The sequence below is a fragment of the Allobosea sp. 2RAB26 genome, assembly GCF_052115465.1.
In the GTDB taxonomy this organism is placed as follows: domain Bacteria; phylum Pseudomonadota; class Alphaproteobacteria; order Rhizobiales; family Beijerinckiaceae; genus Allobosea.
Genome location: NZ_JBFRGS010000012.1, coordinates 57672 through 114234, shown reverse-complemented (window position 1 = coordinate 114234; position 56563 = coordinate 57672). Strand labels below are relative to the sequence as shown.

General features: G+C 64.4%; 54 protein-coding genes and 1 pseudogene (2 of these 55 only partly in view). 38 read left to right on the top strand and 17 right to left on the bottom strand.

Annotated features, from left to right (window positions below; genetic code table 11):
* Together AB4118_RS22485 and AB4118_RS22480 are read left to right on the top strand one after the other, a co-directional pair.
* Positions 1-105: the 3' end of a DNA polymerase III subunit chi gene (locus tag AB4118_RS22485; protein ID WP_441491840.1), read on the top strand. Its footprint begins 348 nt before the window's first position; 105 of the gene's 453 nt are visible here — the last part of the coding sequence; the start codon falls outside the window, past its left edge; it ends in the stop codon at positions 103-105.
* 2 nt (positions 106-107) lie between these two features.
* Positions 108-506, top strand: coding sequence for a hypothetical protein (locus tag AB4118_RS22480; RefSeq protein WP_441491839.1), 399 nt, complete (start codon positions 108-110; stop codon positions 504-506).
* 150 nt (positions 507-656) lie between these two features.
* Here AB4118_RS22480 and AB4118_RS22475 read toward each other — a convergent pair whose 3' ends face one another.
* Positions 657-2531 (bottom strand): ABC-F family ATP-binding cassette domain-containing protein, encoded by a 1875-nt coding sequence (locus AB4118_RS22475; RefSeq protein WP_441491838.1) that lies wholly within the window; start codon positions 2529-2531, stop codon positions 657-659.
* A 165-nt stretch (positions 2532-2696) separates the two neighbouring features.
* On the opposite strand from AB4118_RS22475, the gene AB4118_RS22470 reads away from it, so the two are divergent.
* The 5 genes from AB4118_RS22470 (at position 2697) to AB4118_RS22450 (ending at position 6972) form a co-directional block, all read left to right on the top strand.
* Entirely contained in the window at positions 2697-2885 is a 189-nt protein-coding gene (locus AB4118_RS22470; protein ID WP_441491837.1) for a hypothetical protein, read from the top strand.
* Between the two features lie 54 nt (positions 2886-2939).
* Positions 2940-3440, top strand: coding sequence for a pantetheine-phosphate adenylyltransferase (coaD, locus tag AB4118_RS22465; protein ID WP_441491836.1), 501 nt, complete (start codon positions 2940-2942; stop codon positions 3438-3440).
* Between the two features lie 152 nt (positions 3441-3592).
* Positions 3593-4924, top strand: coding sequence for a proline--tRNA ligase (gene proS / locus AB4118_RS22460; protein WP_441491835.1), 1332 nt, complete (start codon positions 3593-3595; stop codon positions 4922-4924).
* 37 nt (positions 4925-4961) lie between these two features.
* A complete protein-coding gene (locus AB4118_RS22455) occupies positions 4962-6263 on the top strand; it encodes a lipoprotein-releasing ABC transporter permease subunit (protein ID WP_441491834.1) in 1302 nt (433 codons plus the stop codon).
* A 19-nt stretch (positions 6264-6282) separates the two neighbouring features.
* The gene (locus AB4118_RS22450; RefSeq protein ID WP_069880703.1) at positions 6283-6972 is read left to right on the top strand and encodes an ABC transporter ATP-binding protein; all 690 of its coding nucleotides are present in this window, start codon (positions 6283-6285) and stop codon (positions 6970-6972) included.
* Between the two features lie 27 nt (positions 6973-6999).
* Here the strand turns inward: AB4118_RS22450 and AB4118_RS22445 are convergent, their stop codons facing one another.
* Positions 7000-7974 carry a DMT family transporter gene (locus tag AB4118_RS22445; protein WP_441491833.1) on the bottom strand — a complete coding sequence of 325 codons (975 nt, stop codon included), beginning with the start codon at positions 7972-7974 and terminating at the stop codon, positions 7000-7002.
* A gap of 406 nt (positions 7975-8380) precedes the next feature.
* On the opposite strand from AB4118_RS22445, the gene dnaE reads away from it, so the two are divergent.
* The 10 genes and pseudogenes from dnaE (at position 8381) to pyrH (ending at position 18232) form a co-directional block, all read left to right on the top strand.
* Positions 8381-11854 (top strand): DNA polymerase III subunit alpha, encoded by a 3474-nt coding sequence (dnaE, locus tag AB4118_RS22440; protein ID WP_441491832.1) that lies wholly within the window; start codon positions 8381-8383, stop codon positions 11852-11854.
* A 17-nt stretch (positions 11855-11871) separates the two neighbouring features.
* Complete coding sequence (gene pncA / locus AB4118_RS22435) at positions 11872-12486, top strand: bifunctional nicotinamidase/pyrazinamidase (protein ID WP_441491831.1); 615 nt, start codon at positions 11872-11874, stop codon at positions 12484-12486.
* 9 nt (positions 12487-12495) lie between these two features.
* A pseudogene (locus tag AB4118_RS22430) lies at positions 12496-13189 on the top strand (helix-turn-helix transcriptional regulator).
* 69 nt (positions 13190-13258) lie between these two features.
* A complete protein-coding gene (locus AB4118_RS22425; protein ID WP_441491830.1) occupies positions 13259-13630 on the top strand; it encodes a VOC family protein in 372 nt (123 codons plus the stop codon).
* A gap of 10 nt (positions 13631-13640) precedes the next feature.
* A complete protein-coding gene (locus AB4118_RS22420) occupies positions 13641-14084 on the top strand; it encodes an EVE domain-containing protein (RefSeq protein WP_441491829.1) in 444 nt (147 codons plus the stop codon).
* A gap of 219 nt (positions 14085-14303) precedes the next feature.
* Entirely contained in the window at positions 14304-14699 is a 396-nt protein-coding gene (locus tag AB4118_RS22415; protein ID WP_441491828.1) for a pore-forming ESAT-6 family protein, read from the top strand.
* A 99-nt stretch (positions 14700-14798) separates the two neighbouring features.
* On the top strand, positions 14799-15125 hold the full coding sequence (locus tag AB4118_RS22410; protein ID WP_441491827.1) for an MmcQ/YjbR family DNA-binding protein: 327 nt from the start codon (positions 14799-14801) through the stop codon (positions 15123-15125).
* A 161-nt stretch (positions 15126-15286) separates the two neighbouring features.
* On the top strand, positions 15287-16291 hold the full coding sequence (locus tag AB4118_RS22405; RefSeq protein ID WP_069880713.1) for a 30S ribosomal protein S2: 1005 nt from the start codon (positions 15287-15289) through the stop codon (positions 16289-16291).
* Between the two features lie 203 nt (positions 16292-16494).
* Positions 16495-17418, top strand: a complete 924-nt coding sequence (tsf, locus tag AB4118_RS22400) for a translation elongation factor Ts (RefSeq protein WP_441491826.1) — start codon at positions 16495-16497, stop codon at positions 17416-17418.
* Positions 17419-17524: 106 nt separating this feature from the next.
* Positions 17525-18232: a UMP kinase gene (pyrH, locus tag AB4118_RS22395; protein ID WP_069880715.1), complete on the top strand. Its 708-nt coding sequence runs from the start codon at positions 17525-17527 to the stop codon at positions 18230-18232.
* A 28-nt stretch (positions 18233-18260) separates the two neighbouring features.
* On the opposite strand, the gene AB4118_RS22390 is transcribed toward pyrH, so the two are convergent.
* The gene (locus tag AB4118_RS22390; protein ID WP_441491825.1) at positions 18261-18674 is read right to left on the bottom strand and encodes a VOC family protein; all 414 of its coding nucleotides are present in this window, start codon (positions 18672-18674) and stop codon (positions 18261-18263) included.
* A 250-nt stretch (positions 18675-18924) separates the two neighbouring features.
* On the opposite strand from AB4118_RS22390, the gene frr reads away from it, so the two are divergent.
* The 11 genes from frr (at position 18925) to lpxB (ending at position 30926) form a co-directional block, all read left to right on the top strand.
* On the top strand, positions 18925-19488 hold the full coding sequence (frr, locus tag AB4118_RS22385) for a ribosome recycling factor (protein ID WP_069880717.1): 564 nt from the start codon (positions 18925-18927) through the stop codon (positions 19486-19488).
* Positions 19489-19555: 67 nt separating this feature from the next.
* Complete coding sequence (locus AB4118_RS22380) at positions 19556-20317, top strand: isoprenyl transferase (RefSeq protein WP_441491824.1); 762 nt, start codon at positions 19556-19558, stop codon at positions 20315-20317.
* On the top strand, positions 20314-21144 hold the full coding sequence (locus tag AB4118_RS22375; protein WP_441491823.1) for a phosphatidate cytidylyltransferase: 831 nt from the start codon (positions 20314-20316) through the stop codon (positions 21142-21144). The genes AB4118_RS22380 and AB4118_RS22375 overlap by 4 nt, the downstream gene beginning before the upstream one ends.
* 7 nt (positions 21145-21151) lie before the next feature.
* Positions 21152-22330 (top strand): 1-deoxy-D-xylulose-5-phosphate reductoisomerase, encoded by a 1179-nt coding sequence (gene dxr, locus AB4118_RS22370; protein WP_441491822.1) that lies wholly within the window; start codon positions 21152-21154, stop codon positions 22328-22330.
* A gap of 23 nt (positions 22331-22353) precedes the next feature.
* The gene (gene rseP, locus AB4118_RS22365; protein WP_441491821.1) at positions 22354-23505 is read left to right on the top strand and encodes an RIP metalloprotease RseP; all 1152 of its coding nucleotides are present in this window, start codon (positions 22354-22356) and stop codon (positions 23503-23505) included.
* A gap of 268 nt (positions 23506-23773) precedes the next feature.
* Positions 23774-26293, top strand: a complete 2520-nt coding sequence (bamA, locus tag AB4118_RS22360; protein ID WP_441491820.1) for an outer membrane protein assembly factor BamA — start codon at positions 23774-23776, stop codon at positions 26291-26293.
* A gap of 37 nt (positions 26294-26330) precedes the next feature.
* Positions 26331-27392 carry a UDP-3-O-(3-hydroxymyristoyl)glucosamine N-acyltransferase gene (gene lpxD / locus AB4118_RS22355; protein ID WP_441491819.1) on the top strand — a complete coding sequence of 354 codons (1062 nt, stop codon included), beginning with the start codon at positions 26331-26333 and terminating at the stop codon, positions 27390-27392.
* 210 nt (positions 27393-27602) lie between these two features.
* Positions 27603-28061 carry a 3-hydroxyacyl-ACP dehydratase FabZ gene (fabZ, locus tag AB4118_RS22350; protein ID WP_043236894.1) on the top strand — a complete coding sequence of 153 codons (459 nt, stop codon included), beginning with the start codon at positions 27603-27605 and terminating at the stop codon, positions 28059-28061.
* Between the two features lie 38 nt (positions 28062-28099).
* Complete coding sequence (gene lpxA / locus AB4118_RS22345) at positions 28100-28909, top strand: acyl-ACP--UDP-N-acetylglucosamine O-acyltransferase (RefSeq protein WP_113518509.1); 810 nt, start codon at positions 28100-28102, stop codon at positions 28907-28909.
* Positions 28906-29766, top strand: coding sequence for an LpxI family protein (locus tag AB4118_RS22340; RefSeq protein WP_162768454.1), 861 nt, complete (start codon positions 28906-28908; stop codon positions 29764-29766). The genes lpxA and AB4118_RS22340 overlap by 4 nt, the downstream gene beginning before the upstream one ends.
* Complete coding sequence (lpxB, locus tag AB4118_RS22335) at positions 29763-30926, top strand: lipid-A-disaccharide synthase (protein WP_441491818.1); 1164 nt, start codon at positions 29763-29765, stop codon at positions 30924-30926. Before AB4118_RS22340 ends, lpxB begins: the two co-directional genes overlap by 4 nt.
* Before the next feature lie 17 nt (positions 30927-30943).
* On the opposite strand, the gene AB4118_RS22330 is transcribed toward lpxB, so the two are convergent.
* The 3 genes from AB4118_RS22330 to gltX form a co-directional block, all read right to left on the bottom strand.
* Positions 30944-31936 (bottom strand): Bug family tripartite tricarboxylate transporter substrate binding protein, encoded by a 993-nt coding sequence (locus AB4118_RS22330; RefSeq protein ID WP_441491817.1) that lies wholly within the window; start codon positions 31934-31936, stop codon positions 30944-30946.
* A 125-nt stretch (positions 31937-32061) separates the two neighbouring features.
* On the bottom strand, positions 32062-33351 hold the full coding sequence (gltA, locus tag AB4118_RS22325) for a citrate synthase (RefSeq protein ID WP_441491816.1): 1290 nt from the start codon (positions 33349-33351) through the stop codon (positions 32062-32064).
* 269 nt (positions 33352-33620) lie between these two features.
* Positions 33621-35039 (bottom strand): glutamate--tRNA ligase, encoded by a 1419-nt coding sequence (gene gltX, locus AB4118_RS22320; protein WP_069880729.1) that lies wholly within the window; start codon positions 35037-35039, stop codon positions 33621-33623.
* Positions 35040-35197: 158 nt separating this feature from the next.
* Between gltX and AB4118_RS22315 the strand changes: the two genes are divergently transcribed.
* The gene (locus tag AB4118_RS22315) at positions 35198-37435 is read left to right on the top strand and encodes a ComEC/Rec2 family competence protein (protein WP_441491815.1); all 2238 of its coding nucleotides are present in this window, start codon (positions 35198-35200) and stop codon (positions 37433-37435) included.
* Here the strand turns inward: AB4118_RS22315 and lexA are convergent.
* The 6 genes from lexA to AB4118_RS22285 form a co-directional block, all read right to left on the bottom strand.
* Positions 37429-38133, bottom strand: coding sequence for a transcriptional repressor LexA (gene lexA, locus AB4118_RS22310; RefSeq protein WP_441491814.1), 705 nt, complete (start codon positions 38131-38133; stop codon positions 37429-37431). The two genes, AB4118_RS22315 and lexA, sit on opposite strands and share 7 nt — an antisense overlap.
* Positions 38134-38214: 81 nt before the next feature.
* Positions 38215-39426 carry a molybdopterin molybdotransferase MoeA gene (locus AB4118_RS22305; RefSeq protein WP_441491813.1) on the bottom strand — a complete coding sequence of 404 codons (1212 nt, stop codon included), beginning with the start codon at positions 39424-39426 and terminating at the stop codon, positions 38215-38217.
* A complete protein-coding gene (moaC, locus tag AB4118_RS22300) occupies positions 39423-39911 on the bottom strand; it encodes a cyclic pyranopterin monophosphate synthase MoaC (protein ID WP_441491812.1) in 489 nt (162 codons plus the stop codon). The genes AB4118_RS22305 and moaC overlap by 4 nt, the downstream gene beginning before the upstream one ends.
* A complete protein-coding gene (trpC, locus tag AB4118_RS22295; protein WP_441491811.1) occupies positions 39908-40717 on the bottom strand; it encodes an indole-3-glycerol phosphate synthase TrpC in 810 nt (269 codons plus the stop codon). Before trpC ends, moaC begins: the two co-directional genes overlap by 4 nt.
* Before the next feature lie 7 nt (positions 40718-40724).
* Positions 40725-41738, bottom strand: a complete 1014-nt coding sequence (gene trpD / locus AB4118_RS22290) for an anthranilate phosphoribosyltransferase (protein WP_441491810.1) — start codon at positions 41736-41738, stop codon at positions 40725-40727.
* Positions 41739-41751: 13 nt separating this feature from the next.
* On the bottom strand, positions 41752-42414 hold the full coding sequence (locus AB4118_RS22285) for an anthranilate synthase component II (RefSeq protein ID WP_441491809.1): 663 nt from the start codon (positions 42412-42414) through the stop codon (positions 41752-41754).
* Between the two features lie 132 nt (positions 42415-42546).
* Here AB4118_RS22285 and AB4118_RS22280 point away from each other — a divergent pair, with 132 nt between their 5' ends.
* Positions 42547-43755, top strand: coding sequence for a patatin-like phospholipase family protein (locus tag AB4118_RS22280; protein ID WP_441491808.1), 1209 nt, complete (start codon positions 42547-42549; stop codon positions 43753-43755).
* Here the strand turns inward: AB4118_RS22280 and AB4118_RS22275 are convergent.
* Genes AB4118_RS22275 through AB4118_RS22265 form a run of 3 tightly spaced genes read right to left on the bottom strand, consistent with a single transcriptional unit; the run spans position 43719 to position 47937 of the window.
* Entirely contained in the window at positions 43719-44507 is a 789-nt protein-coding gene (locus tag AB4118_RS22275) for a hypothetical protein (protein WP_441491807.1), read from the bottom strand. The genes AB4118_RS22280 and AB4118_RS22275 overlap by 37 nt on opposite strands.
* Positions 44507-46021, bottom strand: a complete 1515-nt coding sequence (trpE, locus tag AB4118_RS22270) for an anthranilate synthase component I (RefSeq protein ID WP_441491806.1) — start codon at positions 46019-46021, stop codon at positions 44507-44509. Before trpE ends, AB4118_RS22275 begins: the two co-directional genes overlap by 1 nt.
* Positions 46021-47937: a peptidylprolyl isomerase gene (locus AB4118_RS22265; protein ID WP_441491805.1), complete on the bottom strand. Its 1917-nt coding sequence runs from the start codon at positions 47935-47937 to the stop codon at positions 46021-46023. The genes trpE and AB4118_RS22265 overlap by 1 nt, the downstream gene beginning before the upstream one ends.
* 171 nt (positions 47938-48108) lie before the next feature.
* On the opposite strand from AB4118_RS22265, the gene tpiA reads away from it, so the two are divergent.
* From tpiA to AB4118_RS22225, 8 genes are all read left to right on the top strand, one after another.
* Positions 48109-48873, top strand: coding sequence for a triose-phosphate isomerase (tpiA, locus tag AB4118_RS22260; RefSeq protein ID WP_441491804.1), 765 nt, complete (start codon positions 48109-48111; stop codon positions 48871-48873).
* Between the two features lie 159 nt (positions 48874-49032).
* A complete protein-coding gene (gene secG / locus AB4118_RS22255) occupies positions 49033-49434 on the top strand; it encodes a preprotein translocase subunit SecG (RefSeq protein WP_441491803.1) in 402 nt (133 codons plus the stop codon).
* 157 nt (positions 49435-49591) lie between these two features.
* Positions 49592-51220 (top strand): CTP synthase, encoded by a 1629-nt coding sequence (locus tag AB4118_RS22250; RefSeq protein ID WP_441491802.1) that lies wholly within the window; start codon positions 49592-49594, stop codon positions 51218-51220.
* Positions 51221-51347: 127 nt separating this feature from the next.
* Positions 51348-51737 carry a DUF350 domain-containing protein gene (locus AB4118_RS22245; RefSeq protein WP_441491801.1) on the top strand — a complete coding sequence of 130 codons (390 nt, stop codon included), beginning with the start codon at positions 51348-51350 and terminating at the stop codon, positions 51735-51737.
* A 12-nt stretch (positions 51738-51749) separates the two neighbouring features.
* A complete protein-coding gene (locus AB4118_RS22240) occupies positions 51750-52361 on the top strand; it encodes a DUF1190 domain-containing protein (RefSeq protein ID WP_441491800.1) in 612 nt (203 codons plus the stop codon).
* A 1-nt stretch (position 52362) separates the two neighbouring features.
* Positions 52363-53529 carry a glutathionylspermidine synthase family protein gene (locus AB4118_RS22235; RefSeq protein ID WP_441491799.1) on the top strand — a complete coding sequence of 389 codons (1167 nt, stop codon included), beginning with the start codon at positions 52363-52365 and terminating at the stop codon, positions 53527-53529.
* A gap of 73 nt (positions 53530-53602) precedes the next feature.
* Entirely contained in the window at positions 53603-54478 is an 876-nt protein-coding gene (locus AB4118_RS22230; RefSeq protein WP_441491798.1) for a VOC family protein, read from the top strand.
* A 38-nt stretch (positions 54479-54516) separates the two neighbouring features.
* Positions 54517-54921 (top strand): DUF350 domain-containing protein, encoded by a 405-nt coding sequence (locus tag AB4118_RS22225; RefSeq protein ID WP_441491797.1) that lies wholly within the window; start codon positions 54517-54519, stop codon positions 54919-54921.
* Positions 54922-55018: 97 nt separating this feature from the next.
* Here the strand turns inward: AB4118_RS22225 and AB4118_RS22220 are convergent, their stop codons facing one another.
* Positions 55019-56332 (bottom strand): M23 family metallopeptidase, encoded by a 1314-nt coding sequence (locus AB4118_RS22220; RefSeq protein ID WP_441491796.1) that lies wholly within the window; start codon positions 56330-56332, stop codon positions 55019-55021.
* Positions 56333-56432: 100 nt separating this feature from the next.
* Positions 56433-56563, bottom strand: the 3' portion of a protein-coding gene (locus tag AB4118_RS22215; protein ID WP_441491795.1) for a peroxiredoxin. Its footprint extends 334 nt past the window's final position; the window shows 131 of its 465 coding nt (coding positions 335-465); the start codon falls outside the window, past its right edge; the stop codon is at positions 56433-56435.

The window sequence follows — 56563 nt, the reverse complement described above, 5'->3', positions numbered from 1 at the left end:
GCGCTTGCGGCTGCGCGCGAGGATTGGAAGGCAGTTCGCGCCACAGGCGCGACGGCCAGCTACTGGCAGCAGGACGAAACCGGTCGCTGGGAGAAAAAAGCGTGAGAGTGCCTGTTCTGTTCGTGTGCGCTGTGGCTCTGGGCGGATGTTCCGTCGATATTGGCGGTTTCTCCTTCACTCAGGATTCCAGCGGTACGCGAACCAGCAGCGCTTCAGCCCGCGCATCCACTCAGGAAGCCATGCTGACCGCCGATGGCGGTTGCGAGGCGGAGGTTTCGCTGGATCCGTCGACGCGTCCGCTGCCAAAAGAGATCGCGCTGGGCGTGACCGAATGCGAACTCGTGAAGTTGAAGGGGGGCCGGCCGACCGATGTCCTCATCGGTGAGAGCGGTAAGGGCCAGCGCGAGGTGCAGGTGCTCTATTCCGAGCCCGGCGGCCGCGAGATCTATATGTTCACCGACAACCGCCTCAGCCGGATCGTCAAGCCGGGACAAGGGGAGGGCTGAAGCATCGGCCCGAACAGTGGATTGCGGTTTTCGAGCAAGCCGATTCCACCACAGGAGCTTAGATCATCGGACCGGATACGCGATCCGATCGGATGATCTACGCATCGGACGATAGTTCGGATTTCGCCCGAGCCTATCGTCTGGGCCGCTTCAGGCGTTCTCGAGTTCCTCGCTCAGTCCGAGCCATTCTTCCTCCGCGGCCGTCAGTGCCTCCGACAATTCCGCACGCTGGCGCGAGAGCTGCAGGGCTTTTTCCGGATCGCGGGCGAATGCTGCACCGTTGCCGAGCACGCCATCGACCTTCTCGATCAATCCGGTCAGCTTGGCGATCCGTGCCTCGGCCAGGTTGAGCTTCTGACGCAGCGGCCCTTGGGCCACACGCTTGACGGCTGCGCCCTTGCGTTCTTCGGCCTTGCTGTTGGTATTCGCAGTCTCTGCGGGCTTCTCGCGACGGGCTGCCTTGGCGCCTCCGAGGACGAAGGCGCGATAATCCTCCATGTCGCCGTCAAAATTCTTCACCGTGCCGTCGCCGACGAGCCAGAGCCGGTCAGCGCAGGCTTCGATCAGGAAGCGGTCGTGGCTGACCAGGATGACAGCGCCGGGATAGTCGTTGATAGCCTTGACCAAGGCGGTGCGACTGTCGATGTCGAGATGGTTCGTCGGTTCGTCCAGGATGAGCAGATGCGGGCCACCGAAGGCCGCGATTCCGAGCATCAGCCGCGCCTTTTCGCCGCCGGACAGGTTCTTGACCGGTGTATCCGCCTTGCTGGCGGGAAAGCCGATCTGAGCCGCTTTCGAGCGCACCTTGGCTTCCGGCGCATCAGGCATCAGGTCGCGCAGATGCGCGACCGGCGTTTCCTCCATCCGCAGCTCGTCGAGCTGATGCTGGGCGAAATAGGCGGTCTGAAGCTTCGACGAACGTCGCAGATCGCCTGACAGGGGTGGGAGCCGCCCGCCGATCAGCTTGCAGAAGGTCGATTTGCCGTTGCCGTTCGAGCCAAGCAGCGCAATCCGATCGTCCGGCAGCAAAGTGAGGTCGAGCCGCGACAGCACCTTGCGCTCGCCATAGCCGGCGCTGACATCATCCAGCACCACCATGGGTGGCGAGAGCGGCCGCTCCGGCCCCGGAAGGCTGAATGGCTGCACGTCACGGTCGACGATGGTCGCGATCGATTCCATCTTCTCCAGCCGTTTGACGCGCGATTGCGCCTGGCGCGCCTTCGAGGCCTTGGCCTTGAAGCGATCGACGAAGGCCTGGAGATGCTTACGCTCGGCGTCCTGCTTCTCGCGCTGCTTCGCGAGCAGCATCTGCTTCTCGGCCCGCTGGCGTTCGAACGAGGAATAGCCGCCGCGATAGATGGTGAGTTTGCCCTGATCGAGATGCAGGATGTGATCGACACAGGTGTCGAGGAGTTCGCGGTCGTGGCTCACCACCAGGACGGTGTGCGGATAGCGCTCCAGATAGTCGTAGAGCCAGAGCGTGCCTTCAAGATCGAGATAATTGGTCGGCTCGTCGAGCAGCAGCAGATCCGGTTCGGCGAAGAGCACGGCAGCGAGAGCAACGCGCATGCGCCAGCCGCCCGAATAATCGGAGCAGGGGCGTTGCTGCGCGGCCTCATCGAAGCCGAGCCCGTGCAGGACGGTCGCCGCCCGGGCCGGGGCGGCATGCGCGCCGATATCGGCGAGCCGGGTCTCGATTTCGGCGATGCGCAGCGGGTCGGTCGCGGTTTCGGCTTCCTTCATCAGGGCCGCGCGCTCGGTGTCGGCTGCGAGCACGACCTCGATCAACGATTCCGGGCCACCGGGGGCTTCCTGGGCGACGCCACCGATCCGCATGCCCCTCGGCACGCTGACCGAACCGCCCTCAGGCGAGAGATCGCCGGTAATGATCCGGAAGAGCGTGGTCTTGCCGGTGCCGTTGCGGCCGACGAGTCCGACGCGTGATCCGTCCGGCAGGGCCGCACTGGCCCGGTCCAGGAGCAGCCGTTCGCCGAGCCTGTAGGTGATATCGTTGAGCGTGAGCATGGCGCGGATTTAGGGCCTGGAGCCATGGCAAGCAATGGTTAACGCTGCGGGCTAACGCGATCGAAAGACCAATCATGCTTTTGACATGAAGCAGCCACGGCTCCGCCCGAGCTGCCCTTCAGCCATGGGATTGCGTCTATATCCATGATTCGCAAAGAGAAACCGATGCATCTCAGCCCCCGGCATATGGTTCAGCGGCGCTTCTCCACGACCGCTGCTGCCCTGGCGATCGTCTCTCTGATCCTGGGCAGCGCCGGTGCGCTGAGCGCGCTTCTGGTCGATCGTCGCGCCGAGCCGTCCGTGACCTGGCAGTCCCTGCCGCAGCCGGATGCCGGGACGACGTCGTTCAGATAGAGCCGGTTCGCTGCCGCGCTTGCCGCAAGGATGCCCCGAGGGTAACGCTGTCCCATGAGCAGAACCGCTTTCTATCCTGGATCCTTCGACCCGATCACCAATGGCCATGCCGATGTGATCGCTGGTGCTTGCCGGCTATGCGACAGGCTGGTGCTCGCTATTGGGGTCCACCCGGGCAAGGCCCCGATCTTCTCGGCAGACGAGCGCGCTCATCTGCTGCGGGAGGTTGCAAGCCCGATTGCCGCTGCTGCCAAAGTCGCGATCGAAGTCGTGACCTTCGACTATCTCGCCGTTCAGGCGGCCAGGGAGGCAGGTGCGACGATCATGATTCGCGGCCTGCGTGACGCCACCGATTTCGATTACGAAATGCAGCTTTCCGGCATGAACCAGGCCATGGTGCCCGAGTTGCAGACCGTGTTTCTGCCGGCTTCCGCGAGGACGCGCCACATCACTTCGACGCTTGTGCGGCAGATCGCCTCCATGGGGGGCGATGTCTCGGCTTTCGTGCCATCCGCGGTCAGCGGCCAACTCAAGGCGAAGTTCCCGACGCGCTGACCTCGCGATAGTCGAGAGCCGAGCCGATCGTTTGGCATCTTCCTCCGTATTCTGCGGATTTGCGTTTGCATTTTGCCGGCGGCGATGGTGTCTCTGGGACAACATGACTCGCTGCGCGCTGAGCCGCGTACTGCCCTCGAACGAGTTTTCCGATGCGCCTTTCCCGCTATTTCCTGCCGATCCTGCGTGACACGCCCAAGGAAGCCGAGATCGTCTCGCATCGCTTGATGCTGCGCGCCGGTATGATCCGCCAGCAATCGGCAGGAATCTACTCGTGGCTGCCACTCGGCCTGCGGGTGCTCAACAAGATCAACGCGGTGGTGCGCGAGGAGCAGAATCGTTCGGGCGCTATCGAGGTTCTGATGCCGACCATTCAGTCGGCCGATCTCTGGCGCGAGAGCGGGCGGTATGACGCCTATGGCAAGGAGATGCTGCGCATCAAGGACCGGCACGACCGCGACATGCTGTACGGGCCGACCAACGAGGAGATGATCACCGACATCTTCCGGTCCTATGTGAAGTCCTACAAGGACCTGCCGCTCAATCTCTACCATATCCAGTGGAAGTTCCGGGATGAGGTCAGGCCGCGCTTTGGCGTGATGCGTGGGCGCGAATTCCTGATGAAGGACGCCTATTCCTTCGATCTCGACCAGGCCGGCGCGCGGCACGCCTATAACCGCATGTTCACCGCCTATCTCAGGACCTTCGCCCGGCTCGGCCTGAAGGCAATCCCGATGCGTGCCGATACGGGCCCGATCGGTGGCGACCTCAGCCACGAGTTCATCGTCCTCGCTTCCACCGGCGAGAGCGAGGTATTCTGCCACAAGGACTATCTCAGCTTCGAGACTCCGAAGGTCGAGACCGACTTCGATAGCGTCGACGGATTGCAGGCCATCGTCGACAAATGGACGAGCCTCTACGCTGCGACCGAGGAGATGCACGACAAGGCGGCATTCGACGCGGTTCCCGCCGGCCAGCAACTGTCGGCGCGCGGTATCGAGGTCGGGCATATCTTCTATTTCGGCACGAAGTATTCCGAGCCGATGGGCGCGACGGTGACCGGGCCGGACGGGCAGCAGGTGCCGGTGCATATGGGCTCTTATGGCATCGGCCCGAGCCGTCTCGTCGCAGCGTTGATCGAGGCCGGTCACGACGATGCCGGCATCGTCTGGCCGGACGAGATCGCACCGTTCGACATCGCGGTGCTGAACCTGAAGATCGGTGACGCAGCGACCGACGGCGCCTGCGAGCAACTCTACAGAGCGCTCTCCGCCAAGGGCTATGACACGCTCTATGATGATACAGACGGTCGGCCAGGCGCCAAGTTCGCGACGGCAGACCTGATCGGCGTACCGTGGCAGGTCATCGTCGGGCCTAAGGGCCTGGCTGAGGGCAAGGTGGAAATCAAACGCCGCGCCGGCGGAGAGCGCGAACTCGTCTCGCTCGCGGCTGCGCTGGAACGCTTCCCGGGCCGCTCGGCTTGAGTGGGAGCGGCATGATCGCGGAGCGGAGCAGGCGCCGATGAACGTGGCGGTGGAGTCGATGTCGACCGAAGCAGAGCAGCCCACCGGCACACGCCCCTTTGCGGGTTTCGAATGGCTGCTGGCCGGGCGCTACCTGCGCACGCGTCGGCGCGAGGGCTTTGTTTCGGTCATCGCGGGCTTCTCGTTCCTCGGCATTTTGCTCGGGGTCGCCACGCTGATCATCGTGATGTCGGTGATGAACGGCTTCCGGAAGGAACTCCTGGAGAAGATCGTCGGCGTCAACGGCCACATCTTTGCGACGCCGATCGATCGCCCGCTCGATGACTACGAAGCGGTCGCGGCACGGCTGCGGCAGGTTCCCGGCATCAAGCTCGCAATCCCCCTGGTGGAAGGCCAGGCGCTTGCTTCGTCGCAATACGCCAATGGCGGCGTGCTGGTGCGCGGCATTTCCGAGGCGGATCTGAAGTCGATCCCCTTCATCGGCAACAATATCAAGCGCGGTACGCTCGATGGTTTCGATGCCGCCGCCGGTGTCGCCATTGGCAGTCGGCTTGCCGCGGCGCTCTCGCTGACCGCTGGCGACACGATCACGCTCGTTTCTCCGAAGGGAGCCTCGACCCCGTTCGGGACCGCTCCGCGCATCAAGGCCTATCCGATCCAGGCTGTGTTCGAGATAGGCATGACCGAGTTCGATTCCTCGTTTGTCTTCATGCCGCTGGCAGAAGCGCAGGCCTATTTCAACCGCGATGGCGATGTGAACGTCATCGAGGTCTTCATCGACAATCCGGATCGGACCCAGGTCGTGCGCGATGCGATCGAGGCCGACGCGCCACGGCCGCTTGTGCTGTCCGATTGGCGGCAGCGCAACCGTACCTTCTTCAACGCGCTCGAGGTCGAGCGGAACGTCATGTTCATCATTCTCACCCTGATCGTGCTGGTGGCGGCGCTGAACATCGTCTCGGGCCTGATCATGCTGGTGAAGGACAAGACCGAGGACATCGCGATCATGCGCACCATGGGCGCGTCTCGCGGCACTGTGCTGCGCGTCTTCCTGATCACGGGGGCGGCCATCGGCGTGTTCGGTACATTGGCAGGGCTAGGCCTCGGCGTTCTCTTCGCCAACAACATCAAGTCGATCATGGCCACCCTGAATTGGATCACCGGGGCCAATCTCTGGGATCCGACAGTACGCTTCCTGAGCGACATTCCCTCCGTGATCGACTGGCGGGAAGTGGCGAGTGTCGTCGGGATGGCGTTGGTCCTATCGCTGCTGGCGACGCTGTATCCGGCCTGGAAGGCCGCGCGGCTGGACCCGGTCCAAGCCCTGCGGATGGGTTGAGGCAGAAGAACCCGTGGCCATGCAACGCGAAACACCGGCGCTCTTCCTCTCCCAGATCGAGCGCTATTACCCACAGACCGATGCTCCGCTCGAGATCCTGCGCAAGGCGGATTTCGCACTGTGGCCGGGCGAGCTTGTCGCGCTTGTTGCACCGAGCGGTACCGGCAAATCGACGCTCCTCCATGTCGCCGGCCTGCTCGAGAAACCCGATAGCGGCGAGGTCTTCGTCGGCGGAATCGCGACCAGCAAGCTGGACGACAAGGGCCGCACCCGGCTGCGCCGCACCGAGATCGGTTTCGTCTACCAGTTCCACCATCTGCTGCCTGAATTCACGGCGCTCGAGAACGTCATGCTGCCGCAGCGCATTCGCGGCCTGCGGAAGCGGGAAGCCGAGGAGCGGGCGACTGAACTGCTCGCCTTTCTCGGGCTCGGCGAGCGGCTCGACCATCTTCCGGGCGAGCTTTCCGGTGGCGAGCAGCAGCGCGTCGCGATTGGGCGTGCGGTCGCCAATGCGCCCCGTCTGCTCCTCGCGGACGAGCCGACCGGCAATCTCGACCCTCACACCTCGCTGCATGTCTTCAACACGCTGGTCGCCTTGGCCCGGGCTTCGGGTCTCGCGGCCCTGATCGCGACCCATAATCTCGACCTCGCCCGGCGGATGGACCGGCAGGTGACGATTCGGGACGGGCTGGTCGTTCCGCTGCGTTAGCGCGGGCACGGCTTCTCCCGTTGCGCACTACCGGGCGCGCCCGCGCTTTCCGCGAGCTGGCGCCACGACGGCAAGGCCGGCAATCACGATCACGAGAATGCCGATCCAGGTCGCGGTCGATGGCAGATCGTCGAACATCGCGTAACCCAGCGCGGTCGCGCCAAGCAGTTCGAGATAGACGAGCGGCGACAGCGTCGAGACCGGCGCCATTCTGAAGGCGCTGATCGTGAGCAGGTTGCTGACGGCCGAAAGCAGTCCCATCAGGAGGATCAGCAGAATCTCCTCGCGATTGGGCACCGTCCACTGGAACAGGACGATAGGCGTCAGCAACAGGATGCCGAAGACGAGCTGGATGGTCAGTGCCGACAGCGGTGTGCTGCCCTGGGCGGTCGCTCGGGTCATCACAAGGTAGCACGCCATCAGTCCGCCCGACGCCAGCGCGATCAGCGTGCCGGAACTGCCGTCAGCGCCCGGTCTCACGATCAGCATGGCTCCGATGAAGCCTAGAATGACGGCCGCCAGCTTTCGGCGATCAAGCCGCTCGCGCAGGACAATCATGGCCAGCAGGGTCGCGATGATCGGCGCGATGAAGTAGGCACCCAGAGCGTCGGCAAGCGGAATGCGCGCGATTGCGGTGAAATAGAGCGTCATCGCGCCAACCAGGAAGGCGGTGCGCAGAAGCTGCGGCAGGATCTGGTTGCGGCCAATCAGCGGCGCCGGCGCGCGCGCCTGCACATACAGCACGACAGGCAGTACGAAGCCGAGCGCCGCGACATAACGAGCCCAGCTTAGAAAGGCCGGGGAATGCGCTCCGCTGAGATACTTGCCGATCGCATCCGCGCCCGGGATGAACAGCATCGATATGGCCATCAGGACGATGCCCAGCGCGGGGCTACGCGTGCTGCCGGAGGCTGACGCGCGCTCGTCCTGCTGGTTCGCCTCGGCGGGTTCTGAGCGGAGATTGGCGACGGAAGCGCCGGAGGCATCTGAACTTTGGTCCATGCGGCTCTCTAGCAGATTCCGCGGCGCCGACAGCCGTGGACGAGCCTGAATGCGCCGACGGGAAAGCGTACGCGACCTACGCCGAAGGGTTAATCGCCTTCCACCACCATCAAGGGGATATTAACCTCCATCCAGACGTCCAGAATGGAACTAACGCTGCGCGATTGACGAGAACAAAACAGGAATTATGATGGACATATAGCGAACATCTGGAGGTCAAGATGGTTTTAGCACGTAAGCTGGTCGTCGGAATGGTGGAGCTTGCCTCGCTCGGCCTCTTCCTTGGGATGATCTGGCTCTGGGCGGCGCTGCTCGCCGCTCCTAGCGTCTGAGCCATCCACAGCCGGCGGAAATCCTCTCGACTGGACCGGTCGGCCCGCTCCATAAGGGCGGACGAGGTGACCCGATGAGTCGAGAGCAGGGCCGGTCCCGCATTCTGTCCGAGGTGGGTTTCGTCCATCTCCACGTTCATTCGAGCTATTCCCTGCTCGAAGGGGCCATGACGGTCAGCACGCTGGCCAAGCTCGCCACTGCGGACGGCCAGCCCGCTTTGGCCCTGACCGACAGCAACAATCTCTTCGGCGCACTCGAATTCTCCGAGAAGCTCGCTGGTGGCGGCATCCAGCCCATCGTGGGCGTCCAGCTCTCGGTCGATTTCGCCGACGAGGTGGATAGCGGCCGCCGGCCCGTTCAGGCGCAGGCCGTGCCGCACATCGTCCTGCTTGCCATGTCCGAGGCGGGCTACGGCAATCTGATGAAACTCGTCACCGAAGCGTGTCTCGCAAGCGGTGGCGCCGGGCAGCCGATTTCGTCGCTCGAGAAACTGACGGCACATCATGACGGCGTGATCGCGTTGACCGGCGGGCCGGGCGGCCCGATCGACAGTGCGCTGCGTGCCGGGCAGGTAGCCCAGGCCGGCGCTCGCCTGGCAAAGCTCGCCGAGATCTTCGGCGACAGGCTCTATGTCGAGATCCAGCGCCATGGCCGTGATGGCGAGGCTGCCGTCGAGGCGCATCTGCTCAGGCTCGCCTATGATTCCGATCTCGCCATCGTCGCGACCAACGAGCCCTTCTTTGCCAAGGCCGGGGATTTCGAGGCGCATGATGCGCTGCTTGCGGTAGCCGAAGGGCGGCTGGTCTCAGACGGCGAGCGTCGGCGGGTGACGCCAGGGCATTTCTTCGTCACCCGGTCCGAGATGAAGCGCCGCTTCGCCGATCTGCCGGAGGCGCTGGCCGCGACCGTCGAGATCGCGATGCGCTGCACCTGGCGCGTCACGACACGCAAGCCGATCCTGCCGCGTTTCGGCGAGGAGGGGCGCGACGAGGCAGAGGAACTCGAGGTTCAGGCGCGCGCCGGTCTGGCGGCTCGGCTTTCCAAGCACGGCCCGGCTTCGGGCTATACGGTCGGTGAATACGAGTCGCGGCTTGATTTCGAGCTTTCGATCATCAACCGCATGAAGTTTCCGGGGTACTTTCTCATCGTCTCGGACTTCATCAAATGGGCGAAGGACCAGGGCATCCCGGTCGGGCCGGGACGCGGCTCCGGCGCGGGTTCGCTCGTTGCCTATGCGCTGACCATCACGGACGTCGATCCGCTCCGCTTCGGCCTGCTTTTCGAGCGCTTCCTCAATCCCGACCGCGTCTCGATGCCGGACTTCGACATCGACTTCTGCCAGAACCGACGCGAAGAGGTGATCGACTACGTCAAGCGGCGCTATGGTGAGGAGCGCGTTGCGCAGATCATCACCTTCGGCACGCTGCTGGCGCGCGGTGTGTTGCGCGACGTCGGCCGCGTGCTGGAAATGCCCTATGGCCAGGTCGATAAGCTGACCAAGCTGGTGCCGCAGAACCCGGCGAAGCCGATCTCGCTGCCGGAGGCGATCGCTGGCGAGCCGAAGCTGCAGGCGGCTGCGGACGAAGAGCCGGTTGTGGCCCGCCTGCTCGAAATTGCCCAGAAACTGGAAGGGCTTCACCGCCACGCTTCGACCCACGCCGCAGGCGTGGTGATCGGCGATCGACCGCTCGAGCAACTCGTCGCGCTCTCGGTCGATCCGCGCACCGGTATGCGCGTGACCCAGTTCAACATGAAATGGGTCGAGCAGGCCGGCCTGGTGAAGTTCGACTTCCTCGGCCTCAAGACGCTGACGACGCTGACGACCGCCGTCACGCTGATTGCCCAGCGCGACATCCAGATCGACCTCGCCAAGCTGCCTTTCGACGATCCGAAGAGTTACGAGATGCTGGCGCGCGGCGAGACGGTCGGCGTGTTCCAGGTTGAATCGGCGGGCATGCGCAAGGCCCTGGTCGAGATGAAGGCCGACCGGATCGAGGACCTGATCGCGCTCGTCGCCCTCTACCGGCCGGGTCCGATGGACAACATCCCGACCTATTGCCGCCGCAAGCTCGGCTTGGAGGATCCCACCTATCTCCATCCGAAGCTGGAACCGATCCTGGCCGAAACGCATGGCATCATCGTCTACCAGGAACAGGTGATGCAGGTGGCGCAGGCGCTCTCGGGCTATTCGCTCGGTGAGGCCGATCTGCTGCGTCGCGCCATGGGTAAGAAGATCAAGGCGGAGATGGACGCTCAGCGCGACCGCTTCGTGAAGGGCGCCGTCGAAGGCGGCATGACGAAGAGCATCGCCTCCGAGATCTTCGACCTGCTCGCGAAATTCGCCGACTACGGCTTCAATAAGAGCCATGCCGCCGCCTATGCCGTCGTCGCGTTCCAGACCGCCTATCTCAAGGCGAACTTCCCAGTCGAGTTCCTCGCCGCGTCGATGACGCTCGACATGGGCAACACCGACAAGCTCTCGGAATTCCGGCGCGATGCCGAGCGCCTCGGCATCACGGTCGAGCCGCCGTCGATCAACCGCTCGGGCGTCGAGTTCGACGTGGCCGATGGCGCGATCCGCTACGCGCTCGGCGCGATCAAGGGGGTGGGGCGCACGGCGGTCGAATCCGTCGTCGTGGCGCGTAATTCGGACGGGCCGTTCCGCGATCTCGCCGATTTGGCGCGCCGCATCGACACCAAGCTCGTCAATCGCCGCACGATCGAGGCCCTGATCGCCGCTGGTGCGCTCGATCCGCTGGAGAAGGACCGTGCACGTGCCATGGCGGCGATCGACGGCATGCTGGCGCTCTCCAACCGCACGCGCGAGGCGGCTGCCGGTGGCCAGTCCGAGCTCTTTGGTGGGGGCTCCGTCGCGGAAGCCTTTCGCATCCCGCCGACCGAGCCGTGGGCGCCGGCAGAGCGGCTGCGGCGCGAACATGACGCCGTCGGCTTCTTCCTGTCGGGGCATCCGCTCGACGATTACGAACATGTGTTGAAGCGGCTGCGCGTTCAGCGCTTTGCCGATTTTGCCAAGACGGTCAGGGCAAACGGAACCTCCGTCGCCAAAGTTGCGGTCTCGGTCATCGACAAGTCGGAGCGGCGCACCAAGTCCGGCAACAAGATGGGCATCGTCAACCTGTCAGACCCCAGCGGGCAGTTCGAGGCGATCCTGTTCTCGGAAGGACTGCAGCGTTACCGCGATTTGCTGGAGCCGGGCCGGGCGCTGGTGTTGCGCCTCAGCGCGGTACTCGATGGCGAGGATGTTCGACCACGCATCGAGGATGTCGAGGTGCTCGATGATCTGGCCGCTCGCCAGAAACAGGATCTGCTGGTCTACTTGCGCGACGACAGGGCACTGGGCAGCATTGCGGAGCGCATTCGCCCGCGCGAAGGCGCCCGCGCCGAGGGCAAGGTTGCGGTGATCATGATCCTCGACAACGGCGCGCAGGAAGTCGAGATCGAGTTGCCGGGCCGCTACCCGGTCAACCAGCAGATTGCCAACGCGGTACGGGCGGCGCCGGGCGTGGTCAGCGTCGAGTTGCGCTGAGAGGCGGAGAGGGCAGCATGACAGCGCTGATTGTCGTCGATGTGCAGAACGATTTCTGCCCGGGCGGCCGTCTCGCCGTTACTGGCGGAGACGAGATCATCCCTCTGGTCAACGCGCTCGGTCGCCGCTTTCAAACGGTGGTCCTGACCCAGGACTGGCATCCGGAAGGGCACTCCTCCTTTGCCTCGCACCATTCTGGCAGGAAGCATTTTGAGAGTGTGGCGATGGCCTATGGCGAGCAGGTGCTTTGGCCTGATCACTGTGTCCAGGGCACGCGAGGCGCGGAGTTTCATCCAGGCCTCGACCTGCCGCATGCCCAGGCCATCATCCGCAAGGGCTATCGATCCGGGATCGACAGCTACTCCGGCTTCTTCGAGGCCGACCGTGTGACACCCACAGGATTGGGGGGCTATCTCAAGGAGCGCGGCATCTCGCGAGTGGCCATTGTCGGGCTCGCGACGGATTTCTGCGTCAACTGGACAGCGCAGGATGCTGCCCGGAGCGGGCTGGAGACCTTTGTTGTCGAGGAGGCCTGCCGCGCCATTGATCTCAATGGCTCGCTGGCCAAGGCCTGGTCCGACATGTCGGCGCTGGGGGTGAGGCGCTTCGCCCCGCAGGAGTTACCAATGTGACGCAGGCAGATGTCGCGCTCGCAACGCCTGCTTGATCTGATCCAGCTGCTGCGGCGCCATCGTCGCCCGGTCTCCGGCCGGCGGCTCGCCGACGTGCTCCGTGTCAGCATACGCACCCTCTACCGCGACATCGTCACCTTGCAGGCGCAAGGCGCGCCGATCGAGGGGGAGCCGGGACTGGGCTATGTTCTCAAGCCGGGTTTCATGCTGCCGCCGCTGATGTTCTCCGAGGACGAGATCGAAGCACTGGTGCTCGGCTCGCGCTGGGTTTCCGACCGGGCTGATGGCCGCCTTGCCCTGGCTGCGCGCGATGCGCTGGCCAAGATCCTCGCCGTCCTGCCGGGGGATCTGCGCGATGATGCCGAGGCGTCCGCCCTGTTGGTCGGCCCCGGTGCCGCGATCATGGCGGAGAGCTTCGATCTCTCGGCCATCCGCAAGGCGATCCGTTCAGAGCGCAAGCTCTCGATCCTCTACCGTGATGGTGCCGGGCAGGGCGAGCGAGAGGGTCGTCTGGCCGTTCGCCTTGAGCTTTTTCGACCATGTCCGCGTCGTCGTCGCCTGGTGCGAACTGCGGCAGGATTTCCGGCATTTCCGCACCGACCGCATCTCGCAGGTTCAGCCGCTCGATATCCGCTATCCGCGCCGGCGCCAGGGCTTGCTGAAGGAGTGGCGCGAGCGGGAGGGAGTTCCGCCGCCATCGTGAGCGACACTGCCGGAAATTGGCAGCATCTGCATCTAGGATCTCCTCATCGCCCAACCGGAGACACGACCGATGCAGAACGCCAGTTTCGTCATCCTTTACGTCGACAGCCCGACTGCTAGCTGCCGGTTCTATCGTGCGCTGCTCGGAGCCGAACCGGTTGAAGCCTCTCCGACCTTTGCATTGTTTGCGCTGAAGTCGGGCATCATGCTCGGGCTCTGGTCGCGCCATACGGTCGAGCCGGGAGCGGAAGCGGCCGGTGGCGGCGGAGAACTGGGCATGCCTGTCGGTCACGCCGATCAGGTCGATGCGATCCATAAGGAGTGGAAGGAACGCGGCATCACCATCCTTCAGGAGCCGGTCGATCTCGATTTCGGCCGCACCTTTGTCGCGACCGACCCGGATGGCCATCGCCTGCGTGTTTTCTCTCCGACCGAAGCCTGAGGAGGCGAGCATGACCGGCTATTGGATCGCCGTCGCTTCAGCCGAGCATGTCCGGCTAGGGGTGGCCGGAGGCTTCATGCAGGTTTGCCATGGCAAGACCGGGCCCTTGCGTCGGATTCGAGCCGGTGATGGCGTCGCCTGCTACTCGCCGACTGAAACCTTCGGTGGCGGGGAGAGGCTGCAGGCCTTCACCGCGATCGGCCGAGTCTGCGGCGATGAGCCCTATCCCGCCGATATGGGGGGCGGCTTTCGACCGTCCCGGCGCGATGTCGCCTGGCTTGCCGCATCCGAGGCATCGATCAAGCCACTGCTCGACAGGCTGGAATTGACATCCGGGCGGCTGAACTGGGGCTATCTGTTTCGCTTCGGGCTGGTCGCCGTCAGCGCTCATGACTTCACTCTGATCGCTCAGGCTATGTCTGCTCGCGAGTCGGAAACCCTGACAGCTGCGTGACGCCTGGCGCCCGAGCGGCGCCGTCGCAAGGCGGGCGGCTGTCCGGATCCTTGCCAAAAGGGGACGATCGGGAATGCTGCGCTGCGGGGCGACCTCCGGTTGAGTGTACCCTGCCATGACAGTCGCGCGATTGTCTTGACCTGCCCGCAAGGTTAGTCACGACCCTGGGGAAGCGGGGTACGCGTCGATCCGATCTTCATTGCTTGAGGGAAAGCCGTTATGTCGTTTCTTTTGAAGCCCTTTTGCGCAGTTGGCGCACTGGTTTCCGTTCTCTCTGCCGGTCCGGCCTTGGCGCAGAGCCAGGCCGACCAGCTCGCTGTCGTCTATCAATCGGGCCGCAATCAGCTTGGGATCCTGACCTACTGCAACGAGAAGGGTCACATCGGAGCTGATGTGGTCGAGATCCAGAAGAAGATGCTCGGCCTGATCCCGGCTCCTGCCGACAAGAGCGGCGGGGATGCCGCCGAAGCGCAGGGCAAGAAGGGGACGATCGCCATGATGGGCGTCACTCAGGACATCGAGGCCATAGCCAAGGCCCAGAATGCATCGGCCGCGACCTACTGCAAGCAGATTGGCGATGTGGTGAAGCAAGCGGGCGCAGCCCTGCCCAAATAGCCATCCGGGGTCGCGCTCTCGGGTTATGGTCGCCGGCCATGATGAGGCCGGCGAATCCGGCTTCCGGCTGAATTCGTTCTGGCTTGGGAGGTGAGGACGATGCCGACGGGAGATGATCTGCGCCGTCTGGCGCTGGCTCTGGACGGCACGGTCGAGGCTCCGCACTTCGACCGGGTCGCCTTCAAGGTCTCGCGAATCTACGTCACTCTCGCTCCTGACGGTTGCAGCGCGAATTTCGGCTTCTCGCCCGAGGAGCAGGAATTCAGGTGCATGATGGCGCCGGATGCCTTCAGCCCGGTGCCAAATGCCTGGGGCAAGCGGGGTTGGACGACAGCCGATCTCTCCAGGCTGGGCCTGGCTGAACTTGCCGGAGCGCTCGAGGCGGCATGGGCGCATGGCGCGCAAAAGAAGCCACGGCGCCGATGACCTGGTGAGGTGCGAGCCTTGCGTTGCCACGCTTTCCCGTGTAAGGCGCAGGCCATCCCACATGGGGAGCATCGCCTCACTTCCGAGGCGTTCCGGTGACGTGGCAGTCCATGCCTTGTTCATTCGCACCCCAGAGGCTCAACCGGAAGGACGATCGAATCATGGCTCTGCCAGACTTTTCCATGCGCCAGCTGCTCGAAGCCGGCGCGCATTTCGGCCACCAGGCTCACCGCTGGAACCCGAAGATGTCGCCGTATATCTACGGCACCCGCAACAACATCCACATTCTCGACCTGTCGCAGTCGGTGCCGATGCTCTCGCGCGCCCTGCAGGCTGTCAGCGACACCGTGGCCCGTGGCGGCCGCGTCCTGTTCGTCGGCACCAAGCGCCAGGCGCAGGACTCGATCGCCGACGCTGCCAAGAGGTCGGCTCAGTACTACGTGAACTCCCGTTGGCTCGGCGGCATGCTGACCAACTGGAAGACCATCTCGGCCTCGATCCAGCGCCTGCGCAAGGTCGACGAGCTCCTGAATGGCGGCAGCACCGGCCTGACCAAGAAGGAACGCCTGATGCTGGCGCGTGAGCGCGACAAGCTCGAGAAGGCGCTCGGCGGCATCAAGGACATGGGCGGCACGCCCGACATGATCTTCGTGATCGACACCAACAAGGAAGCGCTCGCGATCAAGGAGGCCCAGCGCCTCGGCATCCCGGTCGCCGCCATTGTCGACTCGAACTCGGATCCGGATGGCATCACCTACCCGGTGCCTGCCAATGACGACGCCGGCCGCGCCATCCAGCTCTATTGCGACCTGATCGCCCGTTCGGCCATCGACGGCATCTCGCGCGCCTCGGGCGACCATGGCATCGATCTCGGTGCTGCCGAGGCCCCGATCGTTGAGACGGCGATCATCGAGCCGGCCGCAGACGCTGCCCCGGTGTTCGAGCTGCTTACTGCGCCGCGCGGCGCGCCGGACGACTTCATGAAGCTCTCCGGCATGGGTCCGGAGCTGGTTCAGAAGCTCAATGACGGTGGCCTGTTCCACTTCTGGCAGATCGCTGCGATGTCACCGGCCGATGTCGTCAAGGTTGATGCCGATCTGAAGCTCGGTGGTCGCATCGAGCGCGACGGCTGGGTTGCCCAGGCGCGCGATCTCGCCGAGGCCTGAGAGCAAACTCAGGGCGGCGCGTCATCGGCGCGTCGCCTCGGCAGCGCAGCAATGCGCGGCAGATGAATGAAGTCACGCCGACGGCCGGTCACGGAGCGTCGGCGTTTTCCCTTCGCGCTATGGCGCGCTCTGAAATCGAAGACCGTGCCGTTGGCCGCCAGCGTCGTTGCGCAGGCCCGGCACATGACAGCAAGGAACGACAGATGGCTGCGATCACCGCCGGCATGGTGAAGGAACTCCGCGACAAGACTGGCGCGGGCATGATGGATTGCAAGACCGCGCTGGCCGCGACCGACGGCAACATCGAGGCCGCCATCGACTGGTTGCGCACCAAGGGCCTTGCCAAGGCCGCGAAGAAGGCCGGCCGCGTTGCCGCCGAGGGCCTGGTCGCCGTGGCCGTGTCCGAGAACCGCGGTGTCGTTGCCGAGGTCAATTCCGAGACCGACTTCGTTGCGCGCAACCTCGAGTTCCAGGCGCTCGCCCGCACGATCGCCGACGTCTCGCTGGAGCGCGGCGGCGACGTCGAGGCACTGCTCGCCCATCACTATCCGGGCGGCGGCACCGTCGCTGACGCCATCGCCAATGCCATCGCCACGATTGGCGAGAACATGACCCTGCGCCGCGTCGCCGAGGTCAAGGTCAGCGCCGGCGTCATTGGCCATTACGTCCATGGCTCGGTCGCCGATGGTCTCGGCAAGATCGGCGTGATCGTCGGTCTCGAGACGACCGGCAAGGGCGAGGAGCTCGCAGCCCTCAGTCGTCAGCTTGCCATGCACGTCGCCGCTACCAATCCGGTCGCGCTCGATCTCGCTTCGGTCGATCCGGCGATCCTGGAGCGCGAGAAGGCGATCCTGGCCGAGAAGAATGCCGGCAAGCCCGCCAACGTGCTCGAGAAGATCACCGAGAGCGGCTTGAAGAGCTACGCCAAGGAATACTGCCTGCTCGAGCAGGCCTATATCCATGACGGCTCGAAGTCGGTCGCCCAGGTGCTGAAGGAAGCCGAGGGCAAGGTCGGTGCTCCGGTCAAGCTGACGGGCTTTGCTCGCTTCGCGCTCGGCGAGGGCATCGAGAAGGAAGAGACCGATTTCGCTGCCGAAGTCGCTGCGGCCGGTGGCACGACGGGCTGAGAAGCCGGTTGATAGGATCTGAAAAAGGCCGCGCTCTGCGCGGCCTTTTTTGTAAGAAGACGATGTTGGTGCCGAATCGCGCCGTCCCAGTCCATGGAGAAAGCCGGTGAGACCCAAACGCGTTCTTGTGAAGCTCTCCGGCGAAGCCCTTGCGGGGAAAGCCGGATCCGGCCTCGACGGTACGACGCTGACTGCGCTCGCCGCCGATATCGCAAAGGCCGCGCACGAAGGCGTCGAGATTGCGATCGTCGTCGGCGGCGGCAATTTCTTTCGCGGCGTCCAGGGCTTGAACAAGGGCCTCGACCGACCAAGCGCCGATTCGATCGGCATGCTCGGCACGGTGATGAACGCTCTTGCGCTAGAGCATGCCATCGAGATCGCCGGCGCCCCGGCCCGCGCCATGTCGGCTGTGCCCATGCCCTCGCTCTGCGAGAGCTACGCTCGCCGGCGCGCGCTCGACCATCTCAGCCACGGCAAGGTCGTCATTCTCGGGGGCGGCACGGGCAATCCCTATTTCACCACCGATACCGGAGCTGCCCTTCGGGCGGCCGAGCTCGACTGTCAGCAATTGCTGAAGGCGACGCAGGTCGATGGCGTCTACACCGCCGATCCGAAGAAGGATCCGAACGCCAAGCGCTATGAGAGCCTGACCCATGCCGAGGCGATCAGGCATGATCTCAAGGTGATGGATACGGCTGCTTTTGCGCTGGCGCGCGACGCCGGGCTGACGATCGTCGTCTTCTCGATCGCCGAAACTGGCGCGCTTGCGGCCGTTCTGCGCGGCGAGGGCAGGGCAACCTACGTGACGCCCTGACCGCCGGATTCCCTCGCGGTTGCAAGGCTCAGTAGTTCGGCCAGATCCCCGGCGTCATCAACTCAAGCAGATGGCCGTCGGGGTCACGGAAATAGAGGCTGTTTCCGCCGCGATCCCAGCTCATCCGGCCCTCGATATCGATTCCATGCTGCTGCAACCGCTCTTCCCAGGCTGTGAGTTCGCTGGTGTCGATCGCGAAGCAGATATGGAGGGGGCCGCTGCCGTCATGCGGTGGAATATTGCCCTTGGCAGATGATTGGGTGAGGAGAGATTGCCCCCGAAGGAAGAGCAGAAGGACACTCTCTCCGCCAACATCATAGGCGAACAGCGTCCTCGTCTTCAGCATCGGCTTCAATCCGAGCTTCGTCTCATAGAACTCCTGCGCGCGATCGAGATCGTCGACATAGAGCGCAGTTTCAATGATGCGGTTCAGACGGGGCAAGGGGCCTCCTCGTGGTTCGGTTGTGCTCGGCCGTGACGTCTCGACCGAGGCCCGACCTTAAAGCTAGGAAGCGGCGCCCGGTCTTGCCACCGTTCCGGATCACCCGTCCGCCATGCCCGGCCTGCCTCAGGCGTTTTTCCCTTGCAGATTGTCCCGGGAAGGTGCTGTTGGAACATGAAATCCTTGACCCTGAGCGGGGCCGCGGCCATGGTCGCGCCGGTTTTCGATTATCTGCAAGGTCTTGACTAAAATGGCCCAGACGACATTCGACCTCGCCGACGTGAAGCGTCGGATGCAAGGCGCGGTGCAATCCTTCAAGGGCGATCTCGCCTCCCTGCGCACCGGCCGCGCCTCCGCCAACGTTCTCGATCCGATCCAGGTCGAGGCTTATGGTGCGCGTACACCCTTGACTCAGCTTGCCACCGTCAGCGTGCCTGAAGCACGCCTGCTCAGTGTCCAGGTCTGGGACCGCAGCATGGTCCAGGCGGTGGAGAAGGCGATCCGCGAATCCGATCTGGGCCTCAACCCCCAGACGGAAGGGCAGGTGCTGCGCATCCGAATTCCGGAGCTGAACGAGCAGCGCCGCAAGGAGATGGTCAAGGTCGCGCATAAATATGCCGAAGAATCCAAGATCGCTGTGCGCCATGTCCGCCGCGACGGGATCGACGTGATTAAGAAGCTCGAGAAGGACGGTCACCTGACCAAGGATGACGTGACGCGCGAGTCGGATCAGGTCCAGAAGGTCACAGACCAGCATATCGCCGAGATCGATCAGGCGCTGGCGACGAAGGAAAAGGAAATCCTGCACGTCTGATCCTGTCGCCCGGCGGGTTTGAGCCGCTGGCTATGATCCGGGACGCAACGCCGAAAGAGGCACGAGAATGTCAGCAGGCCAGCGTCCGGAGGTCCAGGCTGCAGGGCCCTCCCATGTCGCAGTGATCATGGACGGCAACGGGCGCTGGGCTCAGTTGCGCGGCCTGCCGCGACATGAAGGGCATCGGCGCGGGCTGGAGGCCTTGCGCCGGACCGTCCGCAACGCCAGCGATCTCGGCATCGAGATTCTGACGGTCTACAGTTTCTCGACAGAGAACTGGCGCCGGCCTGCTGCCGAAGTTTCGTTTCTGATGACGCTGCTCAAGCATTTCATCGAGAAGGATCTGACCGAACTCGGAGCGGCTGGGGTCCGGGTCCGGGTCATTGGCGGCAGGAGCGATCTGGCGCCCGATCTGCGCCGTCTGGTCGAGCATGCCGAGGCGACCACGCGCAACAACACGGGAATGACGCTCGTCGTCGCCTTCAACTATGGCTCGCGCGACGAGATCGTCCGAGCGGCGCGCCAACTGGCCTCGGATGTCGCGGCAGGCCTTGTCGACGCAACCACCATTGACGAGAGCAGCATCTCTGCGCGGCTCGATACCGCAGATCTGCCCGACCCCGAGCTCGTCATCCGCACATCGGGCGAGACACGGATCTCGAATTTTCTGCTTTGGCAGGCCGCCTATGCGGAGTTCGTCTTCACCCCGGTACTCTGGCCCGATTTCGATCGCGCGGCGTTGGAAGAAGCGCTGGCCGAGTATCGCCGCCGCGAACGCCGCTTCGGCGGCGTGTCGGAGCCATCCGGCCGCAATGTGGGCGTAGCGTGAGTGACCAACCTTCCGGCGGTCCGGCCGCCGGCCCGAGCGAACTGAAGCTGCGTATCGCATCCGCGCTGGTGCTGGCCGCGGGCATTGTGGCTGCGACATTTGTCGGGGGCTGGCCGTTCAGGCTCATCTGGGCGCTGGCTGCCGGATTGGTCGCCTATGAATGGCTCGCGATCGTGAGCCGCCGGAATGCGGTACCCGCAGGCATCGGCGTTACGATTGCCGGTCTGGCGCTTGGCTTCGCCCCGATCAGTCCAGTGGCGCTCGCCGGTGTTTCCGCCTTCGCTGCGTTCTTCGGGGCGCTCCTGACCCCGGTTCTCGAAAAGCGGAACTGGCTGGAGGCCTGCGGTGTTGCCTATGCGCTCGCCTTTGCCCTGATCACGCCGGCGCTGCGTGCACTCCCGGATTTCGGGTTTGCTGTGATCATCTGGACCTTCGCGGTCTGTTGGCTGACCGATATTGCCGCCTATTTTACGGGGCGGGCTCTTGGTGGGCCGAAGCTGATGCCTGCGATCAGTCCGAAGAAGACCTGGTCCGGCGCACTCGGCGGAACCGCTGCCGGTACGCTTGGCGGTTATGCCGTCTGGGTGTTGACCCCAGGGGCGGCCGCAGTCGTCGGTCCGGCCTTTGTGATCGCCGCCTCGCTTTCGGCCTCGATCGTGAGCCAGGCTGGCGATCTCTTTGAATCGGCCGTCAAGCGTCGCTTTGGCACCAAGGACTCAAGCAAGTTGATCCCGGGCCATGGTGGCTTTTTCGATCGGCTTGACGGCTACTGGGCCGTCCTGGTCCTCGCTGGTGCTGCACTGTTCCTGGCGCATCTGGAGTTCTGAAGACGTCATGCGCCGTCTCGTCACTCTTCTTGGAGCCACAGGCTCCATCGGCCGGTCGACGCGCGACGTCGTGTCGGAGAATCCTGAACGCCTGAAGATCGATGTCGTGGTTGGCGGGCGGGACGCTGCGAGCCTCGCCCGGGTGGCGGTCGAAACAGGTGCCCGCTTTGCCGCCTTGGCGGACGAGGCGGGAGGCGAAGCTCTGGCGCAGACCCTGGCCGGTAGCGGTATCGACAGCGGGGCGGGGCGGCAGGCCGTTCTCGATGCCGTCGCGATGCCAAGCGACATTGTCGTCAGTGCCATAGCAGGAGCTGCAGGTCTGGAAGCGACTTTTGCCGCGCTGACACCTGGCCGCGTGATTGCCCTCGCCAACAAGGAGAGCCTGGTTTGCGCCGGTGCCGCCGTGATGGCGCAGGCCACGGCCGTGGGCGCGCGCATCCTGCCGCTGGATTCGGAGCATAATGCTCTCTTCCAGGCTCTTGGAGCCGAGCCGATCTCGGCGATCCGATCCATGACGCTGACGGCATCGGGGGGGCCCTTCCGCACCTGGTCGGCAGAACGAATTGCGGCGGCCAAGCCGGAGCAGGCTCTGGCCCACCCGAATTACGCAATGGGCGCCAAGATCACGGTCGACTCCGCCAGCATGATGAACAAGGGCCTTGAGCTGATCGAGGCCTGTTTCCTGTTCGGGCTGAAACATGATCAGCTCGATGTTCTGGTACACCCCCAGCAGATCGTGCATGGCCTCGTCACCTTCCGCGATGGCTCGGTCACTGCAGGCATGGCAATTCCGGATATGCGGGTTGCGGCCGCGCATTGCCTCGGCGTCGACGGCCGGCTCGATGCGCCGGCGACGCGCTTCGTCGATCTCGTCACGACCGCGCCGCTGGCCTTCGAACGCCCTGATCTTGCCCGCTTTCCGGCGCTTGCTCTGGCGATGGCAGCGTTGGAGACCGGAGGAGCGGTGCCGGCGATCCTCAATGCCGCCAATGAAGTCGCGGTCGAGGCCTTTCTTGCCGGACGGATCGGCTTTCTCGGCATCCCGGCTCTCGTCGATGCCGTCTGCAGCGGGCTCGGTGCTGACATCGCGGCACCGGTCGATATTGAAGCGGCCCTTGCCATTGACCATGAGGCGAGAAACCGCGCTCGCCTGCTCTTGTCGAAGGGCACCTTCACTGTCACGTAAGGGGCAGGAATCGGGAGAATTTTATGGATATTGCAGCGACCGTCTGGAACTCGGGCAGCTTCCTGCTCAGTTACCTGGTGCCGTTCCTGTTTGTCCTGACCATCGTTGTTTTCGTGCACGAGCTCGGGCACTTCCTCGTCGGTCGTTGGTGCGGCGTCGACGTGAAAGTGTTCTCGATCGGCTTCGGCCGCGAGATTTTCGGATTCGTTGACAAGCACGGCACGCGCTGGCGCTTCGCGCTGATCCCACTCGGCGGCTATGTGAAGTTCTCCGGTGACGCGGATCCCTCGAGCTCCGCAGCCGATAGCGCTGAAGTCGAGCGCATGACGGAGGAACAGCGAGCGCGTTCCTTCCCGGCTCAATCGATCGCTGAACGGGTGGCGATCGTCGCGGCCGGCCCGATTGCCAATTTCGTACTGGCCATCCTCATCTTTGCCGGGACCGTCTACGCCTTCGGTCGCCCGGTCCTGGCGCCCCGGGTCGAGCAGGTGATTGCCGGGAAGGCCGCTGAGCGCGCAGGTCTGCTCGCGGGGGACGTTGTCCTGACGATCGACGGCAAGCAGATCCGCAGCTTCAGCGACATGCAAAGACTGGTCTCTACACACCCGAACGAGACCCTTTCGGTGACGGTCGATCGCGCGGGCACCATGGTGACCCTGCCTGTTACGCCTGATCTGAACGAGACATCGACCGCTCTCGGCAAACAGCGCATTGGCGTTATCGGGGTCCAGGCTTCCCGCCGGACCGAGGACTGGACGACCCAGCATTACAGCCTCGGTGAAGCCGTGAAGGTTGGATTCTCCGAGACCTGGTTCGTGGTCGACCGGACCTATGACTATCTGTCCAAATTGATCAGCGGGCGTGAATCGACGGATCAGCTTTCGGGGCCGATCCGCATCGCCCAGGTTTCCGGGATGGTTGCTTCCAATGGAGGCCTGCTCGCGCTGATCAATCTTGCGGCGATTCTCTCGGTCTCGATCGGCCTGATGAACCTGTTGCCGGTTCCTATGCTCGATGGCGGACATCTGATGTTCTATGCGATCGAGGCTCTCCGCGGCCGCCCTTTAAGCGAGCGCGCCCAGGAAATCGGCTTTCGGGTCGGTTTTGGGCTGGTCCTGATGCTGATGCTCTTCGTGACCTGGAATGACATCGTCCACGTCCACTCGCGTCTGTAGACTCCGGCTGGCAAGCCCACGAATGCTGTGACCTGCGGCAAGGTTCGTTGCCGATAGGCCCAAAAGCTGCGTCGAATCGGGCGCTTTTCTCAGGGCGCGTGGCCTCCTGGCAACGACGAGGTTAAAAATAATTTGTTAACGACAATGTTCGTTTGCACCTCGTCGGAAACTTTGTAGAAGCGATTGGTCTGCAATGTCGCCATGCACCTGCCCAAAGGCAGGTGTCCCCGGTTGGGGTGGTGACCTACTAAATGGAATAGGCGACCCGATGACGTCGACCCCAAAGAGCCGGTCTTTCAAAATGCGGCTCTCTCGATCAGTCGGACTTTCGGCCTTTATGTTGGCCGTTAGCGGTGGCGTTGTTTTTGCGCAGGCCGTGATTGTCCAAGGCAACCGCCGCGTCGACGCGGAGACCATTCGGTCCTATGCAGGGCAGGGTGGTCCGCAGGAGGTTCGGCAGAGCCTGATGGCGACCGGACTGTTCTCGAACGTCCAGGTCAGCCGCCGCGGCAACCAGACTGTGATCTCGGTTCACGAGAACGACACGATCAATCGCGTCGCCTTCGAGGGCAACAAGCGCCTCAAGAGCGAGATCCTGCTGCAACAGGTCGAATCGAAGGCGCGTGGCCCTCTGAGTCAGGCGCTGATCGACTCCGATGTGCAACGCCTGAAGGAGGTCTATCGCCGGGCCGGTTACGGCACTGCGACGATCTCCGGGCGTATCGCGCCATTGCCCAATGGTCGTTCGGACGTGGTCTTCACCATTGTCGAGAGCGGCAAGACCGGCATCAAGGAAATCAATTTCGCGGGTAACGGCGCCTATTCGGCATCGCGTCTGCGCGGGTTGATGAGCTCGACGGAATCGAATTTCCTCAGCTTCATCAAGACCTCCGACGTCTATGATCCCGACCGTATCGCGTCCGATCTCGATCTGGTTCGCCGCTTCTACCTGAAGAACGGCTATGCCGACTTCCGGGTCGTTGCGAGCGACGCGCGCTTCGATGACGCCAAGGGTGGCTGGGTCATCGACGTCACGGTCGATGAAGGGCCGCAGTACAAGGTCGGCAACGTCGCGGTGGATTCGCAGCTCAGCGATATCGACTCGGCGACGATGCAAAGGCTCCTCGCGACCTCGGCTGGCGATACGTACAATGCCGAGGCGGTCGAAAAGTCGCTCGTCAACCTCACGACCGAGGTGTCCCGCCGTGGTCATCCCTTTGCGCAGGTTCGCCCCCGCGGTGAGCGTGACGCCGCTGGCCGCCTGATCGGCATCACCTATGTCGTCGAAGACGGTCCGCGGGTCTATGTCGAGCGCATCAATGTGCGCGGCAATACGCGGACCCGCGACTATGTGGTTCGCCGGGAGCTCGATCTGGGTGAGGGCGATGCCTACAACAAGGTGATGGTTGATCGCGCCGAGCGGCGCCTGAACAATCTCGGCTTCTTCAACAAGGTTCGCATCACCAATGAGCCGGGCAGCGCGCCTGACCGGGTGATCATGAACATCGACGTCGAGGACAAGGCCACCGGCTCCTTCTCGATCGCGGGCGGTTATTCGACGTCTGACGGTGTCATCGGCGAAGTCTCGCTGTCGGAATCCAATTTCCTTGGCCGCGGCCAGTTCGTGAAGATTGCCGGCACGCTGGGGCAGCGGACCCAGGGCATCGATTTCTCCTTCACCGAGCCCTATTTCCTCGGTCGCCGTATCGCTGCCGGTATCGATCTGTTCTCGAAGTACAACGACAACTACAATATCGGCCGCTACGAAAGCCGTGTGACCGGCGGTCAGCTGCGGTTCACCTTCCCGATCACGGAAGAGTTCTCGATCACGCCGCGCTACTCGCTCTACACGACCGAGATCAAGATCCCGAACACGTCGAGCCGTCCGTATAATGACTGCTCGTTCCCGATCCCCGGGATTACGCCTGGAGCGCCCGGCTCTGGATTTGCAGCAACGCAGAACTTCAACTGCGTGACGAATGGCGAAGCGACGCTCGCGGTCAAGGAAGCCCGCGGCGAAACGCTGACCTCCCTTGCGGGCGTGACGCTGAACTACAACTCGCTTGATAATTACCAGACACCGCGCAACGGCTTCATTGCGGAGTTGAAGCCGGAATTCGCGGGCCTTGGCGGCGACTCGAAGTTCCTTCGTGTCGCGGCGGATGCGCGCTACTACCGCGAGATCTTCGACGATGTCGTCGGCTTCCTCCGGGTCCAGGGCGGTCACGTCCAGGCGACGGAAGGTACCCTGCGCATGGTCGATCACTACTTCCTCGGCCCGAGCCTGGTGCGTGGCTTCGCTCCGTCGGGCATCGGTCCGCGCGACGTGCTGAACGACCCGACGGCCAACGCTCTCGGCGGCCAGTCGTATTTCGGTGGCTCGGTCGAAGTGCAGTTCCCGATCTGGGGCCTGCCGCGTGACCTTGGCCTGCGCGGCGCGATCTTCGCCGATGCCGGTACGCTATTCGACTATGATGGCGGCTCGAAGGTGATCACCAGCCCGATCCCGACGACGAACGGGCTTTGCCCGGGCGGGTCGGAGCCCCGGCAGTTCAATGTCCCGAGCACGTCCCAGTTCCAGAGCAACGTGGCCTGCGTTCGCGACAAGAACGTCATCCGCTCCTCGATCGGCGCGAGCCTGCTCTGGCAGTCGCCGCTCGGGCCGATCCGGTTTGACTATGCCTATGCCCTTAGCAAGGATGAGGGCACGCGCGATCCGATCACCGGCGTCCGTTACGGCGGCGACCGTCTGCAGGCCTTCCGCTTCTCCGGCGGCACCCGCTTCTGACGCGGCGGGGCGGCAACGCCCCGCACGGATCCATTGCATGTCAGAACCTCAATTCTTCCCGATCGCGACCTCGCTGAGCTACGGCGAGGTCGCTGCCATTTCAGGGGCTGCTCTGCCTGAGGGCGTGGAGCCCACGCGGCTCGTTACCGGCGCGGCCGCACTCGAGGCCGCCGGGCCCGATGACATCGCCTATATGGACAACCCCAAATATACGGATGCGCTGGCGGGGACTTCGGCCGGGCTGTGCCTGGTTTCTTCCCGGTTCGCTGCCCGTGTTCCCGCGGGCACAGTCGCGCTCGTATCGCCCGCGCCCTACCATGCCTTTGCCCGGATCATGGCGCGCTTCTATCCCGATGCGCTCAAGCCACGGTCAGTCTTTGGCTCGCAAGGGGTCGCGCCGGGCGCCTTCGTCCACGCCACGGCAAGGATCGAGGATAACGTCACGATCGATCCGGGTGCCGTGGTCGGCCCCGGTGCCGAGATCGGCGCCGGTTCCGTGGTCGCCTCGCATGCCGTGATCGGCCCCCAGGTCCGGATCGGGCGTGATTGTGCGATCGGCGCTGGCAGCACCTTGCAATCGGCCCTGGTCGGAAACCGGGTCATCATTCACCCGGGTGTCCGGATCGGCCAGGATGGCTTTGGTTTCGCGATGAGCCCGAAAGGCCATATGAAGGTGCCGCAGATCGGCCGGGTCATCATTCAGGACGACGTCGAGATCGGCGCCAATAGCTGCATAGACCGGGGCGCCAGCCGCGATACGGTCATCGGTGAAGGTACCAAGATCGATAACCTCGTTCAGATCGGCCATAACTGCGTCATCGGCCGCCATTGCGTGATCGTTTCGCAGGTTGGCATCGCCGGCTCTACGACTTTGGAAGATTTCGTCGTGCTGGGTGGCCAGGTTGGCCTCGCCGGCCATCTGACGGTTGGGATGGGCGCGCAGGTTGCCGCCCAGAGCGGCGTCGCCGGTGACATCCCTCGCGGCGCGCGCTATGGCGGTTATCCCGCGCAGCCGGCGCTCAGCTGGGCGCGCGAGACAGCGCTTCTCAAATCTCTTGTTGCAAAGCGCGGCAAGTCTTCGGGCGGCTCGGAGAGCTGAGGATACGCGAGAGCGCGAGGCAGCCTTCGCAATCCATGCGAAGAGTGGGCCTCGTGTCGAATTCGCTTGATCGTCCGGTACCATTTCCGGCAAACGGGCATAGAAGCTGACAGGAACCCGGCGCCAGCCGCAACCTCCTGTTCCGGCATCGATTTAAACGATACAACTTTGCGGGCGAAGCCGGCAGGCCTGCGCGGGAGACGGGAGAGCATGACCGACGCGACGACATCGCTGGGTGTGGCCGATATTCAGAAGATCATGGCCTGCATTCCCCACCGCTATCCGTTCCTTCTCGTCGACCGTGTCATCGAGATGAATGGCGACGAGTCCGGCATTGGCATCAAGAACGTCACCGCCAACGAACCCCAGTTCACCGGACATTTTCCCGGCCGTCCGGTCTTTCCGGGTGTGTTGATGATCGAGGCCATGGCGCAGACCGCCGGCGTGCTCGTCGTCAGCGCGCGGGGAATTGACGAGGAAGCGGTACAGTCCGTCCTCTTCACCACGATCGACAAGGCCAAGTTCCGCAAACCGGTCGTGCCGGGCGATACCCTGCGTTTCCACCTCACCAAGGTCGCCCGCAAGCGCAATATCTGGTTCTATCGCGGTGAGGCGAAAGTTGACGGCGTGCTTGTCGCGGAGGCCGAGATCTCTGCGATGGTGGCTTAAGGCCAGCCGCTTTCCGTCGAAATCAGGACAGAACTTTCATGAGTGCGACTATCCATCCGATGTCGGTCGTCGACCCGGCTGCGCAGCTGGGCGAGGGGGTCGTTATCGGTCCGTTCTGCACGGTCGGCCCCCATGTCGTTCTCGGGGACGGCGCTGAGCTGTTGAGCCACGTTGCAATCGCCGGCCGAACCACGATCGGCCCCCGGACCAGGATCTACCCCTTCGCTTCCATCGGCCACCCGCCGCAGGATCTCAAATATCACGGCGAGCCGTCGACGCTGACGATTGGCGCGGATTGCATGATCCGCGAAGGCGTGACGATGAATCCGGGCACCGAAGGCGGCGGCATGAAGACGGTCATCGGCGACCGCTGCCTGTTCCTTGCCAATTCGCATGTCGGCCACGACAACGAGATCGGCAACAACGTCATCTTCTCGAACAACGTGATGAGCGCCGGGCATGTCAAGGTTGGCGACTATGTCATCGTCAGTGGCGGGACGGGACTCCACCAGTTCGTTCGCATCGGAGAGCACGCCTTCATCGGCGGCGGCGCCGGCGTGATGAATGATGTCATTCCCTTCGGCATGGTGCGGGACAATCCTGCGCATCTGGCCGGGCTCAATCTGGTCGGGCTGAAGCGGCGTGGTTTCTCGCGGGAGCAGATTCATGAGCTGCGGCGCGCCTATCGCCTGCTCTTCGCCGATGAAGGCACCTTGGCCGAGCGCGTCGAAGACGTGGCGACGGAATTTGCGTCGCACCCGCTGATGCTCGAGATCCTCGATTTCATCCGCTCGGGCAGCGACCGCGCCATCTGCATTCCGCGCGACGTCAACGCGCCCGACCGGTGAGCACGGGCAGCGACGCAGCGACCGGCGCCTTTCCTCTCGCAATCATAGCCGGAGGCGGCGAATACCCGCCGCATCTGGCCCGGCTGGCGACAGCGCGGGGGCATCAGCTTTATATCGCGGCGATCGACGGCGCAGCCAACCCCAGCGATTTCGATCCTGAATCCTCGCGTGTCTATCGCCTGGGACAACTCGGGCGATTGCTCGACGAGCTCAAGCGACGCGGGATCGTCGATATCGTCATGATCGGCGCGCTGCCGCGGCCGAGCTTTGGCTCGCTGATGCCCGAGCCCTCGACGCTGAAATACCTGCCCCATTTCGCTCGCGCCTTTCGCGGCGGAGACGATCATTTGCTCAAGGGCGTGGTCCAGTTCTTCGAGGGGCGGGGTTTTCGCGTTCATGGCCCAGCCGAGATCGCTCCGGGCTTGACCGCGCCGCTCGGCCCACTGGGGCGCCGCAGCGTCTCGGCCGTGGCGCGCGACGGCATCGAACATGGCTTCTCCTTGCTGGCGGCTTTGTCGCCCTTCGATGTCGGTCAGGCCGCAATCGTTGCCGATCATCGTATCGTGGCAATTGAGGCTGCAGAGGGTACCGACGCCATGATCAGGCGCGTCGCCGAGCTGGTGAGCGCAGGGCGTCTCAAGATCGACAAGGGCGATGGCGTTCTGGTCAAGGCCCCCAAGGACGGCCAAGACCTGCGCGTCGACATGCCGGCGATCGGACCCGAAACCCTACGGAACGCGGCCAAGGCTGGCCTCTCCGGCATCGCACTTCGCGCCGGCAATGTGCTTGTCGGAGACAGCGTTCGATTGGGCGCACTGGCCGACGAGCTTGGCCTGTTCGTCGAGGGCGTCGCGTGAAGCGGCCCTTCCGGCTCGCCATCATTGCGGGCGAAACGTCTGGCGATGCTCTGGCGCTGCGTTTTCTCACCGTCCTGCGGCAGCGGTTGGGGGATCGTCCGCTCGAGATCGTAGGCGTCGGCGGAGAGAGCCTGATCGCACAGGGACTGCGGCCGCTTTTTCCCCAATCCGATATCGCCGTGATGGGGTTTGGTCCGGTCCTGGCAAGGCTGCCCCTGTTGCTCCGGCGCATGTCCGATGCAGCCAAGGGGGTCGTTGCTTTCGCGCCTGATCTCCTGCTCACCATCGACAGCCCGGATTTCTCGCTGCGCGTCGCGAAAAAAGTCCGGCGGGCATCGTCCGCAATCCCGATTGCGCATTGGGTTTGCCCCAGCGTCTGGGCCTGGCGTTCGGGCCGCGCCCGCAAGATGGCGCCTCATGTCGATCGCATCCTGGCGCTGTTGCCCTTCGAGCCCGCTGCGCTGGAAAGGCTCGGCGGACCGAAGACGATCTATGTCGGTCACCCCTTGATCGAGCGGCTCGCCGCGCTACGGCCAAGCGCCGAGGAACAGGTGCGGCGCAACGCTCCTTCAACGCCGGACATCCTGGTCCTTCCCGGCAGCCGTCGCTCGGAGATCAGCCACCTCATGCCGACCTTCGGCGAGACGGTCGCGCTCATCGCGAACGAGGTGCCCGGCGCGCGCTTCGTGCTGCCGGCCGTGCCGCATCTGCGCGGCATGATTGAAGAGGCTGTCTCGACCTGGTCGGTGAAACCCCGTCTCGTCGATGGCGAAGACGCCAAGCTTGCCGCTTTTCGCACGGCGCGCGCAGCGCTCGCGGCCTCCGGGACCGTGACGCTCGAGCTCGCCTTGGCACAGGTACCGCTGGTCGCTGCGTATCGCGGCGCGGCCTGGGAGGCGATGCTGGCGCGCAGGCTGATCAAGCTACCGACGGTGATCCTGCCCAATCTCGTCGCCGGCACGCGCATCGTTCCGGAGTTCATCCAGGACGAGGCCTCGCCCGAAGCGCTCAGCGCAGCTGTGCTGGCGGTCCTCAGTGACGGTCCTGCGCGCGAGGCTCAGCTTGCGGGTTTCGCAGATGTCGAGCGCATCATGAAATCGGCCGGGGCGAGCCCGGCCGAGAACGCGGTCAATGCCGCCCTAGGACTGCTGGCAGCTTGATCAGCGCGGTGCAGCGCTCATTCAAGCGCCGCACCGGATGCCTTGGCGATGGGGCCCCATTTCGCGAATTCGACTTTGACGTGTTCGCCCAGCGCCTCCGGTGTCGAGCCGACGATGACGGCGCTGACATCGTTCAGGCGCTGCTTCACATTGGGGTCTGTCAGGGCCTTGTTGGCTTCGGCGTTCAGGCGCTCAACGACTGCCCTTGGCATATTCGCCGGGCCAAACAGCGCGTTCCACGTATAGGTTTCATAGCCGGCAAGACCGCCTTCGGCGATGGTCGGTATCTCCGGGAATGAGGGCACGCGCTCCTTCGTGGTAACGCCGATCGCGCGGAGCTGGCCGCTGCGAATGAACTGCGCGGAGGAGGGCAGGTTGTCGAACATGATCGGCACGGCGCCAGCCACGACATCGTTCAGAGCCGGGCCAGCGCCGCGGTAGGGCACATGGTTCATGCTCACGCCGCCGAGCGACTTGAACAGCTCGCCCGAAAGATGCAGCGGCGTACCCACTCCCGATGAGGCGTAGGAGTATTTGCCGGGATTGTCCTTCAGGACCTTGACGACCTCCTGGACCGTCTTGGCCGGAAAACTCGGGTGCACGACCATGACGTTGGGCACCACGGCCAGCAGGGAGATCGGCGTGAAATCCTTGACCGGATCGAACGTCACCACCTTGAGGATCGCGGGATTGAGGGCATGGGTCGAGATCGTGCCCATCAGCACCGTGTAACCGTCGGGTGCGGCGCGAGCGACCGCGGTCGAGCCGACATTGCCGCCTGCGCCGGCGCGGTTCTCGATCACCACTTGCTGGCCGAGCGACTCCGCCATCTTTGCCCCGACGAGGCGGGCGACGATATCCGTCGAGCCGCCGGCTGCGAACGGCACGACAAGCATGATCGGCCGGGTCGGGAAGTTCTGAGCCCGCGCGGGCCCGCTGCCGGCTACGAGGGCGGATGCCCCGGCCCCAGCGATGAAGGCGCGGCGGTTGGGTGTCGTGAGGCGGTCCATCTGGCGTTTCCCGTCATTGCTCTGCGAAACGCGAAGTTATGGCAGCGCACCATATGATAAACCCCACCGGATTATTTAATCCGGTGGGGTTCGACCTTCGTCATAAAGACTGGGTCAGATTGTTCTCAGCGACGGCCGATCGGCGTGTAATCGCGCTTCGGCGAGCCGGTATAGAGCTGGCGCGGGCGGCCGATCCGCTGGGACGGATCCTCGATCATTTCCTTCCACTGCGCGATCCAGCCGACGGTGCGGGCGAGTGCGAAGAGCGCGGTGAACATCGAGGTCGGGAAGCCCATCGCCTTCAAGGTGATGCCCGAATAGAAATCGATGTTCGGATAGAGCTTCTTCTCGATGAAGTAGCTGTCGCTCAGCGCGATGCGCTCGAGTTCGATCGCGACATCGAGCAGCGGATCGTCCTTGATGCCGAGCTCGTTCAGCACCTCATGCGTCGTCTTCTGCATGATCTTGGCGCGCGGGTCGTAGTTCTTGTAGACGCGGTGCCCGAAGCCCATCAGGCGGAACGGATCGTTCTTGTCCTTCGCCTTGGCGATGTATTTCGGGATGTTGTCGACCGACCCGATCTCCTCGAGCATCTTGAGGGCCGCCTCGTTGGCGCCGCCATGCGCAGGGCCCCAGAGGCAGGCGATGCCGGCTGCGATGCACGCGAAGGGATTGGCGCCCGAGGAACCGGCAAGACGCACGGTCGAAGTCGAGGCGTTCTGCTCGTGGTCGGCATGCAGGATGAAGATGCGGTCAAGCGCGCGCGACAGGACCGGATTGACCTTGTACTCCTCCGCCGGCACCGCGAAGCACATGCGCAGGAAATTCGAAGTGTAGTCCAGCGAGTTCAGCGGATACACGAAGGGCTGGCCGATCGTGTACTTGAAGGCCATCGCAGCCAGCGTCGGCAGCTTGGCGATCATCCGCATCGACGCGATCATGCGCTGCTGCGGGTCCGAGATGTCGGTCGAGTCGTGATAGAAGGCCGACATCGCGCCGACCGAGGCCACCAGCACCGCCATCGGATGCGCATCGCGGCGGAAGCCCTGGAAGAAGCGGGCCATCTGCTCGTGCACCATGGTGTGGCGCGTCACGCGGTAGTCGAAATCCGCCTTCTGCGCCGCGGTCGGCAGGTCGCCGTAAAGCAAGAGATAGCAGGTCTCGAGAAAGTCGCCATGCTCGGCAAGCTGCTCGATCGGATAGCCGCGATGGAGCAGAACGCCCTCGTCGCCATCGATATAGGTGATCTCCGACTCGCAGCTCGCGGTCGAGGTGAAGCCGGGGTCATAGGTGAACATCCCGGTTTGTGCGTAGAGCTTGCTGATGTCGATGACGGATGGGCCGATCGATCCGGTCTTGACCGTCAGGTCGACGGTCTTGCCGTCCACACTCAGCTGGCTGTTGGTTCCGCTCATCGATACCGATCCTTTCAGGCTCGCTGCTGATCAATCTTCGTTCCATCCGAGCCGGCATGAATGGGTGCCGGAACGGCAATCATCATCCGAGTGGCTCTGCGTAACGGCCATGTGACGGGATTGCAGGCAAAGGAAGGTACATCCGACTGATATTAAAGCAATATTCATACCGGGGCGCCGCTTCGGACACCCTCGGCATATGCGGCGTCACTAGCCCATTTGCCCCTGGGGTTCAACCAATCACAAAGGCGGGGCTGCCCCGCCTTTGATCACGTTTGATCGCTGAGACGAGCGAGCGTTTCCTCGCGGCCGAGCACCGCCATCACATCGAACAGGCCGGGCGACTGGCTCCGTCCGGTGAGTGCGGCCCGCAGCGGCTGCGCCACCTGTCCGAGCTTGAGAGCCTGTTCTTCGGCGAAGGCGCGGACCGCGGCCTCGAGCGGAGCCGGTGTCCAGTCGTTCACCGCGGCAAGCTTCTCTGCCAGGCTGGGCATGCGCTGGCGCGCGCCCTCGTCCAGCAGCGTCGCCGCCTTCTGATCGAGTGCGAGCGGACGCTTGGCAAAAAGATAGGAGGCGCTGTCGAGCAGCTCGATCAGCGTCTTGGCTCGCTCCTTCAGTCCCGGCATCGCAGCAAGAAGCTTGGCTTCGAGAACCGGATCGAGCTCGGGGCCGAGGCCGTGCGCGGGGCCGATTTCCGGCAGGATGCTCTTCAGTGCATCAAGCAGGTCACGGTCATCTGACTGGCGCATGTAGAGCCCGTTCAGGCTCTCCAGCTTCGCGTAGTCGAAGCGTGCCGGGGAACGGCCGATCGAGGAAAGATTGAACAGCGAGACCATCTCTTCGGTCGAGAAGATCTCCTGGTCGCCATGGCTCCAGCCCAGCCGGAGGAGGTAGTTGCGCAGGGCCACCGGCAGATAGCCCATGGAACGATAGGCATCGACCCCGAGCGCGCCATGGCGCTTGGAGAGCTTCGCGCCGTCCGCCCCATGGATCAGCGGGATATGCGACATGCTCGGCACGCGCCAGCCCATCGCCTGGTAGATCTGGGTCTGGCGGGCGGCGTTGGTGAGATGGTCGTCGCCACGGATGACATGGGTCACGGCCATGTCATGGTCATCCACGACGACAGCGAGCATATAGGTCGGGTTGCCGTCGGAACGCAGCAGCACGAGGTCGTCGAGATTCTCGTTCTGCCAGACGACGCGGCCCTGCACCTCGTCCTCGACCACCGTCTCGCCGGTCTGCGGCGCGCGCAGGCGGATGACCGGCTTCACGCCGGCCGGAGCGGTCGCCGGATCGCGATCGCGCCAGCGTCCGTCATAGCGCATGGGACGGCCCTCGGCGCGCGCCTTCTCGCGCATCTCCTCGAGTTCCTGTGGCGTCGCATAGCAATAATAGGCCTTGCCGGCGGCGAGCATCTGCTCGGCGACCTCGCGGTGCCGGGCCGCACGGGCGAACTGGTAGACGGTCTCGCCGTCCCAATCGAGGCCGAGCCAGGACAGGCCGTCGAGAATCGCCGCGATGGCCGGCTCGGTCGAGCGTTCGCGGTCGGTGTCCTCGATGCGCAGCAGCATCTTGCCGCCATGGCGACGGGCATAGAGCCAGTTGAACAGCGCGGTACGCGCGCCGCCGATATGCAGGAATCCGGTTGGAGACGGCGCGAAGCGCGTAACGACCGCATCACTCATGAAAGGCAGGCTCCGGCAGGACGGGAAATGAGGCCGACAGAGCGGCAGAGGAACAAGACGTCGATGGGACATGACAACCGACGCCGCCCCTGTAACATGCTGATGGGGCCGACGTTAAGCGCAAGATCGCATCTGGTTGGCTGCCCGAGGGACGGCCTATGCGCGATGCGCCGCCAGACCCGAGCCGGCTGCGCGGCGCGCGTGTTCGCGCCGTACCATTCCGCATTCCGGAGATACGGTTTCAGGACGCTGCCATTCGGTTGCTTCTCGCCGAATGGCGCGCGCGTTTCCTGGGCGCCATCGCGCTCGAGGCCGGACGCAGAAGGCTGTTCCTCTGGCTGCCGGTGCTGATGGGAGCCGGCATCCTGCTCTATTTCGCGGCTGATCGCGAGCCATCCCTCTGGGTCCCGCTCTCCGGCTTTGGTATCTCCGCTGCGATGGCAGCGCTGTCGCGCGCCCGACGCCCGGTCATGCTCGCTTGCGTCGGCCTTGCTGCCATCTTCGCCGGCTTTGGTGCCGCGGCCTGGCGCACGGCGACGATCGCAGCACCGATGCTCGATCGAATGCGCGTGGGACAACTCACCGGCTTTGTCGAATCGGTCGAGGCGCGCGACGCCGGCGCGCGCCTCGTGATCCTGGTGACCGGCATTGCCGGGGTGGAGCCTGAACGCCTGCCACGGCGGGTTCGGGTCAACGTCAAAGGTGGTTCGGTTTCGCCGGGCGATCACATCGCTGCCGTCGCGCGCCTCCTGCCGCCGCCCGGTCCAGTGCGACCAGGTGGCTACGACTTCGGGCGCGACGCCTTCTTCCGAGGGCTTGGTGCAGTCGGGACCATCCCCGGAAAGATCGCGCTCGCCCCACCACCCTCGCAGCCACCGCTCGAGCTTCAGATACGCGCGACGGTCGACCGGGCGCGCAATGCGCTGACGGAGCGCATCGCCGGGATCGGGGGAGGGCAGGCTGGCGCGATGGCGGCGTCGCTGGTTACTGGCAAGCGCGGCCTCATCACGGAGGCGACCAATATCGACCTGCGCGCGGCCGGAATCTATCATATCATCTCCATCTCGGGCCTTCACATGGTGCTGGCCTCCGCCACGATCTTCGGCCTGGTCCGTGGCCTGCTGGCGCTATCGCAAACGCTGGCATTGCGCTGGCCCATAAAGAAACTCGCCGCCCTGGCCGCGATGCTCGGCGCCACGGCCTATTGCATCTTCTCGGGAGCCGAGGTCGCGACGGTGCGCTCGCTGATCATGACATTGGTCATGCTCGGTGCGATCCTCGTCGATCGCCCGGCGCTCAGCATGCGCAATCTGGCTCTCGCTGCGATGATCGTTCTGCTGCGCGAGCCCGACGCGCTGCTTGGTCCAAGCTTCCAGATGTCCTTTGGCGCTGTCGCGGCGCTGATCGCCTTTGCCGAGCGCTGGGAGGATCGCGGCCAGTCCGAGGCGCCGGCGAACCTGCCTTGGCCGCTACGGCCGATCTGGATCGCGGTGGTCGGGCTCACGGTCACGACCGTGCTGGCGACGGTCGCAACCGCACCGTTCGGTGCCTATCACTTCCAGACCTTCAACCCCTTCGGTCTGCTCGGCAATGCGCTCGCCTTGCCCTTCGTTTCCCTGATCGTCATGCCTGCCGCTGTCTTCGGCGTGCTCGCCTATCCTTTCGGCCTGGATTGGCTGGCTTGGGCGCTCATGGGAGTCGCTTCGGATTATGTGCTGCAATCCGCGCGCTGGGTTGCGGGATTCGACCACTCCGCAGTGATCATTCCTGCATTCGGGGCCGCGGCGCTCGCATGCTTTGCCGCCGCGCTCCTCTGGATCACGCTCTGGACGACACCGCTGCGCTTCCTGGCCGTCGCCCCCCTGATCGCGGGACTGCTCGTGGCAGCGAAGCCCGACAGGCCCGACATCCTGATCGAACGCGATGGTTCCGGCATCCTGGTCCGCGGGGGCGATGGTCGCATGATCCTGGCGGGGCATCCGAGCCGCTTCGTGCTGCAGCAATGGCTGAACGCAGATGGCGACAATCGCCGGCCTGACGACAACAGCCTGCGGGAAGGCGCGGCCTGCGACACGTTGGGTTGTGTCGTCCGCAGCAAGGATGGACGAAGCGTTGCCTTTGCACGTGATCGCCTGGCCATCGTCGAGGACTGTCGGCGCGCCGATCTCGTCATCACGCCGATTCCGTGGAACGCTCCGTGCGCAGCACGACTGATCGACCGCAGGGCATTGTCGCGCCATGGCGCGACCGCCCTTGTCGGCAACAAGGGCGGCTGGCGTGCCCATCTATCAGAGCAGGATGGTGTCGATCGTCCCTGGAGCCGCAAGCGGGAGCGGCCTGCAAGCACGCCGGCTTTGCCGCTGGCGGCTGTCGAAGAACACGAGCCGCTTCAGTAGCGCCGCATCAGGTTGACCAGGCGGCCCTGAATCTTGACTCGGTCCGGTCCCAGCACCCTTGTCTCATAGGCGGGATTGGCAGCCTCGAGCGCGATCGAGGAGCCGCGCTTGCGCAGTCGCTTCAGCGTTGCTTCCTCGTCATCGATCAGAGCCACGACGATATCCCCGGTATTGGCCGTGTCCTGACGCTTGATCACCACCGTATCGCCGTCGAGAATGCCGGCTTCCACCATCGAGTCGCCGCGAACCTCGAGGGCAAAATGTTCACCGGGGCCAAGCATGTCGGCAGGTAGTGCCACGCTATGGCTGCGGCTCTGGATGGCGGAAATCGGTGTACCGGCGGCAATCCGCCCCATGACCGGAATCGCAACCGTGGAGCGCACATCTTCGTCCGGGGGCGGTGCGATCGGCCGGACCTTGCCAAGCCCCCCCTGGACGACGGAGGGGCTGAACCGTCCGCGCGTCGCCTGAGGGCCGCCGGCCCCTTCGGGCAGCTTTATGATCTCCAGCGCTCGGGCTCGATTGGGAAGGCGGCGAATGAACCCGCGCTCCTCCAGCGCCATGATCAGGCGATGGATACCGGACTTGGAGCGCAGATCGAGCGCGTCCTTCATCTCGTCGAAGGAGGGGGGCACCCCTGTCTCGCGCAGGCGTTCCTGGATGAAACGAAGCAGTTCGAACTGTTTGCGTGTCAGCATGGTTCCCGCCGGCGCTCTTTGTATGGAATCGAAACAAAGCACGAACACCATACAGGTTCGCGTTGTGTTCCGCAAGCGCGCTCAGCGTAGGCGGATGATCCGGCAGTTGTCGCCTTTGTTTGCCGGCGCAGCAAACGATTCGCGAATGAGCAGCGCGTCGGCGCGGGCAAGAGTGGCCAGCATCGATGAATCCTGCTTGGCGAAGGGCGTTGCCAGCCATCCTTCCGGAGTGAGCGTCAGTTCCGACCTCATATAGTCCCGCCGCTCATCATTTGCCGGCAAATTTCTTCCGACGATTGCAGGCTCACTCAGATCGCGTTCGGGTTCCGGTACGCCCAGGAGGGTCCTGAGCAGCGGTACGACGAAGAGATGCCCGCAGACGATGGACGAGACGGGGTTTCCGGGCAGGCCGAGCGCGACCATGCGGCCGAGGCGGCCCATCATCATCGGCTTGCCCGGCCGCATGGCGATCTTCCAGAAGCCGAGCGCCATGCCTTGACCGATCAACGCTGCCTGGACGAGATCGTGCTCACCTACCGAGGCTCCTCCGAGGGTGATCAGCACATCGGCATCGGCCTTTCGTGCCTGGCCAATCTTGTCGGCGAGATCGGCATGATCATCGCGGGCAATCCCGAGATCGAGCGCCGTGCCGCCGGCCTGCTCGACCAGCGCGGCGAGCGCAAAACTGTTGGACGCGACGATTTGGTCGGGTCCAACCGGCTCGCCGGGCTGGACAAGTTCGTCGCCGGTCGCGAGGATCGCGACCAGTGGCTTGCGACGCACAGTGAGCATGGGGTGGCCCATGGCTGCCGCGAGGCCGAGGCTCGCACTGTCGAGCCGGCTGCCGGCGAGAAGCAACACTTCGCCCTCGGAGAAGTCCAATCCTGCCTGACGAACGAACTTGCCGCGCTCGGCGCCCTCGCGCACGCGGATCGTCGCAGTGCCGACGCCGTCCGCATTCTCCTGAATCAGGATCGTATCGGCGCCCTCCGGAATCGGAGCACCGGTGAAGATGCGAACAGCCTCATTGGAGCGGACCATCCCTGAGAAGGAACGACCGGCAGCCGATTCGCCGATGACACGCAATTCATTTGCCGGCGCAATATCGTCTGCGCGAACGGCGTATCCGTCCATTGCGGAGTTGGCAAAGGGGGGCTGGGTCCGAAGCGCCTGCAGGTCGGCGGCGAGCACGCGCCCTGCGCAATGTGCGAGTGGCAGGGTTTCTGATGGTGTCGGTGCCGGAACGCTGTCGATCAGCGCCTTCAGGGCGACGGGGACGGGCGTGAGGCTCATCGCGCAGTTTCCGGGAGATCGAAGGTGCCGGATTTTCCACCTGACTTGTGGACGAGCCTGATGCCTTCGATCCGCATCGCCCGGTCGACCGCCTTGACCATGTCGTAAACTGTGAGGCAGGCGACGCCGACGGCGGTTAACGCCTCCATCTCGACTCCGGTCTGTCCCTTCATCTTGACCTCAGCGCTCACGCGCACCCCGGGCAATGTCTCGTCCAGGGTGAGGTCTACGCTGATCTTGCTGATCAGCAGCGGGTGACAGAGCGGGATCAGTTCATGCGTGCGCTTGGCGGCCATGATTCCAGCCAGGCGCGCCGTGCCAAGCACGTCGCCCTTCTTGGCGTCGCCATCGCGCACGATCGCCAGAGTCCCGGGCTGCATGACGACACAGCCCTCGGCGACAGCGATGCGCGAGGTCTCCTTCTTGTCGCCAACATCGACCATATGGGCCTGGCCGCTGGCGTCGAGATGGCTGAGCTTGCTCATGCTGCGCTGCGCGCAGAACCGGTCAGGAGATCACGGGTCGCAGCGGCGACATCGTCCTGCCGCATCAGGCTCTCGCCGACGAGGAAGGTGTTGACGCCGGCGCGCTGCAACCGTGCGATGTCGGCATGACTGAAGATGCCGCTCTCGCCAACGATGATGCGGTCCGCGGGGACGCGCGGTGCAAGTCTCTCGGTGACGGCGAGATCGACGGCAAAGCTGCGAAGGTCGCGATTGTTGATGCCGAGCAAGGGGCTGTCGAGCTCGAGGGCACGATCGAGCTCAGCTTCGTTGTGAACCTCGACCAGCACGTCGATGCCGAGTGACTTTGCCGTCTCGTTCAGCGCGCGGGCTGTCCCGTCATCGACGCCGGCCATGATGATCAGGATACAGTCGGCGCCCCAGGCGCGAGCCTCGAAGACCTGATAGGGGTCATAGAGGAAATCCTTGCGCAGGGCGGGCAGGCCGCTTGCCGTGCGCGCCTGCTGCAGGAATTCCGGCTGTCCCTGGAAAGAGGGGGCATCGGTCAGTACGGACAGGCAGGCCGCGCCGCCATCGGCATAGGCGCGTGCCAGCGATGGCGGGTCGAAATCGGCGCGGATGAGCCCCTTGGACGGGCTGGCCTTCTTGATCTCGGCGATCAATGCAGGCTTGCCGGCCGCGTGTTTCGCGGCAAGCGCGGCCGTGAAGCCACGCACGGGGCCGGCAGCCAGGGCGCGCTGCTCGATCTCAGCCTGGGAAACCGCGGCCTTGGCAGCGGCGATCTCCTGGCGCTTATAGGCCTCGATGCGGGCGAGGATGTCGCTCATGACGTCCTCACGCGTTCGAGCTGGCGATAAGTGCGGTCAGCGTCGCCTTGGCCCTGCCGCTGTCGATCGCCGAGGTCGCGCGGGCGAGGCCGTCGCGCAGATCACCGGCCTGACCGGCCACGACGAGCGCGGCGGCGGCATTGAAGGCCGCGATATCGCGGAAGGGCGTCTTCTTGCCGTCGAGAACCGCGCGGAGCGCCTCGGCATTCTGCGCCGGTTCACCGCCGCGCAGATCCTCGGGCTTTGCACGGGCCAGGCCGACATCGTCCGGGCTAATCGAGAAACTCTCGATCTTGCCCTTGTCGAGCGCGACGACGCGGGTCGGGCCGGTGGTGGTGATCTCGTCAAGGCCGTCAGAGCCGTTCACGGCCCAGATGCGGTCGGAGCCCAGAGCAGACAGCACGCGCACCATCGGCTCGAGCCAGGTCTCTGAGAAGGCGCCGACGAGCTGCCTCTTAACACCGGCCGGGTTGGAGAGCGGCCCGAGCAGGTTGAAGATGGTGCGTGTGCCGAGTTCTGTGCGCACCGGCGCTACATGCCGCATCGAGGCGTGATGGGTCGGCGCGAACATGAAGCCGACGCCGGCCTCGGCGATGCAGCGCTCCGTGCCCGCGGGCTCGAGCCCCACCTTGACGCCGAGCGCGGTGAGCACGTCGGCCGCTCCGGAACGTGAAGAGGCGGCGCGATTGCCATGCTTGGCGACCGGCACGCCGCAGGACGCGGTGATGATCGCGGCCAGCGTCGAGACGTTATAGGAGCCCGAAGCGTCGCCGCCGGTTCCGACGATGTCGATTGCGCCGGCCGGTGCTTTTACCGGCAGCATCTTGCCGCGCATGGCGCTGACCGCGCCGGCGATCTCCTCGACGGTCTCGCCACGGACGCGCAGCGCCATCAAGAAGGCGGCCGCCTGCGCATTGGTGACCTCGCCGGACAGGATGGTGTCAAAGGCATCGCGCGCCTCCTCGCGGGAGAGTGAGGCGCCGGTCGCCACCTTGGCGATGAAGGGTTTGAAATCGTCCATGGGTTCTTCGACGTCAGGCTGTTTCGGTAAGGGCGGCACGGTCCTGTGTCTGCGACCATCGTTCCGCCAGGCCGAGGAAATTGCGCAGGATCGTCGCACCCTGTTCGGAGGCGATGCTCTCGGGGTGAAACTGTACGCCATGCACCGGCAGGGAGCGGTGCGAGAGCGCCATGATTTGCCCGTCTTCCGTCGCGGCTTCGATCTCGAGCTCGGTCGGGCAGCTTTCTCGTGCCACGATGAGCGAGTGATAGCGCGTCGCCTGGATCGGCCCGTTGATGCCGTGAAAGAGGCCGCGGGCGTGATGGCCAATGGTCGAGATCTTGCCGTGCATCGGCAGCGGCGCGCGCACGATCTCGCCACCGAAGGCCTGACCGATGGTCTGCAGGCCGAGGCAAACGCCAAAGATCGGCTTCCTGTCGGCCCCCTGGCGTACGAGGTCAAGGCAGATGCCGGCCTCGTTGGGGGTGCAGGGGCCTGGCGACAATACGATCGCGTCATGCCCTCCGCCCAACGCCTCTTCGACGGCAAGGGCATCGTTGCGGCGAACCTCGACCTCCGCCCCAAGCCCGCCGATCAGGTGGACAAGGTTCCAGGTGAAGCTGTCGTAATTGTCGATCAGCAGGATACGCATTGCCGCTAACGAGATCTCCGGTCGCGATGATGGCAAGGTGGTCATGCCCGTTCGGGGGGCAAGTGGTCAAGTTATTGTCGGATCGTGGCTCCATCGCGATTGCGCTCGCAGCTCCGCTGGCGACAAGATGACGGTGAAGAGACCGCGCAATCTTGCGGGGGCGTTCGGGTGTGGGGCATGGCGATGTTGCGTCGGGCCAAGGCGATCAGGCACGTGCTGCTGGCCTCCGCGCTGCTCGGCCTGGCTGCATGCAATTCCGGGGAACGACCGCAAGCTCTGCCCGCGGAAGGCCTGTCGACAGCCGAGGTCGTCGGATTCGGCACGATCCGCTTCTGGGGGGATGCGGTCGTCCCCACCACAAGCAAATATGTCGATATCCAATACCGGCAGATCGCCGCTTCGGGCTGTGGCAAATGCCAGGCGGCCGCAACATTTCTTGCGATTTCAGGTGGGAGCGGAGAGGGGGCCTATGGCGCGGGTTTCCTGAAGGGCTGGAGCGCGCGCGGCGACAGGCCTCAATTCGAGGTCGTCACCGGGGTCAGTACTGGCTCGCTCGCTGCGCCCTTTGCGTTCCTCGGCTCGCACTATGACGGCGCCCTGGAGGAGATCTATACGCGCTACGGCGATAACGAGCTCTTTCGCAGCAAGGGAGTCCTCGGACTGTTTGGCGAGTCCCTCTACGACACGACGCCACTGCGCCACCTGGTCGAACGCTATGCGACCGAGCAATTGCTCGATGAAATCGCTGCCGAGCACCGCAAGGGCCGCCGTTTATTGGTCCAGACCACCAATCTCGATGCTCAGCGGCCAGTGATCTGGGACGTGGGCAGCATTGCCGCGAGTCAGCGGCCCGACCGGCAGAAGCTCTTTGTCGATATTCTGCTTGCTTCGGCAGCCATACCGGCGGTCTTTCCGGCCGTGCGCCTCAATGTCGAGAGCAACGGCAAGGTCTTCGACGAGCTTCACGTCGACGGCGGTGTCACCTCGCAGATCTTCTTTGCCCCACCGGGGCTCGATCTCAACGGGGCTGCCCGGCGCAATCTCGGTCAGGAACGCAGTCTCTCGCTCTATGTCATTCGCAACGGCAAGCTGGAGCCGGAATACAAGGCCAGCACCCAGACGGTGGCGGGGTTGGCCACACGCTCGATCTCGACGCTGGTGAAATACCAGGCGCTCGCCAATATCGCAGCGATCTCGGAGATGGCGAAGCGAATGCACGCGCGCTTCTCTTTCACCGCCATTCCCAAGAGCTTTCAAGGCAATCAGCGCTCCGAATTCGACACGGAGTACATGAAAGCCCTGTTCCGGCGCGGCTATGAGGAAGGTCGCAGCGGCAAGGCCTGGGAGACTCAACCGCCGCTCTCGCCGACGCTGGCCTCGCGCTGATCGCCAGCCTCTTGCGCCCCGCCGGTGCATAGGGCGTTCCAGTGCCGGATATAGGTCGCAAGCGCGTTGGCGATGACTGGGACCTCGCGTCCCGCGGCGTCGATCCAGGCCGACGGTGCTTCTGCGAGCCAGGAAACCGCCAGGTCGGGATCGAGTGCCTTGCCCTCGCTCGCCGTCATCATGCCTGCCAGGAGATGTGTGCGTCGAAGTGCGAAGCTGGCGGGCAGGCGGTCGGCCAGTGCCCTGTCGAAATAGAGACAGGCGTCGAAATCGATCGCGTGCAGCGTACCGCCGGCCCCGCGCAGGAGATTCGGATTCGAGCGCGGCCGGTCGACATTGTGCAGGAAGCAATCCGCCTCCGCGATCGCCAGGAGACTCGCCGCATCGTCGGGGCCAAGGTCCTCGGCTGCGACCGGCGCGGTGTTCGGGATGAAAGCAACGCCGAGATTCCAGCCAAAGCTGCGCTGGATCATCTCGTCGAATTCGTCGGTGCCGACCATCCATGGGAAGCCGTGCGGCAGCAGCAGTGGCTTGGCATCGGGGACCGGTGCGCCGAGCAGCTTCGCGAAGCGCAGGGCAAGGAGCTCGATCAGCAGGCCACGAGGCCCTGGCCCGGCGCCGGCGAGCTTCAGGACATGCAGCCTGCCGTGGGTCGTCCGAACCAGGCAGGGGCGTGTGCTCGCATCACTGAAGACCCGCAGGATTTCGACGACCGTAACGGCTTCGTCATCCCGGGGCTCCGGCGAGGCCACTATTGTCCCCGGCTAGCGCGCGCCGCGAACCGGATTGCTTCCTCCGCTGCCTTGAACAGGGCCTTGGCCTTGTTGATGCATTCGAGCTGTTCGGAGGCCGGGTTCGAATCATAGACGATGCCGGCGCCGGCCTGGACATGCATGCGGCCGTCCTTCACCACGGCGGTGCGCAGCACGATGCAGGTGTCCATTTCGCCATTGGCACCGAAATAGCCGATGCAGCCGCCATAGGCGCCGCGCGCGTCATGTTCCATCTCATCGATGATCTCCATGGCACGCACCTTCGGCGCTCCGGAGACGGTGCCGGCCGGGAAGCCCGCGGCGAGTGCGGCCAGCGCATCATGCTGAGGGTCGATCGCTCCCTCGACATTGGAAACGATGTGCATGACCTGGCTGTAACGCTCGATGAAGAAGGAATCGGTGACCTTGACCGAGCCGATCCGCGCAACGCGGCCGACGTCGTTGCGGCCAAGATCGAGCAGCATCAGATGCTCGGCCCGTTCCTTGGGGTCGGCCAGCAGTTCCTCGGCGAGCGCCGCATCCTCTTCGGTCGTCGCGCCGCGCCGCCGCGTGCCGGCGATCGGCCGGATGGTGACGGTATCGTCGCGCAACCGTACCAGGATCTCGGGGCTCGAACAGACGATCTGAAAATCAGCGAAGTCGAGATAGCACAGGAACGGCGCCGGGTTGACGCGCCGCAGCGCCCGGTAAAGCGCAAAGGAGGGCAGGGCGAAGGGCGCCTCGAAACGCTGCGACAGCACGACCTGGAAGATATCGCCGGCGCGGATATAGTCCTGCGCCCGCGCCACCATGGCGTGAAACTCGGCTTCAGTCGTGTTGGAAACGATGTCGGGCTGCGGCAGCGCGGCGATATCGATGTCGGCTTCCGGGGGGAGAGGGCCCTCGAGGATATCCGTGACCCGGTCGAGCCGCTCCTGCGCCCGCTCATGGGCGACGCGTGCGGCAACGCCCGGTTGCTGGCGGACAGGCGTCACGAGATGGATCTCGTCGCGCACGGAATCGAACACGACCATCAGGGTCGGGCGGGTCAGGATCGCGTCGGGGACGCCCGTCCCCGTATCCTTGGGCTGCGGCAGGCGCTCCATCAGCCGCACCATGTCGTAGCCGAGATAGCCGAAGACGCCGGCCGCCATCGGCGGCAGGCCGTCCTCGTCAGGGATCGCGCTCTCGGCGAGAAGAGCCCGCAGGCTCTCGAAGGCGGGGCGCGGATCGGCGACGAAGGCCTCGCCCAATGCCGGCCGGCAAAGCGAAGCCTCGCTATGGTGGCAGCGCCAGATCACGTCCGGCTCGATGCCGATCATCGAATAACGCCCGCGTACGGCGCCGCCCTCGACAGATTCGAGCAGGAAACTTGGGCCGGACGTGGCGTGCCTCAGCTTCATGAAGGCGGCGACGGGCGTCTCGCAATCACCGACCAGGACGCGCCGCAGAAGCTGTGGCACGCCCGCGTCATACGCCTCCGCAAAGGAGGACAGATCGGAGGGCGCAGACATCAGTTCTGCGCGCCGCCGGTGGCGTTCCGGAAGGCCGTCTCGTTGACCGTGACGCCGAGGTTGCTCTGCAGTTTCGCGACATACTGCGCGAGGATATCCTCGCTGACGCTGGAGCCGAGCAGGCGGGCAAAATTCTCCGCTTCCTGCGTCGTCCGGGCATAGGGCGGTACCGTCGCCGAAACGACCTTGAAGAGGACGCGCCCGCTGTCGTCTGCGCCCAGCGCCGAGTTGCTCTTGCCGACAGGCGTTCCGAAGATCAGGCTGATGACATTGGCGGGCAGCTCCGGCTTCTGGTCCTGCCGGCCGAGATCCGCCGCCTGTTCGACAACCAGGCCGGCCGAGGCGGCCACGGCATCGAAGGCCTCGCCGGAATCAAGACGCTGCACCAGTTCGCGGGCCTTGGCCGAGAGCTTGCTCGCCACCTCGTCCGCCCGCCATTGACGCTCGACCTCGCCCTTGACCTCGTCAAAGGTCCGCTCGCGCGAGGGGTCGATCTTGGTCACATCGAACCAGACATAGCCCGTGTCGCGCGGCAGGCGAATGGCCTCGTTATCGACGCCGATATCCGAGCGGAAAATGGCGGGAAGCGTGGCGTCGCCGCCGGGCAGGGGCTGTGCCTGCGTGCCGTCCGGCTTGCCCAGGCTGGCATCGACCGGGCCGACCGTCAGCAGGGGCAGATTGAACTCGCGTGCGATCTCGGCAAGCGGCTTGGCCGCGGCCCGTTGGTCCTCGATCCGGTCATGCAGGTCCGTGAGCTGGCTCGTGGCCTTGCTGGTCGCGACGTCCTTGCGCACCTCGGCAGCAACCTCCTCAAAGGGCCGGATATGCTCGAGTTCGATCGTCGGGACGCGGAGGAGCACCGAGCCGAAGGCGCTGGCGACCGGAGCGCTGACGGCTCCCTGGGCAAGCGCGAACGCGGCCTCGCGCACGGCCGGATCGAAGACCTGATTGCGCGTGAAGGTGCCTAGCGTCAGGTCCTTCTCGGCGACATTGCGTGCGGCGGCGATCGCCTCGAACGCTTCGCCGGCATCGATCTTCGCCTTGGCGGCCTGCGCCTCCTCGGCATTCGGGAAGGTGATCTGCTGGATCGTGCGCTTCTCGGGGGAACCAAAGCGCTGCGCCTTGACCTGCTCATAGCGGGCCTTGGCCTCTTCGTCGGTGATCTTGCTCGGGTCGGCCAAAGCTTCGGTCGAGATCGTCAGCACGTTGGCGCTACGGAACTCGGGAGCCCGGAAACTCGCCTTGCGTTCGTCGAAATAGCCCTTGAGCTGAGTTTCGGTCGGTGCGGCGATCTCACCGGCGGCCGCCGGCGGCAGCTTGGCGAATGTCACTGCGCGGCGCTCGTTGCGCAGGCGATGTCCCAGTTCCTGCAGCGCGACCGGAGCGGTCACGCCGCCGACCACCATCTCGGCGATCTGTTGGCGCAGGATCGTGGCGCGCTGCTCGCGCACATAATTCTGTTCGTTGAGCCCGTTCGAGCGCAGCAATTCGTTGAAGCGGGCCGGCGAGAAGTTGCCGGAGGCATCGCGGAAGACCGGGTCCTGGAAGATCAGGTTGCGGATGGTCTCGTCGGAGACCGCAAGCCGCATTCGGCTCGCGGTCTGATCGAGCACAGCCTCGGTCACGAGGCGCGAGAGCACCTGGCGGTCGAGCCCCAGCGCGCGCGCCATTTCGGGAGTAATCGAGCGGCGCTGCTGGCGCGTCAGGTTCTGGACTTCGTTCTGATAGGCCACGCGCATCTGCTCGAGGCCGATCTCGGTCTTCCCGACCTGAGCGACAGAGTTGCGTCCATACCCCCGGAAGATGTCGCCGATGCCCCAGATCGCGAAGGACAGGATCAGAAATCCGAACATCACTGTGATGATGAGCTTGCCAATGAGGCCCTGACCCGCCTTGCGGATGCGATTCATCATCATGGGGTCGTTCTTTCCCTCTCCGGCCGCATCGCTGCGACGCGAGCCTTCGCGTTTTGTGGCGCTGCTTATAGGAACCGATCACGCTGCCCGCAATCTTCACCGTGGTCTTGCCGGCTGATTGCGGCGCGTTGCGGGCGTTGGTAGAGCCCGGAGCGAGAGAAGAGGAGAAAAATGGTGACGCGCAGCATCAAGCCGTTGGTGGCAGGCAATTGGAAGATGAACGGGCTCAAGGCCGAGCTTGCCATCGCAGCCGAGGTAGCCAGGGGCTATGACCGGGAGCTGAAACACGCTGTCGATCTCGCCATCTGCCCACCGGCGACGCTGCTCTTTGCCATGACGGCAGCCCTGACCGGCTCGCGTATTGCCTCGGGCGGACAGGATTGCAGTGAGCAGGAAAGCGGCGCGTTCACCGGGGAGGTCTCCGCCGCCATGCTCGCCGATGCCGGCGCCGGCTATGCCATCGTCGGTCATTCCGAGCGCCGCACCCTCCACGGCGAGACCAATCCGGTCGTCAAGGCCAAGGCCGAAGCGGCGCAGCGCGCCCTGCTGGTCCCGATCGTCTGCGTCGGCGAGACGCAGGCCGAGCGCGCAGCCGGCAAGGTGCTTGCCGTGGTCAGGAAACAGCTTCGCGGCTCGGTCCCCGATGCGTCGACGCCCTCGACCCTCGTCATCGCCTACGAACCGGTCTGGGCTATCGGCACCGGGCTGACCCCGACCGCCGCCGACGTCGCCGAGATGCACGAGGCGATCCGGAGCGAACTCGGCAAGCTCCTGGGCAAGGCGGCGGCCGCTGGTGTGCGCTTGCTCTATGGCGGATCGGTCAAACCGTCCAACGCGGCCGAACTGATGAATGTCCCCCATGTCGACGGTGCGCTCGTCGGCGGCGCCAGTCTCAAGGCCGAGGACTTCCTCGGCATCGCACGCGCCTGCCGCTGATCCATGCCGTCGCGTTGACGGCGGCATTGCACGAATGACGCAATTGCCGGGTGGTGCACCCGGCAACTGCATGCTATGTGCGCCGCCGAGCCCGCAATTGGCGGACATGCGGCGCGGGGCACCTTGTGGCGGCCCGCGTCATACCTATTTCGTGGGATCATGCAGAACGTTCTCATCGTCATCCATCTGATCATCGTGATCGCGCTCGTCGGCGTGGTCCTGCTGCAGCGTTCCGAGGGCGGCGGCCTGGGCATGGGTTCGGGCGGTGGCGGTGGTGTCGGCGGCTTCATGACCGGCCGCGGCCAGGCCAATGCCCTGACCCGCGCGACGGCTATCCTTGCCGGGCTCTTCTTCCTGACCTCGATCGCTCTGGCGATCATGGCGACCCATGGGCGGACGCAGCGCTCGATCATCGACGGCGCGCCGGGAACGACTGCTCCCGCGGCACCGAACGGTCCAAGCGCTCCCAACGCTGCAGGCGGCGTGCTCGACCAGTTGCGCCAGATGCAGAATCAGGGCGGCTCACAACCGCCGACACCGCCGGCAGCGCCGCAGCAGTGACGAGGACAGGGCAGGGGCCGGGAAACCGGCCCTTCTCTTTTGGGGAAGAGCTGGCGGAAGTCCGGCCCTTCTCCGTTGTGGACAAGCATAAACAGCAGGGCGGGTCTGCAACGGCGCGCTTAGCGAATCGAAACCCTGGCGTTAAAGGTGATCTCCCATGACGCGGTACGTTTTCATCACCGGCGGCGTGGTATCCTCGCTTGGCAAAGGCCTCGCGGCGGCAGCTCTCGCAGCTCTCCTGCAGGCACGTGGCTATACGGTCCGTCTGCGCAAGCTTGATCCCTATCTCAATGTCGATCCGGGCACGATGAGCCCGTATCAGCATGGCGAGGTCTTCGTCACGGATGACGGGGCCGAGACCGATCTCGATCTCGGGCATTACGAGCGCTTCACCGGCAGGCCCTGCAACAAGGGCGACAACATCACCACCGGCCGCATCTATATGGACATCCTGACCAAGGAGCGCCGGGGTGACTATCTCGGTGCGACGATCCAGGTCGTTCCGCACGTCACCAATGCCATCAAGGAATTCGTCCTCACCGGCAATGAAGACTATGACTTCACGCTGGTCGAGATCGGCGGCACGGTCGGCGACATCGAGAGCCTGCCCTTCCTCGAATCCATTCGCCAGATCAGCCAGCAGCTGCCGCGCGGCCAGTGCATCTTCACGCATCTGACGCTGCTGCCCTATATCCCGACGGCCGGAGAGCTGAAGACGAAGCCGACCCAGCATTCGGTTGCGGAGCTGCGTTCGATCGGCATTCAGGCCGATATCCTGCTCTGCCGCACCGACCGCGAGATCCCGCGCGAGGAACGCCGCAAGCTCGCTTTGTTCTGCAATGTCCGCGAAACCGCGGTGATCGAGGCGCGGGACGTTGCTTCGATCTATGACGTGCCGCTGTCCTATCATGCCGAAGGGCTCGACACCGAGGTTCTGGCGGCGTTCGGCCTGGACGCCGGCGAAGCGCCCGATCTGAGCAACTGGCGGCGCATTTCCGAGCGCGTGAAGAATCCCGAGGGCGAAGTCACGATCGCCATCGTCGGCAAATACACCGGCATGAAGGACGCCTATAAGTCCCTCATCGAGGCCCTGATGCACGGCGGCATCGCCAACCGGGTCAAGGTCAATCTCGACTGGATCGAATCGGAGGTCTTCGAGAAGGAAGACCCGGCTCCCTTCCTGGAGCATGTCCACGGCATCCTGGTTCCCGGCGGGTTCGGACATCGCGGTGCCGAGGGCAAGATCAAGGCGGCGACCTTCGCCAGGCAGCGCAAGGTTCCCTATTTCGGCATCTGCTTCGGCATGCAGATGGCGGTGATCGAGGCGGCCCGTTCGCTCGCTCAGATCGAGAAGGCCAATTCGACCGAGTTCGGCCCCACCGAGGAGCCTGTCGTCGGCCTGATGACCGAATGGATGCGCGGCAACGATCTCGAGATGCGTGCGGCCGGTGGCGATCTGGGCGGCACGATGCGGCTCGGCGCCTACGCCTCCAAGCTGGCCCCTGGCTCAAAGATCGCCGAGATTTACGGTTCGACCGAGATTTCCGAGCGCCATCGCCACCGCTACGAGGTCAACATGGGCTATCGCGAGCGGCTTGAGGCAAATGGCCTGAAGTTCTGCGGTGTTTCGCCAGACGGGCTTCTGCCCGAGACGGTCGAATATCCCGACCATCCCTGGTTCATCGGCGTGCAGTATCATCCCGAGCTGAAGTCGCGGCCATTCGAGCCTCACCCGCTTTTCGCCAGCTTCGTCGAGGCGGCGGTGGTGCAGAGCCGCCTGGTCTGATCCGAACCGGGCGGCGCGAGCTGCCCGCCTGATCAAGTGCCTGGATACCTCCGACAAGCCGCTGGTGCAGCCGCGCTGGCGGCTTATAGTCGCGTTGCGACTCGGGGGGAGCGATATGGCGGTCTCGATGGCCGGTTTGCCGGCTTTTTTGCTGTATTTCGTGGTCGGATCGGCGCTGATCACGGGTTTCGCTCTCATCTATATGCGATTGACCGCGCATGACGAAATCGCACTGATCCGGGCAGGCAATCTCTCCGCTGCGATAGCACTAGGCGGCAATCTCGCCGGCTTCTCGATCCCGCTCGAAAGGGCGATCGCTCAGGCGAGCAGCATTGCGGACTGCGTGCTCTGGGCGCTTGCCGCGATGCTGATCCAATTCGCGGCCTATGGGCTCGCCCGCGTCCTGATCCCTGACCTCTCGAAGAAGATCCAGGAGGATCGCCTCCCGTCCGCCGCAATGCTGGCGGTGATCGCGGTGATCAGCGGCACGCTGGCGGCCGCCAGCATGACGGTTTGAGGGGAGGCGGTCATGAAACGCTCCTCGCAGATCGGATTGGCCGCAGTGGGGGTGGTGCTGGTCGCGATAGCGTGGCCGCGCTCGGAAGACGATGTGGAGGATACCCTCGTTTATAACTCGCTCGCCGATTGTCGCGCCGCCGGGCAGATGTCCGGCAGCCAATGTGAGCAGCGCTTCAACGAAGCCTCCGCAAATCAACTCCGCGACGCGAAGAAGTTCACCAGCACCAGCGCATGCGAAGCCGAGTATGGCTCCGGCTCCTGTCAGAGCGCGGTTTGGAACGGCGCGCAGGCCGTTGTTCCGGCGCTTGCCGGAATCATGCTCGCGCGCAGCTTCGCGCAGAGCGGTGGTGGTGCAGCCCAGCCGCTCCTGCCGCCGACGCGTCAGGCCTGCCCGACTGGCAGTGTGGCCGAGGAATGTCAGCAGGCCCGGTCCTCGTCGTCATCGTCCTCCGGAGGGGGAGGCGGCCGAGTCGGAAGTTCACGCGCCTATTCGACAACCGCGGGACAGGCGCTGGTCGCGCGCAATGTCTCGTCGACCGGGGTCGCCAGCATGCCAAGCGCTGCCTCCCGCGGCGGTTTCGGCTCGACCTCCCGCTCCTACAGTTCCTCCTCGTCGTCCTGAGATGCGGCGGGTTGAACTCTCACCTCGTCGGGATTGGCAGGCTCAGGTCGAGCGTCTGGGCTTCGCTTTCCACACGCTCGACGGCGAGACCTATTGGGACGAGAGCGCTGCCTACGCCTTTACGCTCGAGGAGATCGAGCGCGATATCGAAGCGCCGACAGGCGAGATCGAACAGCTTTGTTTCGCTTTCGTCGAACGCGCGATCGCCGACGAGGAGATCCTGACCCGGCTCGCAATTCCGCCGCCGCATTGGCCACTGATCCGCGACAGCTGGCAGCGCGGCGATCGCAACCTCTACGGCCGGCTCGATCTTGCCTATTACGGCAGCGGGCCGGCCAAGCTGCTGGAATACAACGCGGATACGCCCACCGCACTGTTCGAATCGAGCGTCGTTCAATGGGACTGGCTTGAGCAGGCCATGGCACGGGGTGCCCTCCCGCCGGATAGCGATCAGTTCAACTCGCTGCACGAACGGCTGATCGCGGCCTTTGCTGCCCTGCGCGAGCCATCGCCCTATCGACTGCATCTGACTTGCGTCCAGAACAGCAATGAAGACAAGGGCACCGTCGACTATCTCAAGGATTGTGCCGTGCAGGCCGGCCTCGACGCGCGTTTCACCTTCATCGAGGAGATCGGACTGCTTCCCGACGGACGGTTCTGCGACGGAGCCAATCTGCCGATCGAGACACTGTTCAAGCTCTATCCCTGGGAGTGGCTCTTCCGAGAGAGCTACGCGGATGCTCTGGCCGGCTCGCGCTGCCAGTTCATCGAGCCGCCCTGGAAGGCCCTTCTCTCCAACAAGGGCCTGCTTGCCTGCCTCTGGCAAATGGAGCCCGGCCACCCGAATCTGCTGCCCGCCTTCTTCGAGGGCGATCCGCGTTGCGCGGAGCTCAATCCCCGCTATGTCCGCAAGCCTCTCTATTCGCGCGAGGGCGCCAACATCACGCTGGTCGAACGCGGAACGGTGCTAGACAGCGATGACGGTCCCTATGGGGCGGAGGGTTTCATCCTTCAGGATGCCGCGGCGCTTGCCTCCTTCGCCGGGTATCATGCCGTGCTGGGTTCATGGCTCGTCGCCTCGCAGCCTTGCGGGCTGTGCATCCGGGAGGATGTGACGCCGATCACCAAGAATACGTCGCGCTTCGTGCCGCATTACATCGAGCCGTGACCGCTTCGGCAAAGCTTGCTACAGCCGGCGCCTGAGACCGCAACGCGCGGCCTGAGCAACGGCGATTCGCGACATGTCCCAGCCCAATCGGCCACGTGGCCTCGATCATCTCGTCATCGGCGTGCGTGACCTCGATGCTGCCGGCCAACTCTATGCGAAGATGGGCTTCAGGGTTGGAGCCCGCAATCGACATCCCTGGGGCACGGAGAACCGCATCGTCCAGTTTCCGGGGGCCTTCCTGGAGCTGATCACGATCGGCGACTCCGGGGCCATTCCACCCCATGCCCATCGGCGCTTTTCCTTCGGAGCCTTCGTCCGCGATCAGCTCGCCCGAGCAGAAGGCCTGTCGATGCTGGTTCTCGAAAGTCGCGATGCGAAGGCGGATGCGCAGATTTTCGAAGCAGCCGGCATCGGCGACTACGAGCCGTTTCTCTTTGAGCGTCAGGCGCGCAGTCCTGATGGCAACGAGGTCCGTGTCGCCTTTTCGCTGGCCTTTGCCCGCAACGCATCGGCGCCCGCTTGCGGTTTCTTCGTCTGCCAGCAGCACGAGCCGCAGAATTTCTGGAATCCGGCCTTTCAGCAGCATCAGAACGGCGTACAGGCATTGGCCTCTGCCGTCATGGTCGCGGAGAACCCGACCGACCACCACGTTTTCCTTTCGGCCTACACTGGCGAGCGCAGTCTGAAATCCAATTCGCTCGGCATCAGCGCTGCCCTTCCGCGCGGCCGCGTCGATATTCTGACGCCGCATGCCGCCTACCAGCTCTTCGGCGTCGAGGAGGGGAGAAAGGATCCGCATTTCGCCGGATTCGCGGTCGCGGTGAAGGATCTCGATGGGGTGCGTGGGGTTCTGGACGCGGCTGAGGTCGAGTGGCGACAGATCGGTGGTCGCATCGTCGTGCCGGCCAGCACCGCCATGGGTTGCATGGTTGCGTTCGAGGCGAACTGAAGCGCAGGATCGCGCACAGAATCACTTAGGGGATGACGATGCTCGGCCAAGCTTTGGCGCGACTGCCGGATTTTGCACTTTTCTTTTCAGCGTCGCTCGGGCTCGTCGCCGTTTATCTGCTGATCTACACCCTGGCGACCTCGCATAATGAATTCGGCCTGATCCGCCGCAACAACGTCGCTGCGGCACTCTCGCTGGGGCTGAGTCTCACGGGTTTTGCTCTGCCGCTGTCGAGCGCCGTGGTCCATGCAACGACGATCATCGACCTCGTGGTCTGGGGCATTGTCGCCCTCGTGGTGCAATTGCTGGTCTATTTCCTGGTCAGGCTCGTGCTGCCCAACCTGTCAGCGCGGATCGCTGCCGGTGAGCTGGCCGCCGCACTGTTCCTGGGTGCCGCCTCGCTTGCGGCCGGCGTCATCAACGCGGCGACGATGACTTTCTAGCATATCAGACCGGATTTTATATCCAGTCCGATGGGCTAGCCTTCCTTGATTGCATCGGCTCACCCGAAAACTGCAATCCACTTTTCGGGCCGATGCTTTAGAGCTGGTTGGCGAGCTTGCTCCCGGCGCGGACAAAGCGCGTCGGGTCGATGGGCTCGCCCTCGATCCGGGTTTCGTAATGCAGATGTGGGCCGGTCGAGCGCCCGGTCGTGCCGACCTTGCCGACCACGGTCCCGCTCGTCACCATTTGTCCGGCCGAAACGCTGATGGCAGACATGTGAGCATAGCGCGTGGTGATGCCGCCCGCATGCTCGATCTCGACCATGTTTCCGTAGCCGCCGGTATATTCAGCTGAGACAACCTTGCCGGGCGCGGTGGCGCGGATCGGCGTGCCGGTTTCGGCGCGGAAGTCGATGCCGGTATGCATCGCCGGGCTGCGGGTGAACGGGTCGACGCGATAGCCATAGTTCGAGGTCATGTCGACTTCGCCCTGCATCGGCTTGCGAAGGGGCAATTGCTCGACAAGACCGCGCAGCCGGTAGACCGCCGATATGCGCGGTTGCAGGGCGCTCAATGTGGCCTCGAAGGGACCGGCGGACGCATCGACCTTGAAGGGGACGAAGGGGCCGCCGACACCCTTGGCGATCGTCGTCGTGGCGGCAAGCTTGTCGGTGTCGAGCCCGGTCTCCGCCAGCGCCCCGCGCAGTGTTTTCTGAGATTCGGCGAGCGACTGTTCCATATGGCGTAGCGCGGCGAGTTGCGCCGTTGCGGTCTCCGACAGCGACTGGTCAAGCCTGGTGAGCGATTCTGCGACGCGTTGCGCGGGTGCTTGCGGAGCTTCCTCCGCCTCGCCCGATTGCCAGGGGACGCTCTTGTGCTCTTCCGAGCTGCGGAGCCCGGGAGCGTCGGGAGCGGGCATCGGCTTGCTTGAGGTGATCGGCGCGAAGCTTGAGACGCTGGAGGCGCGGATCGGTTCCTCCGCCTTGATCAGGCGTGAACGCAGTGGAACCTTTGCAGGCGATGCAATGCCGCCGGCCTGCAGAGTTTCGGTGACGGCAGCGACCAGGGCCTGCTTGCTCTCCAGCTCGGCCTGACGCGTGGCCAGTTCGTCGACACGAGCCTCGACGCCATCCTGATCGAGCAGGGCGCGGCTGGCGAGCCGGTCGATATCGGCGCGCAACGCCGCGATCCTGTCTTCATAGGCATATTGCCGGGTGGTTTCGCGGGCGATCAGCCGCGCCGCGATATCGTCCTTGCTGAGGATGTACCAGCCGGTCACACCGCCCCAGGCGGTCGTAAGGGCCAGAAGCGAGAGCCCCGCGAAGGCTGTCGAACGGCGGATCGTGTAGCTCTTGTGTGAGGCCAGTCCCGTGACGGGAAGGGCCGGGCCAGGCGAGGCGGGATGAGTCATACGCAAAACCGGATGTAACGCTGCCGATGATGCGAGTAGACCTTGTTAGGGTTAATCCTTTGCAAATCGCCAGCGCCGGCTCAGCATTCTGCGGCGAGTGTCACATCTCCCGAACGGCCGCCAGCACCTCTTCGGCATGGCCGGCGACCTTCACCTTGGGCCAGATCCGCACGATGCGGCCGTCCTGATCGATCAGAAAGGTGGTTCGCTCCACCCCCATATACTTGCGGC

Excerpts from the sequence above, each read along its gene's own strand:
- AB4118_RS22475 (WP_441491838.1), bottom strand. The coding sequence starts at position 2,531 with ATGCTCACGCTCAACGATATCACCTACAGGCTCGGCGAACGGCTGCTC.
- AB4118_RS22470 (WP_441491837.1), top strand. The coding sequence starts at position 2,697 with ATGCATCTCAGCCCCCGGCATATGGTTCAGCGGCGCTTCTCCACGACC.
- coaD (WP_441491836.1), top strand. The coding sequence starts at position 2,940 with ATGAGCAGAACCGCTTTCTATCCTGGATCCTTCGACCCGATCACCAAT.
- proS (WP_441491835.1), top strand. The coding sequence starts at position 3,593 with ATGCGCCTTTCCCGCTATTTCCTGCCGATCCTGCGTGACACGCCCAAG.
- AB4118_RS22455 (WP_441491834.1), top strand. The coding sequence starts at position 4,962 with ATGAACGTGGCGGTGGAGTCGATGTCGACCGAAGCAGAGCAGCCCACC.
- AB4118_RS22450 (WP_069880703.1), top strand. The coding sequence starts at position 6,283 with ATGCAACGCGAAACACCGGCGCTCTTCCTCTCCCAGATCGAGCGCTAT.
- AB4118_RS22445 (WP_441491833.1), bottom strand. The coding sequence starts at position 7,974 with ATGGACCAAAGTTCAGATGCCTCCGGCGCTTCCGTCGCCAATCTCCGC.
- dnaE (WP_441491832.1), top strand. The coding sequence starts at position 8,381 with ATGAGTCGAGAGCAGGGCCGGTCCCGCATTCTGTCCGAGGTGGGTTTC.
- pncA (WP_441491831.1), top strand. The coding sequence starts at position 11,872 with ATGACAGCGCTGATTGTCGTCGATGTGCAGAACGATTTCTGCCCGGGC.
- AB4118_RS22425 (WP_441491830.1), top strand. The coding sequence starts at position 13,259 with ATGCAGAACGCCAGTTTCGTCATCCTTTACGTCGACAGCCCGACTGCT.
- AB4118_RS22420 (WP_441491829.1), top strand. The coding sequence starts at position 13,641 with ATGACCGGCTATTGGATCGCCGTCGCTTCAGCCGAGCATGTCCGGCTA.
- AB4118_RS22415 (WP_441491828.1), top strand. The coding sequence starts at position 14,304 with ATGTCGTTTCTTTTGAAGCCCTTTTGCGCAGTTGGCGCACTGGTTTCC.
- AB4118_RS22410 (WP_441491827.1), top strand. The coding sequence starts at position 14,799 with ATGCCGACGGGAGATGATCTGCGCCGTCTGGCGCTGGCTCTGGACGGC.
- AB4118_RS22405 (WP_069880713.1), top strand. The coding sequence starts at position 15,287 with ATGGCTCTGCCAGACTTTTCCATGCGCCAGCTGCTCGAAGCCGGCGCG.
- tsf (WP_441491826.1), top strand. The coding sequence starts at position 16,495 with ATGGCTGCGATCACCGCCGGCATGGTGAAGGAACTCCGCGACAAGACT.
- frr (WP_069880717.1), top strand. The coding sequence starts at position 18,925 with ATGGCCCAGACGACATTCGACCTCGCCGACGTGAAGCGTCGGATGCAA.
- AB4118_RS22380 (WP_441491824.1), top strand. The coding sequence starts at position 19,556 with ATGTCAGCAGGCCAGCGTCCGGAGGTCCAGGCTGCAGGGCCCTCCCAT.
- dxr (WP_441491822.1), top strand. The coding sequence starts at position 21,152 with ATGCGCCGTCTCGTCACTCTTCTTGGAGCCACAGGCTCCATCGGCCGG.
- rseP (WP_441491821.1), top strand. The coding sequence starts at position 22,354 with ATGGATATTGCAGCGACCGTCTGGAACTCGGGCAGCTTCCTGCTCAGT.
- bamA (WP_441491820.1), top strand. The coding sequence starts at position 23,774 with ATGACGTCGACCCCAAAGAGCCGGTCTTTCAAAATGCGGCTCTCTCGA.
- lpxD (WP_441491819.1), top strand. The coding sequence starts at position 26,331 with ATGTCAGAACCTCAATTCTTCCCGATCGCGACCTCGCTGAGCTACGGC.
- fabZ (WP_043236894.1), top strand. The coding sequence starts at position 27,603 with ATGACCGACGCGACGACATCGCTGGGTGTGGCCGATATTCAGAAGATC.
- lpxA (WP_113518509.1), top strand. The coding sequence starts at position 28,100 with ATGAGTGCGACTATCCATCCGATGTCGGTCGTCGACCCGGCTGCGCAG.
- AB4118_RS22330 (WP_441491817.1), bottom strand. The coding sequence starts at position 31,936 with ATGGACCGCCTCACGACACCCAACCGCCGCGCCTTCATCGCTGGGGCC.
- gltA (WP_441491816.1), bottom strand. The coding sequence starts at position 33,351 with ATGAGCGGAACCAACAGCCAGCTGAGTGTGGACGGCAAGACCGTCGAC.
- gltX (WP_069880729.1), bottom strand. The coding sequence starts at position 35,039 with ATGAGTGATGCGGTCGTTACGCGCTTCGCGCCGTCTCCAACCGGATTC.
- AB4118_RS22315 (WP_441491815.1), top strand. The coding sequence starts at position 35,198 with ATGCGCGATGCGCCGCCAGACCCGAGCCGGCTGCGCGGCGCGCGTGTT.
- lexA (WP_441491814.1), bottom strand. The coding sequence starts at position 38,133 with ATGCTGACACGCAAACAGTTCGAACTGCTTCGTTTCATCCAGGAACGC.
- AB4118_RS22305 (WP_441491813.1), bottom strand. The coding sequence starts at position 39,426 with ATGAGCCTCACGCCCGTCCCCGTCGCCCTGAAGGCGCTGATCGACAGC.
- moaC (WP_441491812.1), bottom strand. The coding sequence starts at position 39,911 with ATGAGCAAGCTCAGCCATCTCGACGCCAGCGGCCAGGCCCATATGGTC.
- trpC (WP_441491811.1), bottom strand. The coding sequence starts at position 40,717 with ATGAGCGACATCCTCGCCCGCATCGAGGCCTATAAGCGCCAGGAGATC.
- trpD (WP_441491810.1), bottom strand. The coding sequence starts at position 41,738 with ATGGACGATTTCAAACCCTTCATCGCCAAGGTGGCGACCGGCGCCTCA.
- AB4118_RS22285 (WP_441491809.1), bottom strand. The coding sequence starts at position 42,414 with ATGACCACCTTGCCATCATCGCGACCGGAGATCTCGTTAGCGGCAATG.
- AB4118_RS22280 (WP_441491808.1), top strand. The coding sequence starts at position 42,547 with ATGGCGATGTTGCGTCGGGCCAAGGCGATCAGGCACGTGCTGCTGGCC.
- trpE (WP_441491806.1), bottom strand. The coding sequence starts at position 46,021 with ATGTCTGCGCCCTCCGATCTGTCCTCCTTTGCGGAGGCGTATGACGCG.
- AB4118_RS22265 (WP_441491805.1), bottom strand. The coding sequence starts at position 47,937 with ATGATGATGAATCGCATCCGCAAGGCGGGTCAGGGCCTCATTGGCAAG.
- tpiA (WP_441491804.1), top strand. The coding sequence starts at position 48,109 with ATGGTGACGCGCAGCATCAAGCCGTTGGTGGCAGGCAATTGGAAGATG.
- secG (WP_441491803.1), top strand. The coding sequence starts at position 49,033 with ATGCAGAACGTTCTCATCGTCATCCATCTGATCATCGTGATCGCGCTC.
- AB4118_RS22250 (WP_441491802.1), top strand. The coding sequence starts at position 49,592 with ATGACGCGGTACGTTTTCATCACCGGCGGCGTGGTATCCTCGCTTGGC.
- AB4118_RS22245 (WP_441491801.1), top strand. The coding sequence starts at position 51,348 with ATGGCCGGTTTGCCGGCTTTTTTGCTGTATTTCGTGGTCGGATCGGCG.
- AB4118_RS22240 (WP_441491800.1), top strand. The coding sequence starts at position 51,750 with ATGAAACGCTCCTCGCAGATCGGATTGGCCGCAGTGGGGGTGGTGCTG.
- AB4118_RS22235 (WP_441491799.1), top strand. The coding sequence starts at position 52,363 with ATGCGGCGGGTTGAACTCTCACCTCGTCGGGATTGGCAGGCTCAGGTC.
- AB4118_RS22230 (WP_441491798.1), top strand. The coding sequence starts at position 53,603 with ATGTCCCAGCCCAATCGGCCACGTGGCCTCGATCATCTCGTCATCGGC.
- AB4118_RS22225 (WP_441491797.1), top strand. The coding sequence starts at position 54,517 with ATGCTCGGCCAAGCTTTGGCGCGACTGCCGGATTTTGCACTTTTCTTT.
- AB4118_RS22220 (WP_441491796.1), bottom strand. The coding sequence starts at position 56,332 with ATGACTCATCCCGCCTCGCCTGGCCCGGCCCTTCCCGTCACGGGACTG.